General features: G+C 50.8%; 44 protein-coding genes and 1 pseudogene (2 of these 45 cut by a window edge). 27 read left to right on the forward strand and 18 right to left on the reverse strand.

Annotation, left to right across the window (positions count from 1 at the left end):
• The 7 genes and pseudogenes from H9I36_RS00400 to H9I36_RS00430 all read left to right on the forward strand — a co-directional run.
• Positions 1–89, forward strand: a pseudogene (locus H9I36_RS00400) (alpha-amylase family glycosyl hydrolase) (it extends 493 nt beyond the left edge of the window).
• Entirely contained in the window at positions 17–1,057 is a 1,041-nt protein-coding gene (gene gtfA / locus H9I36_RS00405; RefSeq protein WP_486389534.1) for a sucrose phosphorylase, read from the forward strand. The pseudogene H9I36_RS00400 and the gene gtfA overlap by 73 nt, the downstream one beginning before the upstream one ends.
• 209 nt (positions 1,058–1,266) lie before the next feature.
• Entirely contained in the window at positions 1,267–2,697 is a 1,431-nt protein-coding gene (locus tag H9I36_RS00410) for an MGH1-like glycoside hydrolase domain-containing protein (RefSeq protein ID WP_187383418.1), read from the forward strand.
• 33 nt (positions 2,698–2,730) lie between these two features.
• On the forward strand, positions 2,731–3,171 hold the full coding sequence (gene dtd / locus H9I36_RS00415; protein ID WP_187383419.1) for a D-aminoacyl-tRNA deacylase: 441 nt from the start codon (positions 2,731–2,733) through the stop codon (positions 3,169–3,171).
• Positions 3,172–3,309: 138 nt separating this feature from the next.
• Positions 3,310–6,036, forward strand: coding sequence for an AAA and adenylate/guanylate cyclase domain-containing protein (locus H9I36_RS00420; RefSeq protein ID WP_187383420.1), 2,727 nt, complete (start codon positions 3,310–3,312; stop codon positions 6,034–6,036).
• Positions 6,037–6,040: 4 nt separating this feature from the next.
• Positions 6,041–6,973, forward strand: coding sequence for a type I phosphomannose isomerase catalytic subunit (locus tag H9I36_RS00425; RefSeq protein WP_187383421.1), 933 nt, complete (start codon positions 6,041–6,043; stop codon positions 6,971–6,973).
• 55 nt (positions 6,974–7,028) lie between these two features.
• Positions 7,029–7,835, forward strand: coding sequence for a tRNA threonylcarbamoyladenosine dehydratase (locus H9I36_RS00430; RefSeq protein WP_370586933.1), 807 nt, complete (start codon positions 7,029–7,031; stop codon positions 7,833–7,835).
• A 408-nt stretch (positions 7,836–8,243) separates the two neighbouring features.
• On the opposite strand, the gene H9I36_RS00435 is transcribed toward H9I36_RS00430, so the two are convergent.
• Complete coding sequence (locus H9I36_RS00435; RefSeq protein ID WP_187383422.1) at positions 8,244–9,326, reverse strand: BMP family lipoprotein; 1,083 nt, start codon at positions 9,324–9,326, stop codon at positions 8,244–8,246.
• Between the two features lie 273 nt (positions 9,327–9,599).
• On the opposite strand from H9I36_RS00435, the gene H9I36_RS00440 reads away from it, so the two are divergent.
• A complete protein-coding gene (locus H9I36_RS00440) occupies positions 9,600–10,187 on the forward strand; it encodes a flavin reductase family protein (protein ID WP_187383423.1) in 588 nt (195 codons plus the stop codon).
• Between the two features lie 89 nt (positions 10,188–10,276).
• Here the strand turns inward: H9I36_RS00440 and H9I36_RS00445 are convergent, their stop codons facing one another.
• The 4 genes from H9I36_RS00445 to H9I36_RS00460 are packed head-to-tail and all read right to left on the reverse strand — an operon-like array spanning position 10,277 to position 13,362.
• A complete protein-coding gene (locus H9I36_RS00445; RefSeq protein ID WP_187383424.1) occupies positions 10,277–10,963 on the reverse strand; it encodes an MBL fold metallo-hydrolase in 687 nt (228 codons plus the stop codon).
• A gap of 30 nt (positions 10,964–10,993) precedes the next feature.
• Positions 10,994–11,797, reverse strand: coding sequence for a DbpA RNA binding domain-containing protein (locus tag H9I36_RS00450; RefSeq protein ID WP_187383425.1), 804 nt, complete (start codon positions 11,795–11,797; stop codon positions 10,994–10,996).
• A gap of 29 nt (positions 11,798–11,826) precedes the next feature.
• Positions 11,827–12,732, reverse strand: coding sequence for a GNAT family N-acetyltransferase (locus H9I36_RS00455; protein WP_187383426.1), 906 nt, complete (start codon positions 12,730–12,732; stop codon positions 11,827–11,829).
• 6 nt (positions 12,733–12,738) lie between these two features.
• Positions 12,739–13,362, reverse strand: a complete 624-nt coding sequence (locus tag H9I36_RS00460) for an ATP-dependent Clp protease proteolytic subunit (protein ID WP_187383685.1) — start codon at positions 13,360–13,362, stop codon at positions 12,739–12,741.
• A 247-nt stretch (positions 13,363–13,609) separates the two neighbouring features.
• Here H9I36_RS00460 and mntR point away from each other — a divergent pair, with 247 nt between their 5' ends.
• From mntR to H9I36_RS00505, 9 genes are all read left to right on the forward strand, one after another.
• Positions 13,610–14,026: a manganese-binding transcriptional regulator MntR gene (gene mntR / locus H9I36_RS00465; RefSeq protein ID WP_187383427.1), complete on the forward strand. Its 417-nt coding sequence runs from the start codon at positions 13,610–13,612 to the stop codon at positions 14,024–14,026.
• Positions 14,027–14,263: 237 nt separating this feature from the next.
• Positions 14,264–15,214, forward strand: a complete 951-nt coding sequence (locus tag H9I36_RS00470) for a metal ABC transporter substrate-binding protein (protein WP_187383428.1) — start codon at positions 14,264–14,266, stop codon at positions 15,212–15,214.
• Between the two features lie 13 nt (positions 15,215–15,227).
• Positions 15,228–16,118, forward strand: a complete 891-nt coding sequence (locus tag H9I36_RS00475; protein WP_187383429.1) for a manganese/iron ABC transporter ATP-binding protein — start codon at positions 15,228–15,230, stop codon at positions 16,116–16,118.
• A 30-nt stretch (positions 16,119–16,148) separates the two neighbouring features.
• Positions 16,149–17,030 (forward strand): metal ABC transporter permease, encoded by an 882-nt coding sequence (locus H9I36_RS00480; RefSeq protein WP_187383430.1) that lies wholly within the window; start codon positions 16,149–16,151, stop codon positions 17,028–17,030.
• A gap of 185 nt (positions 17,031–17,215) precedes the next feature.
• Positions 17,216–18,070, forward strand: coding sequence for a metal ABC transporter permease (locus H9I36_RS00485; protein ID WP_187383431.1), 855 nt, complete (start codon positions 17,216–17,218; stop codon positions 18,068–18,070).
• A gap of 123 nt (positions 18,071–18,193) precedes the next feature.
• A complete protein-coding gene (gene glpK, locus H9I36_RS00490; RefSeq protein WP_187383432.1) occupies positions 18,194–19,720 on the forward strand; it encodes a glycerol kinase GlpK in 1,527 nt (508 codons plus the stop codon).
• A gap of 99 nt (positions 19,721–19,819) precedes the next feature.
• Entirely contained in the window at positions 19,820–21,343 is a 1,524-nt protein-coding gene (locus H9I36_RS00495) for an NAD(P)/FAD-dependent oxidoreductase (RefSeq protein WP_187383433.1), read from the forward strand.
• Positions 21,340–22,737, forward strand: coding sequence for an NAD(P)/FAD-dependent oxidoreductase (locus H9I36_RS00500; RefSeq protein WP_187383434.1), 1,398 nt, complete (start codon positions 21,340–21,342; stop codon positions 22,735–22,737). The genes H9I36_RS00495 and H9I36_RS00500 overlap by 4 nt, the downstream gene beginning before the upstream one ends.
• Before the next feature lie 66 nt (positions 22,738–22,803).
• Positions 22,804–23,190: a DUF1667 domain-containing protein gene (locus H9I36_RS00505; RefSeq protein ID WP_187383435.1), complete on the forward strand. Its 387-nt coding sequence runs from the start codon at positions 22,804–22,806 to the stop codon at positions 23,188–23,190.
• Positions 23,191–23,432: 242 nt separating this feature from the next.
• Here the strand turns inward: H9I36_RS00505 and pheS are convergent, their stop codons facing one another.
• The 4 genes from pheS to H9I36_RS00525 are packed head-to-tail and all read right to left on the reverse strand — an operon-like array spanning position 23,433 to position 27,825.
• Positions 23,433–24,992, reverse strand: a complete 1,560-nt coding sequence (pheS, locus tag H9I36_RS00510) for a phenylalanine--tRNA ligase subunit alpha (protein ID WP_187383436.1) — start codon at positions 24,990–24,992, stop codon at positions 23,433–23,435.
• Positions 24,993–25,004: 12 nt separating this feature from the next.
• Positions 25,005–25,412 carry a hypothetical protein gene (locus H9I36_RS00515; RefSeq protein WP_187383437.1) on the reverse strand — a complete coding sequence of 136 codons (408 nt, stop codon included), beginning with the start codon at positions 25,410–25,412 and terminating at the stop codon, positions 25,005–25,007.
• Between the two features lie 38 nt (positions 25,413–25,450).
• Entirely contained in the window at positions 25,451–26,218 is a 768-nt protein-coding gene (locus H9I36_RS00520) for a hypothetical protein (RefSeq protein ID WP_255422610.1), read from the reverse strand.
• Positions 26,215–27,825 (reverse strand): DUF5312 family protein, encoded by a 1,611-nt coding sequence (locus tag H9I36_RS00525; RefSeq protein ID WP_187383438.1) that lies wholly within the window; start codon positions 27,823–27,825, stop codon positions 26,215–26,217. The genes H9I36_RS00520 and H9I36_RS00525 overlap by 4 nt, the downstream gene beginning before the upstream one ends.
• A 698-nt stretch (positions 27,826–28,523) precedes the next feature.
• Between H9I36_RS00525 and H9I36_RS00530 the strand changes: the two genes are divergently transcribed.
• Entirely contained in the window at positions 28,524–29,354 is an 831-nt protein-coding gene (locus tag H9I36_RS00530) for an Rpn family recombination-promoting nuclease/putative transposase (protein ID WP_187383439.1), read from the forward strand.
• Between the two features lie 140 nt (positions 29,355–29,494).
• Here H9I36_RS00530 and dusB read toward each other — a convergent pair whose 3' ends face one another.
• From dusB to H9I36_RS00555, 5 genes are all read right to left on the reverse strand, one after another.
• On the reverse strand, positions 29,495–30,487 hold the full coding sequence (gene dusB, locus H9I36_RS00535; RefSeq protein WP_187383440.1) for a tRNA dihydrouridine synthase DusB: 993 nt from the start codon (positions 30,485–30,487) through the stop codon (positions 29,495–29,497).
• A complete protein-coding gene (locus H9I36_RS00540; protein ID WP_187383441.1) occupies positions 30,487–31,269 on the reverse strand; it encodes a TatD family hydrolase in 783 nt (260 codons plus the stop codon). Before H9I36_RS00540 ends, dusB begins: the two co-directional genes overlap by 1 nt.
• Positions 31,270–31,827: 558 nt before the next feature.
• Positions 31,828–32,145, reverse strand: a complete 318-nt coding sequence (locus H9I36_RS00545) for a winged helix-turn-helix domain-containing protein (protein ID WP_187383442.1) — start codon at positions 32,143–32,145, stop codon at positions 31,828–31,830.
• Entirely contained in the window at positions 32,132–32,740 is a 609-nt protein-coding gene (locus H9I36_RS00550) for a hypothetical protein (RefSeq protein WP_021330401.1), read from the reverse strand. Before H9I36_RS00550 ends, H9I36_RS00545 begins: the two co-directional genes overlap by 14 nt.
• 91 nt (positions 32,741–32,831) lie before the next feature.
• Positions 32,832–33,329 (reverse strand): hypothetical protein, encoded by a 498-nt coding sequence (locus tag H9I36_RS00555; protein WP_187383443.1) that lies wholly within the window; start codon positions 33,327–33,329, stop codon positions 32,832–32,834.
• Positions 33,330–33,669: 340 nt separating this feature from the next.
• On the opposite strand from H9I36_RS00555, the gene H9I36_RS00560 reads away from it, so the two are divergent.
• The 4 genes from H9I36_RS00560 to H9I36_RS00575 all read left to right on the forward strand — a co-directional run bounded on the left by H9I36_RS00560 (position 33,670) and on the right by H9I36_RS00575 (position 40,972).
• On the forward strand, positions 33,670–36,045 hold the full coding sequence (locus H9I36_RS00560; RefSeq protein WP_187383444.1) for an adenylate/guanylate cyclase domain-containing protein: 2,376 nt from the start codon (positions 33,670–33,672) through the stop codon (positions 36,043–36,045).
• Between the two features lie 135 nt (positions 36,046–36,180).
• Entirely contained in the window at positions 36,181–38,028 is a 1,848-nt protein-coding gene (locus H9I36_RS00565; protein ID WP_187383445.1) for a proline--tRNA ligase, read from the forward strand.
• A gap of 127 nt (positions 38,029–38,155) precedes the next feature.
• Positions 38,156–39,244 carry a DUF7954 domain-containing protein gene (locus tag H9I36_RS00570; protein WP_187383446.1) on the forward strand — a complete coding sequence of 363 codons (1,089 nt, stop codon included), beginning with the start codon at positions 38,156–38,158 and terminating at the stop codon, positions 39,242–39,244.
• Positions 39,245–39,475: 231 nt separating this feature from the next.
• Positions 39,476–40,972 carry an HDOD domain-containing protein gene (locus H9I36_RS00575; protein ID WP_187383447.1) on the forward strand — a complete coding sequence of 499 codons (1,497 nt, stop codon included), beginning with the start codon at positions 39,476–39,478 and terminating at the stop codon, positions 40,970–40,972.
• A 71-nt stretch (positions 40,973–41,043) separates the two neighbouring features.
• Here the strand turns inward: H9I36_RS00575 and H9I36_RS00580 are convergent, their stop codons facing one another.
• The 4 genes from H9I36_RS00580 to rsmI form a co-directional block, all read right to left on the reverse strand.
• Entirely contained in the window at positions 41,044–41,868 is an 825-nt protein-coding gene (locus tag H9I36_RS00580) for a TrmH family RNA methyltransferase (RefSeq protein WP_187383448.1), read from the reverse strand.
• A 26-nt stretch (positions 41,869–41,894) separates the two neighbouring features.
• Positions 41,895–43,043: an iron-containing alcohol dehydrogenase gene (locus H9I36_RS00585; RefSeq protein ID WP_187383449.1), complete on the reverse strand. Its 1,149-nt coding sequence runs from the start codon at positions 43,041–43,043 to the stop codon at positions 41,895–41,897.
• A 184-nt stretch (positions 43,044–43,227) separates the two neighbouring features.
• Positions 43,228–43,515: a flagellar biosynthesis anti-sigma factor FlgM gene (locus tag H9I36_RS00590; protein ID WP_187383450.1), complete on the reverse strand. Its 288-nt coding sequence runs from the start codon at positions 43,513–43,515 to the stop codon at positions 43,228–43,230.
• Between the two features lie 21 nt (positions 43,516–43,536).
• The gene (gene rsmI / locus H9I36_RS00595; protein ID WP_187383451.1) at positions 43,537–44,244 is read right to left on the reverse strand and encodes a 16S rRNA (cytidine(1402)-2'-O)-methyltransferase; all 708 of its coding nucleotides are present in this window, start codon (positions 44,242–44,244) and stop codon (positions 43,537–43,539) included.
• A 208-nt stretch (positions 44,245–44,452) separates the two neighbouring features.
• Between rsmI and H9I36_RS00600 the strand changes: the two genes are divergently transcribed.
• The 5 genes from H9I36_RS00600 to H9I36_RS00620 all read left to right on the forward strand — a co-directional run.
• The gene (locus H9I36_RS00600) at positions 44,453–46,327 is read left to right on the forward strand and encodes a methyl-accepting chemotaxis protein (protein ID WP_187383452.1); all 1,875 of its coding nucleotides are present in this window, start codon (positions 44,453–44,455) and stop codon (positions 46,325–46,327) included.
• A 232-nt stretch (positions 46,328–46,559) separates the two neighbouring features.
• Positions 46,560–48,464, forward strand: a complete 1,905-nt coding sequence (locus tag H9I36_RS00605) for an adenylate/guanylate cyclase domain-containing protein (protein WP_187383453.1) — start codon at positions 46,560–46,562, stop codon at positions 48,462–48,464.
• Complete coding sequence (locus H9I36_RS00610) at positions 48,430–51,372, forward strand: FecR family protein (protein WP_187383454.1); 2,943 nt, start codon at positions 48,430–48,432, stop codon at positions 51,370–51,372. Before H9I36_RS00605 ends, H9I36_RS00610 begins: the two co-directional genes overlap by 35 nt.
• Positions 51,362–52,537 (forward strand): hypothetical protein, encoded by a 1,176-nt coding sequence (locus H9I36_RS00615; RefSeq protein WP_187383455.1) that lies wholly within the window; start codon positions 51,362–51,364, stop codon positions 52,535–52,537. The genes H9I36_RS00610 and H9I36_RS00615 overlap by 11 nt, the downstream gene beginning before the upstream one ends.
• Before the next feature lie 25 nt (positions 52,538–52,562).
• Positions 52,563–57,671 carry the 5' portion of a right-handed parallel beta-helix repeat-containing protein gene (locus H9I36_RS00620; RefSeq protein ID WP_187383456.1) on the forward strand. 1,104 nt of this gene lie beyond the right edge of the window, so only the first 5,109 of its 6,213 coding nucleotides appear in the window; its start codon is at positions 52,563–52,565; its stop codon lies off the right edge, out of view.

The raw sequence follows: 57,671 nt of genomic DNA on the forward strand, positions 1-57,671 counted from the left end.
GAAAAAGATTCCGTATATCGAAGCCGAATTTGCCGACGGTTCGAAAGAAAAACTGTGGACGACGTTCAGCGATCATCAAATCGATATAAATCAATATTCGGAAGAAGCGAAAAATTTTTTAAAAGACAATCTCACCTTTCTCTCCGAACACGGCGCTTCGATCGTGAGGCTCGATGCCGTAGCCTATGCGTCAAAGCGCGAAGGTACGAATTGCTTTTTCGTCGAACCCGAGATTTGGCAGCTGCTCGACGGATGTAATGAGATCCTTTTTCCGCGAGGCGTCGCCGTTCTTCCGGAAATTCACGAACAGTATTTTATGCAAAAAAAAGTTGAAGCGCACGGCTATTATACTTACGACTTTCAGCTTCCCATGCTCACGCTCAATGCGTTGTATTTCGGAAGCTCGCTGTATTTGAAAAATTGGCTCCTCGTCTGCCCGCGAAAACAGTTTACGACGCTCGATACGCACGACGGTATCGGAGTCGTCGATGCGCGTTATTTGATGAGCGACGAAGATCTCCTTGCGACGCGGCGGAAATGTTTCGAAACGAATCCGGGAACGTATGAGCTCTATGAAAAATTCGGCGTGCACATGGATCTCGATCGTTTCGATACGTATCAAATCAACTGCACGTATTATTCGGCGTGCGGCAATGACGATAAAAAATATTTTATCGCGCGCGCGTTGCAGTTTTTCGCACCCGGCATTCCGCAAGTGTATTACGTCGGTCTGTGGGGCGGCAAAAACGATTTCGAGCTTTGCAATAAAACCGGCGTGCATCGCGATATAAACCGTCATTATTATCCGCTCAGTGAAATCGATTCCGTTTCAGCTTCTCCGCTTGTGAAAAAAATTCTTGCGCTCATGAGATTCCGCAATACGCATCCCGCGTTCGACGGCGAATTTCATCTTTTGCCGTCGGATGAACACAGTTTGCGCATCTTGAGAAAAAACGGCGCCGAGTATGCATACCTTTTTGTCGATTTCACATCCTTTTCGTGCGATATCGCATATTCGGAGGACGGCGGCGAACGGCATTTTCCGTGTTCATTCTGAAAGATCTCATACAGGCTCGACATACTGCGCATTTGGTCGACAAGAATCGCGTGCAGTTTTGATTTCCTCTTGCGGTTCCGCCTTGTAAAATCGCGGAACGATGCCGTGCGGTAAAAAAATCTCTATTTTTCTAAAAAATATTTTGCGTTTTTATAAAAATGTGGTATACTGATAAGGACTACTTTCGTACAGCAATTGCAGGAGCACAAGTGAATAAGCACGATTTTCCGAAAATTCATTTTTACGATCAGGATTTTGTAGACATCTATAATAAAACGTGGTCGATGCTTGCAGCTTTTTGGATCGATCCTGAGACGTCAAAGGAATCGCCTTCCGGCTGTTTTTTATATCCCGAAAGCGGAAAATGCGTCATCGATCAATTCGAATCGATTTTTTCTTCTTTCTTTCTTGTGTATTCGAACCGCAATTTCAATGCGAGTCAGAACATCGATTACTTTTACAACAAGCAGGAAAAAAACGGTGCGATCCGCTGGCGCTACGACGCGAAGACCGGAAAGCCCCTTCTGCCGAAAACGAATCCCGAAGGCGCGGGTATGCCGCTCTTTGCGTGGGCGGAATTCAATCTCTATCACAAATCCGCGAACAAGCGGCGTATAAAAGAGATCATGCCCAAGCTGCAAAAGTACATGACGTGGCTCGATGAAACATTTAAACAGGAAAACGGTTTGTATGCCGTTCCGTTTACCGCGACGACTATGTTCAATGCTCCTCGCGAAAAAAGCGTCTATCCCGTCGATTTCAATGCGGCTATGGCGATCAACGCGTCTCACATGTCGGCTCTCGGCGACATCCTCAACGATAAAGATTTGAGTTTTCAATACCGCCGCATGTACTTTTCGATCAAAACACGCATCAATTCGCTCATGTGGGACGACGCGACGCATTTTTACCACGACCTCGACAAAGACGGAAACCGATTGAACGAAAAAACGATCGCGGGATTTTGGCCGCTGCTCGCCGAAATTCCGAACGCCGATAAAGCGGAGCTGCTCATCTCACATTTGAACGATCCCGAAACCTTCGGTACCGATCATCCGTTTCCGACGCTTTCGGCGGACAGTAAATCCTTTAAAAAAACGGGTGAAGGTTTTTGCGGCAGCGTGTTTCCCGCATTCAATTTTATGGTCGTCAAAGGACTCGAAAAATACCGTCACTACGAACTCGCGCGCGAGTGCTCCATACGTCATCTCTACTACATACTCGAAGGACTCATGCCGAACGATCCCAAAGAAAAGGGCGATGTGTACGAAGCGTATCTGCCGACAAAAGAAGGCAAAGCGTCCATGTCGAAAGACGTAAGTTTTCCGCGTCCGCATTATCTCATCACCGTCGGTCTTTCGACGATCGCGCTGATGATAGAAAACGTCATCGGTCTTTCGATCAGCCTGCCGCGCAAAACGGTCGACTGGATCATCCCGAACCTCGAAATCATGGGTATCGAAAACCTGTCGCTCAAGCGCAACCTCATAACGATATTGAGCAATAAAAGCAGCCGCGGCTGGGAAATCCAAATGGAAAGCGAAAAGCTCTACTACTTTACGATCAATATCCTCGATCAAAAGAAAAAGACGCTGCCGATCCCGTCCGGCAAGTGCTCCATGCTTATAGATAAATTGTAAATCGGCAGAATCGGCAAAGGGAATGATCTCACAATGAAAGCACTGATTCAACGCGTAAGTTCCGCATCGGTATCGGTTGACGGTGAATGCTGCGCTTCGATTTCACGCGGTTTTCTCGTCTTTTTAGGTGTGACGCACGGAGACACGGAAGCGGTTGCCGAAAAGTTGGCGGAAAAAATCCGTAAGCTGCGTATCTTTGAAGACGAAAACGGAAAGACGAATTTATCGATCGAAGACGTTGCGGGCGAACTTTTGGTCGTATCGCAGTTTACGCTGTATGCGGACTGCAGGGGCGGCAATCGTCCCGGTTTTGAAAACGCCGCGAAGGGCGATCATGCGGAGCGCATGTACGAGTATTTTTTGTCGTGCTGCAAAAGCCGCTTCCGCTCTGTCGGTCACGGCATTTTCGGTGCCGATATGAAAGTTTCGCTCGTAAACGACGGCCCCTTTACGATCATGCTTGAAACCGACTAGGCGAAGGCGCACCGGATGAATACACGGAGTGCAATGGACGCGTGCGAACCCTTGAAGTTACGCGCTAAATTCTATTATACTTATATATACTCGCAAAAAATACCGAAAGTTCACTTTTATTTTTGAGGTTTTTTGTTAATGAAAGAAAATTGCATCGACTGCATTTTACGCACGGATACCGACATAACGCCCGAACAGCTCTTTTTTATGACGCGTTATGTTCCCTATCGCGTCGTAAAAATGATGGGTGAATCCGCCTGTTGCTTTTTTGAAAGGACGATAGAAAAGTTTCAAGGCGTCATGGTGTACCTCGATATCATCGGTTTTACGAAAATCGTCGACGGCTATATGAAAACCGGACGTGACGTCGCAGACCTTACGAATACGTTGTCCGATTACTATTCGGTCGTCATAGAAACCGTCCGCGGGTTCGGCGGTTCCGTGTTTCAATTTGCGGGTGATTCTATCCTTATCTGTTTCGAAAGATTGAAAGACGAAAGCGATGAAAACAATTTGCGTCGTGCGCTTGCGGCGATGATCCTCATCATCGATCTGAGCAACAACTACAATACGGTTTCCGAAGAATTTGTTAATTTTACACTGAAGCCTAAAATCGGCATGGGGCAGGGGGAAATCTTTCAGATATTTCTCGGCGATACGGAATATTCGATGACGCCGGTGCTTACCGGAGCGGCAGTCATCCAAGCGATCAAAATGGAAGAAGCGTGCACGACGCAGGAGATCGTCGTGAGTATTCCTGTGTGGAATCTCGCATGTAAAATAGGACTCGAACGCTACTTTGCAGAACAGGAAGGTTTTTATCACCTGACCGATATCCCCGAAGATTTTGCCGCTTCGGTCGAACGCCCCGAATACATCGACGTGGAAACGTGGTTCACAAATCCGCGTTTTTACAACCGTCTGTATTCGTTTATAAATCCGATCATCTTCAACCGGATAAAAAACAACGTACAGGGCTTCGACGGCGAATACCGTAATGTAACGTGCTGCATGGTTCGTTTCGACGGCGTTTTTCAACAGGCTGTCAGCGAAGCGTCGATCGCGGAAGGTTATGCGAGTCTTAATAAAATTTATAAAGATCTGCAGGACATCGCAAGCCGTTTCAGCGGCTATTGCGGTAAGCCCGATTTAAGCGACAAGGGCATCGTGTTTCCCGTCTTTTTCGGTATGCCCGTTGCGATCGAATACAAAGAACGCATGGCGATGCTGTTCGCCAATAAACTGATCGAAGAAGAACAAAAAGAGGGCGGTAAGATCATCGTCAACGTCGGCATTGCGACCGGCGTCGTCTACGCCGGAGAATTCGGCGCGAACATGCGTAAAGATTTTACGATCGTCGGCAACGCGATCAACTTTGCCGCGCGCCTCATGATGAACGCGACGAACCACGGCGCTTTTACCGTCTTTATCGATGAAGCGACGAAGGTGAAAACCGAAACGATAAGCGAAACGGAAACGATGCCCGGCATCATGCTCAAAGGTTTTTCCGAAATGCAAACCGTGTATCATCTTTTGATGATCAAAAAGGATACGGGAAAAGTAAACCATAAGACAGAGCTTCTCGGACGGAGCGGAGAACTTGCGGCGCTCGCATCGCTGTATGAAAAGAGCAGAAGGGGAGAGTTGTGTTTCGCTCCGATCATCGGCGATATCGGTATCGGAAAATCCTATCTCGTCGAACAATGTACATCGGACATTATGGCGAAATATGCCGACACCGTCGTCATGTACGGCAGGGCGTATTCGTATGAATCGGGCACTCCGTTTTTTTTGTGGCGCGATATCATAAAGCGCGTCGTCGGCATAACCGATTCGATGCAGGGCGAAATGCTTTTGCTGCACGTTCTGAACAAATTTGCGCGTGATCTTCCGTCCGATAAAAATTGGGTATCGTATTTTTTGACGACGCTCGGTTACAGCTTTGCGGAAAATCCCGTGACGGCGCATCTCGATGCGGCGTCAAAGCAGCAGCACTTTTTTGCCCTCGTGTATACGCTGCTTGTAAACTACGCGGAAAATCATCCGCTCGTCATCGTGCTTGAAAATCTGCAGTGGAGCGATAATCTTTCGCTGCACTTGCTTTCGTATTTGTTCCGCAAGCCGAAGACCGCGCCGATCCTCATCATACCCGTTTCTCGCGAATCGAAAACGGTCAAACGTCTCTATTCTTTAAATAATATGAAAGTGCTGCGCCTTGCGCATTTGCGCGATGCGACTGCTGCTCAGCTTGCGGCAAAATTGCTCGATTTCGAAACACCCGATAAATTGCTTATTGCGAAGATAGTCGCGGCGGCCGGCGGCAACCCGATGTACATCGAAGTTATCGTCGAAAGCCTCATATCCGGCAAAAAAATCGATAAAACCGAAGACGGGCATTATCACCTTGTCGGTCCCGTGAACGATATAAAGATCCCCTATACGATCGAAAATGTGATCCTCGTGCAGCTGAACGCGCTGCCCTACGAAGCGCAGGTCATCTGCAAAAACGCTTCCGTTATCGGCAGGACGTTTTCACTCGATGTGCTGGAAGCCCTTGTCGGCGAAACGATTTCTCACAGCGTCGTCGAACATTCGCTTGCCGAACTCGAAGCGCACGGCTTTATACTCTGCAACAACGCGAAGCGCACGCTCTTTACATTTAAGGACGCGACGATGCGCGACGTCATCTATAAGACGATTATCGAATCGACGCGGAAGAGTTTGAACACCGCGATCATGAATTATCTCGAAGAAAAATACAAAGACAATATTCGGCCGGCTGTCGGTAAGCTGCTCTACTATGCGAAGGAAGCGAAAGACGACGATGCGATCGCAAAATATACGAAACTTGCTGCGGAGAACTGACGCGATGCGTGAAATTATTTTATTAAATCCCGTTCTAAAAGAGACGGTGTGGGGCGGAAAGCGCCTTTCAGAATACGGTTATGAGCTTCCGAGCGATCGTGTCGGAGAAGCGTGGGCGATCAGCGCGCACCCGAACGGTGACTGTACGATTTCAGGCGGCGCTTTCGGCGGTATGCATCTTTCCGAGCTTTGGAAAAATCATCGCGAGCTTTTCGGCGGAGATGCGGGGGAGCGTTTTCCGCTTTTGACGAAGATCATCGATGCGGAGCGCGACTTGTCCATCCAAGTGCATCCCGACGATGCGTACGCAAAGCTGCACGAAAACGGCTCTTTCGGCAAAACCGAATGCTGGTACATCCTCGATGCCGTACCCGGTGCGAAGATCGTCATCGGGCACAATGCGAAAAACCGCGATGAAGTGCGGGAGATGATCGAACAAAAGCGCTGGAACGAATTTATCCGCGAAGTGCCGGTGCGTAAAGGCGATTTTTTCTTTATTGCGCCGGGAACGGTTCACGCGATAAAGGGCGGCACCCTTTTGCTCGAAACTCAGCAAAGCAGCGACGTTACCTACCGAGTCTACGATTACGATAGGCCGGGAAGCGACGGAAAGCCCCGCGCCCTTCACATCGCCGAGAGCATCGATGTCATAACGGCGCCCTTTGAAGAGCGCGAAGTGCAAAAAGATCCGAATAAAACGATCAATAAAAATCTCGACGAACTCGTAAGCTGTCCGTATTTTTCCGTGTGGACGCTCGACGTGCACGGGAGGGCGGAGATCGCACAGGATCAAAAGTTTATGCTCGTCTCCGTCGTCGAAGGCGCAGGGACTGTTGACGGAAAAGCGATCCGGAAGGGGAGCCACTTTATCCTTCCGTACGAGTACGGGCGGGCGATCTTCGAAGGTGATATGCAGCTCGTCATATCCGCAGTGTAAACGCGGGGCGCATGGATTGACGGCGCACGATACGAAAAGTGCTGTAGGGGAGGCGGTGTCCGCGGCGGATGCCGCCGTCGGAACAGGGAGCACAAAAGGCGCTACGGGAGAAGCGGCGGTCGGCACGGATGCTGCGCTTAACGTCGGGAAAATCGGAAATGCCGAATGCGCTCGATGCGAAGAGGATCGCTTTTCGCGCACGAGGATGCTCGTCGGGGAAGACGGCATCGAAACGCTGAAAAAAAGCCGCGTCGCCGTGTTCGGTATCGGAGGAGTCGGAGGCTTTGTCGTCGAAGCGCTCGCCCGTGCGGGTATCGGTTCTCTCGATATCGTCGATAACGATACCGTTTCCCTTTCAAACATAAACCGGCAGATATTCGCGCTTTGCAGTACGGTCGGCGCGTATAAAGTCGATGTCGCCGCTTCGCGTATCCGCGACATCAATCCCGAATGCGAAGTAACGGCGCATTGCTGTTTTTTTCTTCCCGACACGACCGGCGTCTTTGACTTTTCCCGCTGGGATTACGTCGTCGATGCCGTCGATACCGTTGCGGCAAAGATCGAAATAATTAAAAGAGCCGAAGATGCGGGTACGCGCGTCATAAGCGCCATGGGTACCGGAAATAAATTCGACGCGTCGCGTTTTCGCATTGGGGACATAGCGGAGACGAGCGTGTGTCCGCTTGCGCGCGTCGTGCGGCGGGAATTGAAAAAGAGAGGCATAGAAAAAGTCGCGGTACTGTATTCGACGGAGGTGCCTGCCGTCCGGGAAAAACCGCCTGCAAGCATTTCGTTCGTGCCCGCCGCCGCGGGGCTTTTGATCGCGCAAAAGGTCGTGTGCGATTTGCTTGAAAAAGCGTAAGTTCGCTGATGATATTAATAATCGGTTTGGGTGCGGAGCTTGGCGGGACTCGAAATTGAATTTAATAATTAATAAATTGTGAAAGAAATCCCAAGCCGACGAAAAAGGGCTGTCCAAAAACTTCAGTTTTTGAACAGCTTCCTTGATTTTATATGCGATGTTTAAAATTAAGTCCTTGCAATATAAAGACTTAATTTTAAACTCGACGGGCTGTCGAAAAAGTAACCAACTTTTGAGACAGCCCCCTGTTTTTGAACGGTCTGCTTTCGACGATGCTTTTACACCGTCAACCTACGCCCGCGCGGAGCGGTGCCGAAGGCAGACGCCGGAGCGAACGCAAGCGAGGGAAGCGGCCGAGCGTGAGCGAGCCGCGGAGGGCGGGTTCTTCCGGCCGTTTCGTCCCGATTTTTATTTTATTAATCCTGCAGGATTATCCGCAACGATAACTTTTCCCGATTTGATAGCTTCGAATGCTTCGGTTGCGCGTTTTTGGGCTTCCGCCGAGAGGTTCGGGTTTTTCAAGGGGATGCCGACGCCGTTGTTGCTCGCCGTGAACTCGAGTTCTTTGCCGCCGGGGAATTGGCCCGCGAGTTCGGCTTTGATCATGTCGTACGAAGCGCGGTCGAGGAATTTCATAGCTGATGTGAGTACGGCGCTCTTTTTGTTCGGCATCATGCCTTCGTTGTATTGATCGACGTCGACACCGACGACCCATACGTCTTTGCCGGTAGAGCGCCTCGTTTTCGCTTCGTTGATAACGCCGACGCCGACTCCGCCTGCGGCAGCGTGGATGACTTTGACTCCTTTGTCGAACATGGAAGCTGCGAGCTGCTGACCTGCTGCGACGTCGCTGAAAGTTCCCTGATAGATGACGTTTTCGGATTTGATCGTTATCTTCGTGCCGAAGTTCGCGTTTGCGTATTTGATGCCCTGCTGCCATCCCCAGTTGAATTTTTGAACGGCGGGGATTTCCATGCCGCCGATAAAGCCGAAGCTGCCTTCTTTGACCTGTACCGCCGCCGCGACGCCTGCGATAAAGGCCGACTGCTGTTCAAGCCACGAAATGGCCGCGACGTTCGACGCCGTTTTGAATACCGAATAATCGGCGTTGTGCGGTTTTCCGTCGAGGATGACGAATTTGACTTTCGGGTATTTGTCTTGCGCTGCGAAAACGGCGGTTTCGAATTTGAAGCCCGGGCAGACGATCATCTGATAGCCCGCATCCGCGAGGTTTCCGATTTCTTTGAGATAGTCGGCTTCCGTCGTTCCTGCAGGTTTCAGGTATTTGCATTCGATGCCCATATCTTTTTTCGCGCGGAGGATGCCTTCCCACGTGCCTTGGTTGAATGATTTGTCGTCGATGGTTCCGGCATCGGTTACCATGCCGACGCGGAGCGATTTTTTTCCGGATGCCGAAGAATCGGCGCCTCCTGTTGCGAAGATCGCACCCGCTGCGAGCAGCGCGCACAGAATGGCGATCGTTTTTTTCATAGTGTTCTCCTTGATCATGTGATTTTATTGAGGATAAGCAAGCATCGTGAAAATAGTATACCGACGATCGGTATTAGTCAAGCATTCGTTTGTTGTTCGGTTGCTGTATGCTTTCACTTTGCTTCCTTATTTACGCTTTTTCCCCTTCGTTGACAAAGCCTCGCTTCGGTGCTAGGGTTTTTATGCGGTGAGATAGGGGAATCGGCGGAGTCGGAGAGGTTGCCGTCGTTTTATCAAAGCTTGCGATTTTTCGCAAAAATTACAGAGGTTGTTATGAAAAAAGATTTAGGCGTTCATCCCTATGTGTTTCCCATGCCGGTGCTGATGATTGCGACGTACAACGAAGACGACAGTGTCGACGTTATGAATATGGCATGGGGCGGAATCTGTGCGGAAAATATGATCGCGCTCAATCTCGACGAAACGCACAAGACGTCCGAAAATATTAAAAAGCGCAGCGCCTTTACGCTGAGCGTGGCGGATATAGACAATATCGAAGCGGCGGATTTTTTCGGCATTGCATCGAGCAATACGATGCCCGATAAATTCGAACGCACGGGGCTTCACGCGTATAAAAGCAGAAAAGTCGACGCTCCCGTTGTCGAAGAATTTCCGCTCACGCTCGAATGCAAAGTCGCGGCGATCGAACACGGCGCGTGCGGGTTCCGTGTCGTCGGAGAAATCGTCAATGTCATCGCGGATGAAAAAATCCTCGACGCAAAAGGCAAAATCGATCCCGAAAAAATTAACGCCTTCGTGTTCGACCAATTTCAAAACGGCTATTACCGCATCGGAGAAAAAGTCGGACAGGCGTGGAAGAGCGGCGCCGCGCTGATGGGTACCTCGAAAAACTTGCTTTGAACGATTTTTTTTCGAGATTTCGACGAGTTGTAATTCGCTGTATTATTGCGAATTACAACATCGCATTTTCAAATTCGATATTCGACCTATTAATAATTTTCCCGAAGAGGAAAACCGCAGTAGTCGTGACCGGGATATACGAGGGTTTCAGGGGGAATTGCTTTTTTAATCGACGCGAGACTTGCAAGCATTGCGCCCTCATCTCCTCCGGGTAAATCGGTGCGCCCCGAGCTTCGGTAAAATATCGTGTCGCCCGAAATGAGTTCGTTGCGCGCGGCGCTGTAAAGGCAAACCGAACCCTGCGTATGACCCGGCGTGTGTATTATCTTCCACTGTGAAAGAGCAGTGCGTATGTCGTCTCCGCACGGAATGACATCTCCGAGCGTCTCTCCGCCTGAAAACGTTATGTCGGGAGGCGGCATATCGCGAAGGGCGGAGGCGACGGCTTCAAGTCCCATGAGACGGAGCGATTCGATCTGCGACGAAGGCGAGGAGCCGCCGAGACAGGATGCGTCGGCTTTGTGAATAGCGATAGGGCAGGCGGGATACGCGCGTTTTAGAACCCGAAGCCCCAAAATGTGATCGAAGTGTCCGTGCGTTAAGATAATTGCGCGCGGCTCTTTTTTGTGCTCTTTAAGCCATGCGGTGATTTCCGTTTCGTCACCGGTAAGGGCGCAGGCGGCGGGGTCGACAACGTATACCGCGTCGCCTGCGAGCGGTACGATATACGTGTTTACACCGAGCGGTCCCGTCCGTAAAATCGTTAATTTTTCCATACGGAAACGGTTTTTACGAAAGCGGCGAACTCAGACGAGGTAGCCGCCGCTTCCTTCCGAACCTTCGTTTTCGCTCTTGTACGAAGGAGACGTAAAAGGCTCTTTGTCGTAAGCCGCCTTTTCAGCCGCGGCATAGGCTTTTTCATCTTCAGCCGTTTGCGCCGTATCGTGCGTATCGGAAGCATAGGCGCTTGTGCCTTCGTCCATATCGTCTTTTTGGCGGGAAAAGCTCACTGCAAGTTTTCGTCCGCGGTAATCGTAGCCGTTGAGCGCGGCGATCGCTTTTTCCGTGTCGTCTTTGAACAGCTGCACGAAAGAATAATTTGCGAGTACGCGGATATCGCCGATTCTGTCTCTGTCGAGACCGGCAACGCTTACGAGCAGACCTACGAGGTCACGCGGATACACGCGCCTGTTCCGCCCGATGCTGATGAATATCGTTGCGGCAAGCGCTTCGTCGATCTGCACGCGCGGATGCGGCGTATGCGTTTCGTCGCGGAGTTCATCGAAGGATTCGGCGCTTCCTCTGCGTTCGTCATACGAGGATCTGCCGTAGGGGGCGTCTTTGAAATTTCTTCCGGAACGTCCCCCCGCACCGTGGAGGGACGTACCGTTCCGACGGGGGTTCGGGTTTCCGTGAAATCTCCCCTGCATTTCTTTTGTCAGATATGCGGCGACGTACATGCGTTTCGAAAACGGAATCGTCCTTTTGAATATTTTTTTCAAGTCGTTGAGCAGATCCGGATTTTCTTCGGTCATCACTTTGTTCAGAGCGTTTTTCAAAAAAGACGCTACGCGCTCTTTGTCGATTTCAATCTCTCGTTGGAATGCCATATCATTACCTCTTCAAATCAAAATAAAAATTACTGAATCTTCGCTGCAAAACCCGAGCCTGTTTTTTGAAAACCGTTGCGCTCGAACAGAGCGACGAGGCTGTCGGGTATAATCGTGTTTGCAGTCACTACATAACGCTTGCCCCGCTTTTGAAGGTCGGCGAGGCAAAGTGAAAAAAGTTCGCTTCCGATGCCCAAGCCGCGATAGCTTTCGGGCACGAAAAAACTTGTTAAGACGGCAGTCGTTTCCGTTCGGGACGAAAGGTCCGCCGCCGTAATGCATCCGGCAAAATCGCCGTCCGGCGTGCGGCATATAAAACCCGTCTGCCGCACGGACTCCCCGAATGCAAAAAGATGCCGCCATAATTCGTCTGCGGCGTTTTCGATTTCATCGAAATCCGTATCGTCCGGCAAGGCGGAACAAAAACCGCGCACGCATACCGAATGAAGGATGCAATCCGCGTCCCTTGCGGAATCGTATGCCTGAAATGTGAAGTCGTTTCGAAGCAAATCGTCGTATTCTTCAACGATATGATCGAGCTTTTCCAAACCCCATATTTCACGCAAATCGTTGTACCATCCGCCGATATATTCACGGAGCTTTTTATTTTTGAATCGATGCCACCGTTTTTCGACTTCAGGAAATTGTTTTAAAACAGTCTTGAAATTTCTGAATACCCCCCTTCCCGAATGCAAAACTTCGATCAGTTCGCTTCTGACAAGCGGTGCATACACGGAAGCGACAAACGCTTCGCGCAATGTAAAACCCGCCGCGGAATCCCATTCGGGCAATGCATAGTAGCGGACTTCATCCGCTTCGACCGAAGCCGCATCCGAAAGCGCTTCTTTTTCAGCGTCAACGACAAAACGCCGTTCCTGATTTTCGAGCGCGGATGCGATCGCGTCCGTAAGCTCTTCGGTCAAACGGAACGTCATATCGATTTATTTTGCGTCCGAATCGCCTTTAACAATTTCCGCCCGCGTTTTAACGACGCGGCTGATAAGGCCGTATTGCTTCGCTTCGTCGGCGTCCAGCCAGTGATCGCGGTCGGTATCCTTTGCGACCTGTTCTTCGCTCGTACCCGTTTCTTCGGCGATGATGCGGTTGAGTTTCGCATGCGTTTTTGCAAGCTCTTTCGCGTGGATTTCGATATCCGTCGCGACGCCTTTCATGCCGCTCATCGGCTGGTGGATGAGATAGTGGCTGTTCGGAAGTCCCACGCGTCTGTCTTTCGGAACGGCAAGCAGCACGAGAGCGGCCGCGCTTGCGACCAGCCCCATACCGATGAGAACGACCGGTGCTTTGATAAAGCGGATCATATCGAAGATCGCAAAACCCGCATCGACATCACCTCCGGGCGAATCGATATACATATAAATCGTTTTTTCATCGTCTGCCGCTTCAAGTACGAGCAGCTGCCGCACGACTTTATCAGCCAAATCTTTATTGATTTCGCCCGACAGGATAATCTGCCGCGTCTTTAAAAATTTTTCCGTAAGCGGATCGGGCATTTCCGGCATTTTTTTCTTTTCATCGTCTTCATCATCGTCGCATCGAGGCGACATCGTCACATACTTATACACAATTGCTCCTGATAAAATACCACCAAACGGTTGGAAAATAGCTTATAATAATATACTGAAATAATGCGTTGTGAGCAAGGCGGGATTTTAGCGGCAGAGCAAGGGCTGCATCTGGAGCGTCTGCAACCGGCCTTTTGAAAAAAAACGGTTTATAGTGTATAATGGAAAATCCTTTTTACGATGCAGTATGCCGTAAAATATTCGAACGATACCGGAGACGGAGCGTACAATGCCGGAAGAAAAAACGGAAGCATCACTTGCTTTTTTACGTACCCGCGCCGATCACGCGGCGGAAACACTCGAAGACTATACCGAAGTTATCGCAAAAATAATAAAAGAGGCCGGCGAGTGCCGCGTTATGGATCTCGCACGGTATTTCGGCGTTAGCCACGTATCCGTCATCCAAGTGTTGCAGCGTTTAAAAGCCAACGGTTTTATAGAAAACGAAGCCCGTAAACCGATACTTCTCACAGCTGACGGCTATGCGCTCGCACGAAAATGTACCAAGCGACACGGTATTGTCCGAAATTTTTTACTGAAAATCGGTGTGAGCGAAAAAACCGCCGTCATCGATTCCGAGGGTTTGGAACATCACATCAGCGCCGAGACGCTCGAGTGTATGAAAAACTTTATAGCCGAGCGGTAAATTCCATATCAATTTTTTTCTATAATTTTTAAGGTTTACCTCTTGACAAAGTGAAGTAGTATGTACTACATTTATGGCGGGCAGTATGTAGTAAATACTACATTATCGGAATACCCCGGCTGCTACGAGTGTCGACAGAGGGGAAGTCCGGCGTCATTATGTAGTATGTACTATGTATATTGCCGGGAGTTATGATAAAAAACGGCGTTTGAAATAGCGCTTGTTATAGGAGTTGATATGAAAAAAAACATAGGGTTTACCGCCGCTTCGATTGCCGCGGCGGCAGTGTTGTGCGCCGTCTGTATTACCGGATGCACGAAAAAAAGCGCGGATGCGGCGAGCGCTCAGGATTCGGCGCGGCCGAAGCGCGTCGTAACGACCTTTACGATCTTGCAGGACATGGCGCAAAATATTGCGGGCGATAAGATTCTCGTCGAATCGATTACAAAGCCCGGTGCGGAAATTCACGAATACGAACCGACGCCGCTCGACGTCGTAAAGGCGCAGTCTGCGGATTTGGTTTTGCGTAACGGTTTCGGCCTTGAGCGCTGGTTCGAAAAATTTATGGGAAGCGTTAAAAACGTGCCGAGCGCAACGCTGAGCGAGGGCATAGAGCCGCTGGGTATCGGCGAAGGCCCGTACAACGGCATGCCCAATCCTCACTCGTGGATGTCACCGAAAAACGCCCTCGTCTATGTCGAAAATATCCGAAAAGCCTTTGTCGCTTTGGATCCTGCCAATGCCGAAACGTTTAACGCAAATGCGGCAGCCTACAGCGAAAGCATTAAAAAAATCGACGGTTTTTTGACCGACAAGCTTTCGGAAATCCCCGAAGAGCAGCGCTGGCTCGTAACCTGCGAAGGCGCCTTTTCATACCTTATCCGCGACTGCAATATGAAGGAATTGTACTTGTGGCCGGTAAACGCCGATGAAGAAGGCACACCGCAGCAAATTCAAAAGGTTGTGGACACGATACGGAAAAATCACATTCCCGTCGCGTTTTCCGAAAGTACGATCAGCAATAAGCCGCAGCTGCAAGTGTGCAAAGAAACCGGCGCGCGCTACGGCGGCGTTTTGTACGTCGATTCTTTAACCTACGAAGACGGGGACGCGCCGACGTATTTGAAAATGCTCGAATACAATGCGGATACGATTGTAAAGGGATTTCAAGACAGTTTGTCAAAATAATGCGAGGCACACTATGAATACCGATGCGGAGGTTCCCGTTGAACTTGCGGTACAAAACGTAAGCGTCGCGTACAATAACGGCCACGTTGCGCTCTACGATGCGTCGTTCCGTTTGCAAAAAGGAACGATTACGGCGCTCGTCGGCGTAAACGGCAGCGGCAAGTCCACGCTTTTTAAAACGATAATGGGTTTTATTAAACCGATGAGCGGTTCCGTTACAATCTGCGGCGAACCGGTGAGGCAGGCGCAAAAGCACCGGCTGCTTGCCTACGTACCGCAGTCTGAAGAAGTTGACTGGTCGTTTCCGGTAAGCGTATGGGACGTCGTTATGATGGGGCGCTACGGCTACATGAATTTTTTGCGCATACCGAATAGGGAAGATAAAGAGATTGCCGAACGCAGTCTTGAGCGCGTGCAAATGCTCGAGTTTAAAGACCGCCAAATCGGTGAGCTTTCCGGCGGGCAAAAAAAAAGGGTCTTTCTTGCGCGCGCTTTGGCGCAGCGGGGAAAAATCATCCTGCTCGACGAGCCTTTTACGGGAGTCGACGTTAAAACGGAAACGGCGATAATCGATCTTTTGCGCGAGCTTAAAAACGACGGACACTTGATTTTCGTGTCGACGCACGATTTGGGTTCTGTTCCCGAATTCTGCGATCACGTCGTGATTATCAACAAAACGGTGCTTGCCTCAGGTCCGACGGAAACGACTTTTACGGCCGACAATCTTATAAAAGCGTTCGGCGGCGCACTGCGCAGCATTAAACTCGATCACACCGACAATCCCGAAGAAAGCGCACACGAGTTCAAGATTTTTACCGACGACGAAGGCGCTTTGGTTACGAAGCGGGAAGGCAAGCCCTATCGGCGCGGCATTAGAAATACCGAAGTCGTTTTGCCGAAATAATCGGCATAAAGGAATTGCGGAGGAATACGAATGCTTTCGAATTTATTGATTCCGTTTCACTATGAATACATGGTAAAGGCGATCCTCGTCAGCGGCTTTATCGGAGGCGTGTGCGCGCTGCTTTCGTGCTTTGTCGTACTCAAAGGCTGGTCGCTGCTCGGCGATGCCTTATCGCATGCGGTGGTTCCGGGAGTTGCCGTTGCGTACATAATCGGCATACCGTTTTCGGTCGGCGCGTTTATAAGCGGTATGCTCGCCGCCGGAGCGATGGGCTTTATACAAAAGCACACTCGGATCCGCGAAGACGCCGTTATCGGCATCGTGTATACGACTTTTTTTGCGCTGGGCGTTTTGCTTATTTCGCTGTTTCCGAGCAATATAACGCTTTCGACGATCGTTATGGGAAACATTCTCGGCATTGCCGACCGCGACATCGTTCAAACACTGATTATTGCCGGAAGCAGCCTTGCGATTATTTTGCTCAAGTGGAAGGACTTGCGCCTTTTTTCGTTCGATCCGGCGCAGGCGCGCGCGATAGGCCTCAACACGAATGTCTTGTACCTCTTGCTGCTTACGCTGCTCGCCGTTACGGCGATCGCTGCGCTGCAAACGGTCGGCAGTATTTTGGTCGTCGCAATGCTTGTAACGCCGGGAGCAGCCGCCTATTTGCTTACGGATAATTTTTCTTCGATGATGCGCCTTGCGTCGATTATCGGCTTGGTTACCTCCGCAGCAGGCGCGTATATCAGTTATTTTTTGAACGGATCGGCAGGAGGCTGCATCGTTGCGCTGCAGTTTTTGCTTTTTTTAGCCGTCCTCTTTTTTGCGCCGCGTCACGGCATAGTCGCCTCTAAGCTGAACGCGGCAAAGGCTGTAAAGGATTTTTTTGCGAAAAAGGCGACCGAAGGCTGAAGGTACTTTTTGCGGCAGGGATTGGAGCACCGCCGGAGGCGTTCGCCGGATTGCAAAGCTGTGAACCGGCGAATGAAGCGAAAGCGGAAGTGCGGAAAGCCCGGCGGTTTTCGCAGGCGCGAAAACCGAGCCGCCCGAAAAAAATTAATAAAAAATATTAAGATGAGGGCAGTTGGGAGAAAGGTATGTTGTGGACAAAACTTATCGAACCGTTTATGTACGGCTTTATGGTAAAGGCGCTCGTGATTGCGGCTTTGGTCGGCTGCGTGTGCGCAGTCGTTTCGTGCTACCTTATTTTAAAGGGATGGTCGCTCATGGGGGACGCGATCTCGCACGCCGTACTGCCGGGCATCGTCGTCGCTTACCTCGTTCATATTCCGCTGGGAGTCGGCGCCTTTGCGGCGGGCTTGCTCAACGCGGCCGCTACCGGTTGGATAAAAGAGCGGAGCCGTATCCGCGAAGATTCGGTTATGGGCGCGGTTTTTACCGGCATGATGGCGCTGGGGTTGATCCTCGTTACGAAGGTGAGTTCGAACATCCATTTTATGCACATTCTGTTCGGGAGCCTTTTGGGAATCGAAAAGCGCGATATGATACAGGCCCTCGTCTGTTCGCTCATAACGCTTGTGCTGGTCGTCGCCAAGCGCAAGGATATTCTTTTGTATTTGTTTGATCAAAATCATGCGAGAGCGATCGGGCTCAACATAAGGTTTATACATTATCTTTTTCTTGCGCTTACGGCGCTGACGATCGTCGCTTCGCTGCAAGCGGTGGGGATTTTGCTTACGGTTGCAATGCTGATTATACCGGGCTGCATCGCCTATCTTTTAACGGACATACTTGACCGTATGCTTTGTATTTCCGCGCTGTCGGCCGCATCGAGCGCGCTCGTCGGAACATATGTAAGCTATTTTTTGAACGGAGCGACCGGCGCATGCATTATTTTAACCGAAGCGCTGTTTTTCGTTTTGACGATGATGTTTGCGCCGAAGTACGGCATGATCGTGCGCTTTGTGCGGCAAGGGCAGAAGGTGCGGTGAAACCTTACAGGAAAAACGGAGGAGAATTGCGGAACGCGAAGCAGCGGAACTGAAGCCGGTCTTTTAATGTACATTCTCTTTTTTTGTATTATTTTCTGGCTATGCGGCGGATTTCGTGGTATAATGACTGTTATATCGCGGAGGTGCGCTGTGTCCGAAAAAAAGTATATCGTTGCGCTCGATCAGGGAACGACGTCGTCGCGGGCTGTCGTATTCGATCACGAAGCGAATAAGGTTGCAAGCGCGCAGCAGGAATTCAATCAATACTATCCGAAGCCCGGCTGGGTCGAGCACGACGCCGAAGAGCTGTTTTTGTGTCAGCTTTCGGTGCTCCAAGAAGTCGTGCGAAGTGTCCGCATCGAAGCGGCGGAAATCGCGGCGATCGGTATAACGAATCAGCGGGAAACGGTCGTGCTGTGGGATAAGGCGACGGGAAAGCCCGTGTACCGCGCGATCGTGTGGCAGTGCAGGCGGACGGCGGAACTCGCCGACGAATTGGTGCTGTCGGGTCAGGGGGATGTGATCCGCGAAAAGACGGGGCTGATTCCCGATGCGTATTTTTCCGGTACGAAAATCAAATGGATTTTGGATAACGTCGAAGGCGTGCGTGAACGTGCGCAAAACGGTGAGCTTCTCGCCGGTACGATCGACACGTGGCTCGTGTGGAAGCTGAGCGGCGGAAAATGCCATGTGACGGATTATACGAATGCTTCCCGCACGATGCTTTTCAATATTCACACACTGCAGTGGGACGACGATCTCTTAGAGCTGCTCGGCATACCGCGCTGTATCCTTCCCGACGTAAAAGATTCATCGTATGTGTATACGACGACCGACAAAAACGTATGCGGTTTTGAAGTTCCGATCGCGTCCGTCATTGGCGATCAGCAGGCGGCACTTTTCGGACAGGGCTGTTTCAATGCGGGCGAAACGAAATCGACCTACGGTACCGGCTGTTTTTTGCTCATGCACACGGGGACAAAACCGGTCGCATCTTCTCACAAACTGCTGACCACGATCGCGCTCGGTATAAACGGCTCCGTGACATACGCGCTCGAAGGCAGCGTGTTTATCGGCGGGGCGCTCATCAAATGGCTGCGCGACGAACTCGGTCTTATTAAAACCGCACACGAATGCGATACGCTTGCCGAAACCGTTCCCGATTCGAACGATGTCATCATTGTGCCGGCTTTTACGGGACTCGGTGCGCCGTATTGGGATCCCTATGCGCGCGGTACGATCGCGGGGCTTACGCGCGGTGCGAATAAAGCGCATATCTGCCGCGCGGCGCTCGAAGCGATCGCGTTTCAGGTAAAGGACGAACTTGAGTGCATGAAGGAAGACGCCGGCTGCGCGATTCCGACGCTGAAAGCGGACGGAGGAGCCTGCGTGAGCAATCCGATGATGCAGTTCCAATCCGATATCCTCGACACGCCGGTGTACCGGCCGAAAAACGTCGAAACGACGGTGACCGGTGCCGCCTTTCTTGCGGGGCTTGCCGTCGGCTTTTGGCATGACAAAGACGAGTTGCTCGGATTTTGGAAAATGGATAAAATCTTTACGCCTGAGATGGAGAGTAAAAAACGTGATGTGCTGTACGCGTTGTGGAAGCGTGCGGTCGAACGTGCAAAAGGCTGGGCCATACATTAACAATTTTTAACCTCATTGATAATTTTCCCGGCTGCCTGAAAACTTCGGTTTTTAGAGGCGACCGATAATCGATATGTAACTATGTTTGTTGGAGGCATCATGAATAGCAGGATTACGTATGACGTTGCGATAATCGGCGCGGGGATTACCGGCGCCTGCATCGCGCGGGAGCTCGCAAAAACTTCCGCAAAGATCGCGCTCATCGAAAAAGAAAACGATGTCGCGTGCGGCAGTTCGAAGGCGAACTCCGCGATCGTTCACGGAGGATTCGATCCCGTGCCGGGTACGCTTATGGCGCGCCTCAACGTGCGCGGAAGCGAACTGTATCCGGAACTTGCAAAAAAATTGAATTTCGATTACGAAAACAACGGATCGCTCGTCATCGCCTTCGACGAACAGGGTAGGGCGCTTCTAAATACGCTGCTCGAGCGCGGCAGGAAAAACGGCGTTAAAGATCTGCGCATCGTCGAAAGCGAAGAACTGCACGATATGGAACCGAATCTCGGCGACAATTCGCTTGCGGCGCTGTACTCTCCGACTGCGGGGATCATGTGTCCGTACAAAGCGACGTGGGCGTTTGCCGAAAGCGCGGTCATAAACGGCGCGGAATTTTTCAGAAATACAGCGGTTCACGCGATCGAAAAAACGGACGGCGTCTTCGTGCTACGTACGGGGCACGGAGAGATCCGCGCGAAGTACGTCGTAAACGCCGCGGGCATCTTTGCAGATAAAGTGAGCGCGATGGCGGGCGCTCGAAAATTCGTCATCAAGCAGCGGCGCGGCGAATACTGTCTTCTCGACAACAACTGTAAATCCCTCGTCAATCATACGCTCTTTCAAACGCCGACCGCGCTCGGAAAAGGCGTGCTCGTAACGCAGACAGTCGACGGCAATATTTTGATCGGGCCGAGCGCCGACGACCAAAGCGGCGACATGGACGGCTATACGGGGACGACCGCCGCATCGCAGGCGGACGTGCTTGCAAAAGCGTCGCTTACGATCCCCGATATCCCCCGCGGCAATATTATCAATTCCTTTGCCGGTATCCGCGCGATTGCCTGTGAAACGGATGAAAACGGAAATGCGGGCGAAAGCATCGAAGATTTTATCATCGAAGAAGATGCGAACGTAAAAGGTTTTATCAACGCAAGCGGTATCTGTTCGCCCGGTCTTTCCGCCGCTCCGGCAACCGCCGAATACGTCGCGGAACTGCTTAAAAGCGCGGGTCTCGATGTAAAAAAGCGGGACGATTTTATCGAAGAGCGCAAGGGGATCACCGCCTTTCACACGGCGAATATTGCGACGCGTTTAAAACTTATTAAAGAAGATCCTCTGTACGGGCAGATCATCTGCCGCTGCGAAACGGTAACGGAAGCGGAAATCGTACAGGCGATCCGTTCTCCGCTCGGCGCACTCGATGTGGACGGCATCAAGCGGAGGACGCGGGCGGGCATGGGCAGGTGCCAAAGCGGTTTTTGCTCGCCGCGCGTTACGGAAATCCTTTCGCGCGAAGCGCATATTCCGATGACGTCGGTGACGAAAAAAGGCGGCTCGTCGTTCATGCTTGCAGGCAAAACGCGCGACTTTTCCGACGATGAATCGATGCAGGGGGCGAAACGATGAGCAATACGATATACGATGCGATCATTGTCGGCGGCGGGCCGGCAGGTCTTGCCGCAGCCGTTTCGGCACACGATAACGGTGCTGAAAAATTATTGATTTTGGAACGCGATTCGAAGCTCGGCGGAATTCTTTTGCAGTGCATTCACAACGGATTCGGTCTTCACTATTTCGGAGAGGAGCTGACGGGTCCCGAATACGCAGGCCGCTTTGTCGCGCAGGTTCGCGAACGGGGCATCGAATACAAAACGGATACGATGGTCATTTCGATAGACAGGGCTGAAGATTTTGAAGGTGCGGGATTGACCGGAAAATCGTTCGATAAAACGAGCGGAGAGCACGTCGTCACAGCGATGAACGCAAAAGACGGACTCATGTTTTTGCACACGAAGACGGTTATACTCGCGATGGGCTGCAGAGAGCGGACGCGGGGCGCTCTCGTCATTCCGGGGACGCGTCCGGCAGGCATCTTTACGGCCGGAAGCGCGCAGCGTTTCGTCAATATCGACGGATACTTGCCCGGTAAAAAAATCGTTATTTTGGGAAGCGGCGACATCGGGCTTATCATGGCGAGGCGGCTCACGCTCGAAGGGTGCGACGTAAAAGTCGTATGCGAAGTGATGCCGTATTCGGCGGGCTTGAGCCGCAATATGACTCAGTGTCTCGAAAACTTCAACATACCGCTGAAATTGAGTACGACGGTTATCGAAATCCACGGGAGAGAGCGCGTGACGGGCGTTACGATCGCTGCAGTCGACGCGAACCGCCGTCCGGTAAAAGGTTCGGAAGAATACGTCGCGTGCGATACGCTTCTCCTTTCGGTCGGACTCATTCCCGAAAACGAAGTGAGTACGGGCGCGGGCGTTCACATGGATCCGGTGACGAAGGGGCCGTCGGTCAATCAGCTTATGGAAACGAGCGTACCCGGCATCTTTGCGTGCGGCAATACCGTACACGTTCACGACTTGGTCGATTTCGTGACGACCGAAAGCGTGCTCGCCGGAAAATGCGCGGCCGAATACGCGCTTCATGCGGAAAGCGCGAGACAAAATGCAGCGAACGCCGCTTTACATGCGCTTCCGATACGGCCGGGAAACCGCGTGCGTTACACCGTGCCGCAGCATATCGATCGGGACGACGCTTTTAAAGAAAGTGCGTCGAAGAAGTATGCGGATAAAAAAGACGAGCCAAAAGTGCAGATCATGTTCCGCAGCACCGACGTGTACCGCGGAGTTACCGTCGCCGTCTACAGCGGCAACGAGCGGCTCTATTCGAAAAAAGCGCGGATCGTGCGGCCGGGCGAAATGCAGATCGCGGACGTGCCGGCTTCTTCGCTTGCAAAGGTTGAAGCGCCGCTCACCGTTTCGATCGAAACGCCGGAAGATACGATAGACTGATCGGCGCCCGCGGCATTGTGCAGACGCGATTTTAAAATTTTGCAAATTCGGAATACGAGGTTTCTTATGGAGATAAACGAAAAAAAGACGATGACATGTATCATCTGTCCGATGGGCTGTCAGCTTGAAGTGACGAAACTGTCGGGAGCAGGGGAGGCGCCTTCATATTCGGTTACGGGCAACGCGTGCAAGAGAGGCGAAGCGTATGCGTATAAAGAACTTACGAATCCCGAGCGGACGCTCACCTGTACGGTGCAGGTTGCAGGCGGCGCTTCGCGGCTCGTGCCTGCAAAGTCGAAAGCGGAAGTGCCGCGCGATATGCAGCTCGAATGTATGGAAGTGATAAAGCGCCTGTGCGTTCCGGCTCCCGTCCGTGCGGGAGACGTACTCTGTGAAGACATCCTCAATACGGGTGCCGATATCGTCGCGTGCGACGATGTCGCAGCTGTGTGATTTTATAACCGCTGCGATTTGCCGTGCGGTCGATCGCAGTTTTCAGCGGCTCGTTTGAATCTGCGGTTTACAGATGCGACGTTAGAGTATTCGATACGGTTCGTAGCCTTGAGGGGGTGTAAGCGCAGAGGGGGTAGTGGAAAAGACCGGAGCGCCTGAGCGCGAGGACTTTGGAACGAGGGGGAGACTTCCCCCTTTTTTATATTAATAATTATAGAACTCGAACGATGATTTATTAATTGTTAAAACTTCGCTTTTCGGAGGCGCACCTGTTCGATGTCGTCGCTGAAAAGTTCGCGCAAATCGTTGAGTCCGAGCGCCATAAGCGCCATACGGTCTATACCGATGCCCCATGCCAAAACGGGTACGTCGACACCCATCGCTTTCGTCACTTCGGGGCGGAATATGCCCGAGCCGCCGAGTTCGAACCAGCCGAGCACCGGATGTTTTATGTGCACTTCGATCGACGGTTCGGTAAACGGAAAATAACCGGGCACGTATTTGACGTCGGTTGCACCTGCGATTTCCGTCGCGAACATTTTTAAAAAGCCCAGCAGCGTTTTTAAGTTGACGTCGTTTCCGAGTACGATGCCTTCGGTTTGATAAAAATCGCTCAAGTGTGTCGCGTCGACTTTATCGTAGCGGAAGCAGCGCACGATGCCGAAATATTTTCCGGGCACTTCGGCTTTGTGGAGCCGGTGCGCGGAGAGGACGGTACCCTGACTTCGCAAAATGAGGCGCCGCGTAAACTCCGTGTCGAAGCGGTAGTTCCATCCGCGGCTTCCCGAATCTCCTCCGTTTTCGTGGATACGCTTGACGTTCGACAGGTAGGGCTCTTCGATCGATTTTGCGTGCGTCGGATTTTTGATGCGGTACACGTCGTGGATGTCGCGCGCCGCGTGAAACTGCGGCATAAAGAGCGCGTCTCCGTTCCAGAATTCGGTTTCGACGAGCGGGCCGTCGAACTCCTGAAAACCGAGCGACGAAAGTTTGTCTTTTACCGATTCGAGAAACTGCACGTAGGGATTCGTTCTGCCGGGGATGATGCGCGCGGGCGGAATCGCGATGTTGTACGCGCGGAAAGTTCCGCGTTTCCAGTCGCCCGAAGAGAGCAGCTGCGGCGTCACTTCTCCGATTTCGTTTCCGGTGATGCCGGCTTTTTTGAGCGCTTCGACGACTTTTTCGTATGCGTCGGTGAGTTTATACGTAACCGTTTCGCGTTCGATGATTTTGAACGGGCTGTCCGCAGCGCCTCGCTTTTTTGCGAGGCTCGCGATGACATCCTTTTCTTCGGCGGAAAGAGATTCTCTGTCGAGCTGTCCGTTTTCGGCAGCTGCGGCTTTTTTTAATAATTCTTTGACGATCGAAATGCGTTTCGGAAGGGGCTTATCGGTTATGACGACCTGCTTTTCGTCGTTCATTTTCAAAACGCCGTCTTTTGCAAGCTGACCGAATGCGCTTCCGATATCTTTGCTTTCGATGTTCAGCGCCGCGGCGATCTTCGGAAGTACTTGGGCGCCGTGTTCTTTTATAAAATTTATAAAGCGCTCTTCGATCGTGCTGCCGACTTTTACGATGGAACGGCCGAGCTCGGTGATTTCGTAATACGTGTGCGGCGTTCTGCCGGCTTCTTTGACAAGCTCTTTGCCGGAAAGCCACGAAAACGCCTGGTTCGCGTGACCTTCTTTATAGTCCAAATCTTTTTGCAGTTTTTCGGACGTTAAATCGTCTTTTTGCGAATAGCGCAAAAGCACTTTCGTTTCGAGGGGATGCAGATTTTTAATAATATTTGAAACGTCCATTTCGTGCCTGATTTACCGAGTGAATTTTACGTACGACATATACTGTGCGCAGCTGTAGCCGCGTTCGTTTTTAAAATATTTTTCTTTGTCGCGCGTGAGATATTTATAGTGATAATATTGATTAGCTTTCATAAAATCTTCGAGGCACGCGAGTACGGTGTTCATCGCCTGCGCTTTGTCGTAGGTGACGTACATGCACGTGTAGTAGATGCGCACTTCGTCATAGCGCGGCGTATATTCGATGCGAACTTCGGCCGTGTCGTCGGTCGTGTGCTGATTTTCCGGTATGATGATGCGCGTCGTCTTTTCGTCGTAGCCTCTGTTGTCGGCGGATGTTTCGGGCGTAAACGACCCCGATTTCTGCGCAAACATCATCGCTCCTGCAAAGAGCATGCAGCATGCGAGCAAAATTTTTTTCATAACGCGGTACCTCCATAGTGCCCTTCGTGTTTCGATTGTCAAAATTGAGTATACGGTAGTATTTTATCAGTTTCAAGAAAAAAATCAAGCTGGACTTTATAGCGCCCGGCATCGATGCCGATGAGCGGTTCCCGTCTGAGAAGAACTCTGCCGCGTATCTCTTTCGGTTTATTTTTGATTTTTGTCCGAAAGTAGGCGCGCACTGCGTCTTTGATCGCGTCGCGCACGGCGTCCCTTATGCCGTCGAAGCCGTCGGAAATTTTTCCGTAGCCTATACCGTGTACCGTATCGTTTGTGATCGACGCCCAAAGATAATAATTTCCGATCATCGAGGCAGTCCGCGTAAATTCCGCCCAGCAGTATACTTTGCCGTTTTCAATCCACGGCTTTGCGTACGTGATGTTTTGCTCCGCTTCACCCAATTCCCGTATCGGAGAAAAATCGATGTACTCTTCGACGCTGCGCAATTTGTCGGACGGCGTATAGCTGAAATTCCAGCCGTGTACCATCCCTCCGATGATAAACGGTGCGAGCGTTTTCAGCCGCGCACTTGAATAATCGAATATGCCTGCGGAAGTATCCTGCGCTTCGGCGAGTCCCGGATATGCGTCGAGCTCCGCCCACAGCGGTATGCGGATATGTTCGATAACGTCGGGCGTTTGCGAAAACACGGCTCCCGCTTTTGCATGCGGACATATGCACGCGGCGAAGAGAAAAAAAACCGTCAATACGAAACGCTCCGCGAATACAAGCGCATGCTTATAGGAGGGGATCATGTCGTGCATTATTATTAATATTTTTTTCATCTGTCGATCTTAATTTGCCTTCCGGTCTCGTTTGCCTTTACATTTATTATCGTATAATTTTTCATAATCTCAAAGAAAATCGCCCAGTTCGGAAGCTGACGTTCGAGCAGGTCGACGTTGTCTCTGTTGCGCGACGACATTATCAATACTTTAAGATTCGAAATGATTTCGCTGTTCGCTTTTTTCGCATCGGCGAGCAATTCGTTTATTTGGATGTATACATTTTGCAGATGATATATTTCTTCCTGCAGCAGTTTTTGCGCATTTGTATTGGCGGTGGAGACCATCGTTTCAAGCTTCGTATAAAAATCGCTGTCTTTGTGGCTGTCCACGATATAACCTTCGAGAACGGCAGTGTCGAACATTTTGCCGCGCGAAAAAAGATTTTCGAACGCTTTGATCCTGCCTTCGCATTCGCAGGATGCATACACATTGCTTGAAAATTCGGATTTGTATGTTTGATTATTAAAAAAACCTTCGATGATGATATTGTTCAAAAGCGCTTGTATCGGTTCGGTAAGATATTGCTGCAAAAAGGTTTTGAGTATCTGCATCGGTGTAATCCATGCAAAGGCGAACGACGTATTCGCTTGGAGCTTTGCATTCGTGCTCGTATCGTAGCCGATAAGCGTCGCAAGGGGAGAATCGCCGAAGAGTTTTGAAAGTTCGCTCGAAAGCAGTTCGTCTTTGAGTTCCGTTTTGATCCGCTGTTCATCTGCGAGATACTGCTGTTGAAATCGCTCTGCAAAATTCTTTCGCGCCGATTCTCGGTATTCGACTGCGGCGGGTTTGTATTCCGCATTTTCTTTGTGTATGCGGATCAGCGCTTGTAAGTGCTGAGGCGTGAGTACGTGTGTTACGATGTATGCAATTTTTTTTACGTTTTCCTTATACGCTTCCGTTCGAGATGCGGAAAGCGCGCCGTTATTTTTCAACTGTGCGAGCGCAATGACGGCCTGAACGACGGCATTCGTAATCTGCAATCCTTCGATTTGAAAATAAAGATCTTCGACCGCGTTTCCGAGCCGTTCGAGCGGCACATCCTGATAGACCGGCTTGTACGACAGATCAACCGTTGTAAAATTCGCATCGAAGGGATGGATGATTGCGGCGAAATTGAAGCGGCACAAATCGACAAGCTGATGCAGCGAGATCAATTCTCTGTCGATGTTTTTAAATGAATCGCCGTTGAGCGCTTTTATTATTTTCTCAAGCGTGTGCCGCTGGCGTTCGAATTCCCGATCCTGCTCGTTGCCCGCTGCAGCCGCCGCTTTTTTTCGGTTGGCGTACGAAAGTGATTTTATCGCTTCCTGATCTTCCGGCGTAAATCCCGTCAGCACGAGCTGAGCTTCAAAGCGCCGCTGCTTCGGGATGTCGGAACCGCCGATCGTTCCGGCAAACAATTCGTTGAGCGGGTGCGTGTTCACGTACAGGATGCGTACGGCTTCCGCAAAGTTCGGCAAAATGCGCCCGTTCCGGTACAGAGCGGGTTGTGCGGAAAGGATTTCGCTTTCGAGCTTTTTTTTCTGCAGCCGCTGCTGCACTTCGGGAGAAGCTTTGTTGAATATCGATTCGAAAAAAACGACGATCGCGCGGAACAAACTCATGTATACTATTGTAATTCATTTTACCGTTTTTGCAAGAGCTCGGCAATTGCGAGCAGTGCGGAGCAATCGCCGAGCGTCTCCGATAAAAGAAAAACGGCTTGGCCGTTTTTCGACTCACGACTTCCTATAAGATTGCGAGCAGTGGTCGTTCGCGGTGCATCCGTGAACCGCTCACTACCGTATTTTTACTTCGTAAAAATACGCAGCCGTTTTGCCAAGATACGACACGGCCTCCGTGCCGCGTATTGCATGAAATGAAAATTCCCGCGCAGGATTTATGTGCGTCTATCACAAAGCGCACCGTAAACGCCGCGCTTTGTGTCCTCATAAGGAATCGCAGTCGGCTTTTGCGGTACATCCATTTATTTTTACAAAAAAGCGCGTAATTTATCACTTTGTAAACGATATATAGGTCGAAAGTCGAGTTTCGAAAGTATTTCTAAATAAAGCTATGCTTTCGGCGAGAACCCGTCCGCTTAGCCGCGGTCGAGCTTTTAGGGTAGGCTTCCGCAAGCCTAACGCTCGAAACGGCACGCAGCCGGAACCTCGCCTCCGCATCATTTTATTCACTTTCGAAACTCGCCGTTCAGTTGGTGAACGAAACAGTTGGAAAATTTCGAGTTTTAGAAAACTCGAAATTGAACCATATAGGTCAGCGGCTTCCTTGCCGCACTATCTCAATAACCGAAGGTGCAGCTATGGAATATACCCATAAACCCGTCGAAGAACTTTCCTTTACCGATGACTTTATGTTCGGCACGGTCATGAAAAATAGAATGATCTGCAAAGGCGTCATCGAGCGTCTTTTGCAGATCAAAGTCGGTAAAATCGAATATCCCTCGCTGCAAAAAAAGATAGCACCCTTTTACGAAAGCAAGGGTATACGTCTCGACGTCTATGTCTCAGATCCCGAACGCATCTTCGACATAGAAATACAAACGTCGATTCCGCCCTCTCTTCCCAAACGCACACGTTATTACCAAAGCCTTATGGATGTCGATAACCTCTTACGCGGACAAAGCTACGCCGAACTGAAAGAGAGCTACGTCATTTTTATCTGTACGCAGGATCCCTTCGGAGTGGACTTACCTGTTTATACATTCCGCAGCGTGTGCAGTGAGGACGGCAGTATTTTTCTTGATGACAAATCGTATAAAGTATTTTATAATGTGGGTGCCTACGGTAAAGAAGATGAACCTGAATTGAGCGCTTTGTTGGAGTATCTTTGCGAGAGGCGGGCGACGAGCGGTTTTACACAGCACATCGATGAGCTTGTCGAAAAAGCGAAACGGAACGAAAAGTTCAGGAGCTGGTATATGTCGTTAAATATACGGGAAGATGACTTACGCATGGCAGGTGAAAAGATCGGTTTTGAGCGGGGAATACGCAAAGGCCGCCGCGACGGTATTGCCGCGGGAGCTTATCAGGCAAAGCGGGAAACGGCAAAGCTGATGGCCGAACGCAAGTATCCGCTTACTGAGATCCACCATATGACCGGTCTCTCGGAAGCGGAAATCAAAAAACTGTAATAATTATTTGCTTTTCAAAAAGCTCGACATTCAGATTTTTTAGGCAAAAATTGATTTCCGTGGGGTTTGCCGACGGTTTTGTTTCGTTTTGCTTACGGCTTTAATCCGTCCGTAAAAAATCGGCTGTACTCCCGGTCGCCTTATCCTCGCAGTCCCGAAACTATCGCGCGGTAGTCGGCTTCGCTCGACGCGTGAACGAGTTTCGCTCTGAGTTCCGCGCCGCCGGGGATACCTTTCGTATACGCGCAAAAACGCTTTCGCATTTCTTTGCATGCACACGCTTCTCCTGCATCTTCGATGAGGAGTTTAAGTTCGCGGAAGCCCGCATCGATGCGCGCTTCGATGCCGACGTCTTCATAGCTTCCGGTCGTGAGGAACGCCTTTGTCTTTGTAAAGATAAACGGATTTCCCATCGCACCGCGCGCAAACATGACCGCATCGCAGCCGGTCGTTTCGAGCATCGCCCGTGCGTCTTCCGGCGAAAAGAGGTCTCCCGAACCGAAGACGGGAACGCGGCCGGACACGAATGAAACGAGTTCGTTGAGCGCATTCCAATCGGCTTTGCCTTCGTAGCCCTGCGCCCTCGTCCGCGGGTGCATCGTAATCGCGGCGACGCCTGCCGAAAGAGCCGCGTCCGCCGCTTCTTTCCACGTGATCGTTTTATCGTCCCAGCCTGAGCGGATCTTTACGGTGACGGGGATGCGCCTTTTTGCATGTTCGAGTGCACGGACGGCCGCTTGTACGACGGCGTATAATTTTTCGGGATTTTTCGTGAGTACGGCTCCGGCTCCGGTCTTTACGATTTTCGGAACGGGGCAGCCGCAGTTTATGTCGATGCATGCGCAATCGGTTTTTTCGGCGACGAGTGCGGCCGCCTTTGCGATGACGTCCGGATTGCCGCCGAAGATTTGTACAGCATACGCCGTTTCGTTTTCCGCCTTTCGCAAAAGGCGTTCGGTTTTATCGTTATCGCGGACGAGCGCTTCGGCGGATACCATTTCGGTATACGTGAACGAAGCGCCGCAGTCGACGCAGATCGAACGGAACGAACGGTCGCTGTATCCCGCGACAGGTGCGAGGAATATGTTTCCGCCGAGCGTCAGAGAACCGATCGCAACGGGATGATACGGCATTATTCGGGAAGGTTAAACGCTTTGCAGCTGTTTTTCCAAAGTTGATCGGCAAGCTGTTCGATATCCGTTTCAAGCAGGTCGGAAAGGAAATGCGCCGTCGACGTGATATATGCCGGCATCGTGCGCTTTTTTTCGCGGAATTCCGCCGGGATCATAAAAGGACTTTCCGTTTCGATGAGAATTCTGTCGACGGGTACGTTGAGCGCCGTTTCGTGCAGATTTCGCGCATTGCGGTATGTTAAATTTCCCGCGAACGAAAACCACACGTTCATGCCCGCATCGAGGCAACGCTTTGCGTAATCGGCGTCTTCCGAATAGCAGTGAAAGATCGCCCCTGCCTGCGGAATGCGTTCGGCAAGCACGTCGAATATGTCTTTGCCCGCGTCGCGGTTATGGATGATGACCGGCAGGTTGTGCTTTTGTGCGATTTCGAGCTGCGTGATAAACAATTCGATTTGCGACCTCTTGTCGCCGAACTGCTTGTAGTAATCGAGCCCCGTTTCGCCGACGGCGACGACATTCGGCAATTTGAGATTTTCTTCGATCGTATTTGCGTAGTCTTTGCCCGGATTCGTCACTTCGGACGGAGCAACTCCGACCGCATGGTAGATGCCGTTTACCGCTTTCAGCGTATTGTACACGCGCTTAAAATCGAGAAGACTGTTATTGATGGATATAATTCGGGCAACGCCGGCCTGTTTTGCCTGCTGAATGACGCGGAGCTGCTCAATAGGGTCATCATAGATCAGCCCGATGTGGGCGTGAGTATCAAAAAATTGCATGGCATTTCTCCTATAAAAACTTTTGCAGGTACTTGCAGCGAAGCTTCAAGCAAGGTGCAACTTCCGAAAAAGTTTTTAGTCATGCGCGCGCCTCGCAACGAGGAGCTTTGCTCCGACGTTTCCAGCGGCGCATACGTTCAATAATCGAGTTTGCGAAAACACACTGTATCGTATTCATTTGATTTTCATGAAAATGATATGTGTATATATCTTCCGCAAACATCCGCGCAAACTCGAGATAAGAACGCTGCGATTTCGAGCAATGCACAGAAATCGCGAGTGTCTCCCATAAAAGAAAAACGCTTTGGCGTTTTTCGGCTTTAGACTCCAGCGACGGCGATATTTCAGACGGCGCTTTTTATCATTTCTCCCATAAATAAAAACTTTCGAAGAACGTATGTTTTCGAAAGTATATGCAGCGAATCGGAAATATACCGATGTTATTGTTTCTATAAAGATACCACAGCTTTTGTGTGAAGTCAAACTATTTTTACGAACGTGTTGAGCGTGCATTTGACCCGGATACGGCGCATTTTCCTTTCTGTGTATATCTGCACTTCACTTTTCCAAGAGCGATGCGAGCTGCTGGGCATATTTTTTTACCGCTCTTCGTCCGAGCGGGGTTGCGCTGTACAGTGTCACGGGCTTTCGATTTACGAACCGTTTTTCGACCGTCAGATAACCGGCGTTTTCCAATTTTTTGCAGTGAACGGTCAGATTGCCGTCGGTCGCATGTACCGTATCGCGCAGCACGGTAAATTCGATTTTTTGGCAGCCGAGGAGAACGGACATAACCGCAAGGCGCAGGCGGGAAGACAGCTGCTCGTCGAGCAGGCGGTGATCGAAAAAATCGACTTGCCGATCAGCAGCGGTCATCGGACGACTTCTTTTTTCGCATGATGATGAGAGCGGCGAGGGCGGGGATTGCAAGCAAAACGAAAGTTGCCGCGCTTATGATGAGCGGAGCTGTGTGTGGCCCTACAAAGAGGCAGGGCAGTGCGGACAAGAGCCAGAGGACGCCTTCCGCGTACATGATAATCCTTGCGCGCCTTTGTATCAGCGTTCCGCTCGTAACACATCCGACCGCTATCAATATGCCGATGATGAAAAAAACGGCGGAAAAATCGAGCTTACCGAAAAACGACAGTACAAAATTCAATACGATGACAAAACCGATACTGCCCCATAGAGCGGCAAAGATGCGGTCACTTGCCCTTTGTATTTTTTCCTGCCGTTGCCGGCGGAAATACAGCGGTAAAAAAAGCTGGCAAAATCCGATGACGAAGAGCCAAATGAGCCACACGTATTTTGCCGAACCGAAAAACAGACAACCGTACGTTGCACCCGTTCCGACGGGAATGGCAATGCCGTATACCGAAAACGGCACGAGCATCGATTCGAAACCCGCTTCGGCGTCTTCCGCCAATGCACCGATTAAAGACAGCTGTTCTTCTATCTCTTCGTCGTTCATACTGCAGTACCTTTTTGCAACATCCTCAGAATATAGAAAACGCCGATTAAAGTCGAGTGCACATCGGCGCTTTTATATTCGATTGTGTGTTTTATCGGCACATCGGGAGCGTGTAGCGCATACCGGCTTTTGCGTGAAAGCCGAATCCGCCGCCTCCGATTTCGGTAAAAAAGCTGAAGTTGACCGGCTTTTGGGTCATAAAGAATTCAAAGCCGAAAAATCCTTGCCCCGTTATGGCAACCGTATACTCTTCGTCGAGGGGAAAACGTGCCATGGGCCCGCCGCCGCCGTACAAGCGGATATTTGCCGTTTGCATCAGATGTCCGCCCATTATCGAAAAATCGACGACAGGGTATCCGTATGTGTACTCGCTGTCGGGGAAATAGTATTCCGCATTTAGTCGGAACGCGAACGAGTTGTCGAAAAACCACGGAGACGTGACGGCGGTCGATAGAGCGAAATCGCTTTTGAGACCGGCCAGTGCGAAATCGAATCCCATGCCGGTTTCCGATTTTTCCCTTCCTTCTTTTGCAAACGTGCACGCGCATGCCGCACATAGAAGGCATATACCGCATAAAATCTTTTTCATAAAATACTTCCTTGTGTGTCTGAAAATCTTGCCGTCGAAGCCGGATAAAAAGCTGCAGTCTTTTATACTCGGTTTCGATTTCCGGAACAGTATAACTTATTTACTTTATTTTGTAAAGTGCTTTATAATTTTTTATGTCGAATTTCGAAGACGTCGATTGTCGGTCGGTGCATACAATTCCTTGCAGGTATTCTCGCGTGTCGGTCATTTCGGAAAAAGATATTGATTGACGTATTTGTAATGACGTACTACAATTACTTTGGGTCGGAAAAAGCAGCTGACTTTATTCTTTATGTTGATATTTTATACAATGAAGCATATTATATAACCATAAATAACTATGATGAAAAACGTATTTGAAAAAATCAAAATGAACGGGAGAAAAATTGCAGCTTCTCCCGTAACGTTGAGGGCGTTGTACCTCGTCGTGTTGCTCGAACTTATGCTGTTCCCTTTCAGTATGACCGGCATGGATTTGTTCAATCCGGAACAAACTTCCCGCCTGCTGTTTCCGTTTACCGTATTGTTTTCGGGTGCGGTAACGAAAGGTTTTAATTTTTTTTATATTTGCTGCCTTTCGTTTTTTCTTTTGCCGATAACGTTTATAGTCATCGCGCTGTCATTTTTCCGAAAAGAAATAACCGAGCTCATCATATATCTGTGTTTGCTTGTTTCGCTGACGTTTTACTTGGCGGCGTCCGTTTGCGGAATCATTTTATTTGCGAATACCGCCCGCTGGTTTTCTTCGCTGAGTCCCCTCGCGTATGCGGCGTTTTTTTCGGCTTTGATCTTCCATGCGTGTCTCATCGCCGTCGGGATCGTTTCCATAAAAGCGCAAAACGAATCTTATGTCGAATATAAAAAATTATTAAAAGAAGAAGAAAAAAAAGAAGCCGTCATTCGGAAAAAGGCGGCGGAAAAATTGAAAAAACGGAAAAAGACCGAAGCCGATGCAGATGAAAATTTTACCGCCGTAAAAACCGCTTTGAGCGAATGGGTACATAGCGTGCGGACTGTTAAAATCAAAACGCACATAAAAATCAAGATAACCGTCGTTATTCTTTTGACGATCCTTATCATTCTTTCGACGTTTATCTACACCGATTTGAAAAATTATAAAGCGCTTGTTTCGCAGACCGCCGACAATACGGGTAAAAATCTTGCGGAGCAGGTTGCCGCGATTTACGATTTTTCCGACGGACTCCATACGAAGATAAGCGCTTTTCTCGAAGGCATCAACAAAACCAATGCGTCTTCGCCTTTTCCCTGTCAAAGAGCGGATATCATTACGACGAGCGCCAAATCGAATGTTTTTCTCGAAGCGATCGATTATGCTACCGAGTTGCCGGAATTCGACGTTTTTTCGTATACGACGGCTGCAGGGGAGATCCATAAAATCCATCAGGAAGAAAAAAGGATTTTACCGTCGGAAGCCATTCAGTACATAGTCCACTTCCAAGACATAAACACGAGAAGCAAGCCCATTTACAAAGAGGGAAAAGACACGTGCATCTATGTATATCCCGTAACATTTTCGAGAAAAGACGGCCAAAAGCTCGTGGGATTTTCGGTCGTTACGTATTTGAAAGAAATTTTAAACCGACCGTATTTTCAGGCAAAAGTTTTTATCCTTTCGATCTCGGTGATTTTTTTCTATGCTTCCATAATCATCACGCTGTTCCTCGCTGACTTTATAGTAAATCCCGTTCTCTTCCTTTGCGGCAATATCAGACGAACGGCGAACAGTCTCAGCGATATGCTTGCCGGAAATGCAAAGATCGAATCGGGTAAATTGATTTTTGAAGAAACCGTCAATACCAACGACGAAATAAAAAATCTCTCCGTCGAAATAAACAATATCGTATCGCTTGTGCGCGGTATGCTTCCCTATGTGTCGTTTCACACGGTGCAGAACGCGGAAAAAAAAGCGGGCCGTTTGAGCACGACGCGCGAGTTGTGTTTTTTGTTTACGGATATCCGCGGTTTTACGAGCCTTTGTGAAAAGGTACAGCCGAAAGAAGTTATACGGCTTTTAAATCATTACCTCGATATCGAAACGAAAATTATTTTCGATAACGGAGGCGATGTCGATAAATATGTCGGCGATGAAATAATGGCGTTTTTTTCCGGAGCGAAAAAGGAAATCAACGCGTGCAAAGCCGCAATGGAAATTCGCAAAGCGATGTACCGCGAAAAACAGCTCGCGCTCGAAAAGGGGGCGGATGCTATCGCCGTCGGTATCGGGATCAATTCGGGTTCCGTCGTATTCGGTTCCGTCGGTTCGGAAACGCGCAAAGATTTTACGTCGATCGGCGATACCGTAAACCTTGCGGCGCGCCTTGAAAGCGCGAATAAGGAATACGGCTCGAAATCGATTATTTCAAGGGCGGTGTATGAAAAGCTCGGAAAAGATTTCGTGTGCCGCGAACTCGACTACATAACGGTAAAAGGAAAAACGAAACCCGTGCGTATCTATGAAGTGCTGCAGGCGAAAGAAGCTGTGACCGATAAAATTCTCGATTTAAAACGGAAATTTGAAACCGGTTTGTCGTATTACCGAAAAATGGAATGGGATTCTGCAGAAAAATACTTTTCCGAAAACGCGGAAAAATACAACGATGCGCCGTCAAAAGTATTTTTGAAAAGGATTGCCCGCTATCGGTTATCGCCGCCGAGCAAGGAATGGAAGGGCGTTTTTGTAATGACGGGAAAATAGCAGTCGCGCGACGGCGATCGGATTTTCGGGACGATCGCGTTTTAACGGCTGCAGACATTGTCTTTTACAAGAGCTTGCGTTTTTGCTTGTGTTTTGCTTGCAATCGCATCGCTCTTTACGTTACAATAGAACGCTATGAAAGCTTCTCAAACGATTATTTCAACGCTGCGCGATTCTCCCGCCGATGCCGTCATCGAAAGCCACAAGCTTATGATGCGCGCGGGTCTTATCAGAAAATTGGCAAACGGATTATACGCGTATATGCCCCTCGGTTTGCGTGCGCTTCGAAAAGCGGAAGCGATCATCCGCGAAGAACTCGATGCCGCCGGCATGCTTGAAATAAAACCGCCGGTCATTCAACCTGGCGATTTGTGGAAAGAAAGCGGGCGCTGGCAGACGATGGGGCCGGAAATGCTGCGCGCAAAAACGCGGGGCGGACAGGATATGATCGTGAGTCCTACTGCGGAAGAAGCGTTTACGGCTCTCGTGCGCGACGGTCTTACGTCGTACAAACAGCTGCCGATTTTTATCTATCAAATCAATACGAAGTACCGCGACGAAATCAGACCGCGCTACGGCGTCATGCGCGGCCGCGAATTCATCATGATGGATGCGTATTCGTTCGATGCGGACGAACGTTCGCTCGATGAAAGCTACGAAACATGTTCGCGCGCATACCGCCGTATTTTTAAGCGTATGGGTATCAACGTGATTCGCGTACGAGCCGACGCCGGCGCTATAGGCGGAGACGTCTCGGAAGAGTTCATGGTCGAAAGCTCCGTCGGCGACAATACGCTCGTGCTCTGTCCTTCATGCGGTTATGCGGCAAACGTCGAAAAAGCTTCGTGCAAAGCCGATACCGCCCTCGACACCGCAGGTAAGGTGCAGGTTGCGGCCGAAAAACCGATCGAAAAAGTTTCGTGCCCCGGCGTCGAAACCATTGCCAAGATGGAAACGTTCTTTAAAATGAGCGCTTCGCAGTTTATCAAAGTGCTCATCTACAAAGCGTATAATTCCTCCCTCGATTTGACGGATGCGCGCGGAGGTGCCGCATTTAAGCGTGAAAAGGATGAGGGCGGAAACGAATATTATCCGGAAAGTTTTTTTGCAGTTGCAATCCGCGGCGACCTCGATGTGAACGAAACGAAACTCGCTGCTGCCCTTAAAGCGAGCGGTGCGGAACTCGCGGAAGAAGAAGACGTTATAAAGTATTCCGGTGCGCCGCACGGATTTGTCGGACCTGTCGGATTGACGAAAGTGCCGCTCGTTGCGGACGAAAGCGTTATGGTAAAAAAGGACGACGGCTCGTACGACGTTCGCGTCCACGATACGGTAACAGGCGGCGGCGAAAAAGACGTCGACAATATGCACGTCGAACCGCTGCGTGACTTTACACCTTTTATGACGGTCGACGTTCGCACCGTAAAAGAAGGCGATGCGTGCGCCGTCTGCGGCAAAGCGCTCTATACGAAAAAAGGCAACGAGCTCGGTCACATCTTCAAACTCGGTACAAAATACACGAAGTCGATGAACGTTTCGTATCTCGACGTAAACGGTAAAGCGTGTATGCCGCTCATGGGCTGCTACGGCATCGGCGTCGATCGTACGCTTGCGTCGATCATCGAAGAGCACCACGACGATAAGGGTATCGTTTGGACGATGAGTACCGCGCCTTACCAGGTCGCGATCGTGCCGATAAAATACGAAGGGCGCATGAAAGAAGTGTCCGACGACATTTACGATGCGCTTACGAAGGCGGGCATCGAAGTGCTGCTCGACGACAGAAACGAGCGGCCGGGCGTCAAATTCGCCGATATGGATTTGATCGGCATTCCGGTGCGAATCGTCGTCGGTGAAAAAAATCTTCCGAACGTGGAGATAAAAGAGCGCTCCGCAAGCGAAGCGTCCCTTGTTCCGGTCGGCGACGCGGCAAAGCATGCGGAAAAGATCGTGCGGGATGCGCTCGCGGCTCTCAATGCGTAAGCGTGATGTAAAATCCGCAATGTGTACAAGGGCGGAACGGCGCGACGTGCAATTCGAAGCGGTATAAAACGGGTAGAAAACGGCGCGATGTAAATTCGCGGTGCGCAAAAGGGAGGGAATGACCGTTATGCAACCGATAAAAAAAATCAATAATTATTATAAGGCGATCGCCTGTGCGGCGTTTTTTTTGTGCATGAGGGCGGCGAGTGCGCTTCCGGGATTTACGCCGTACGTCGAAGATGCATCGGGCGAATACGTGTATTACGAAGATAAGACCTTTACGCGGAAGTCTTACGTCGGCTTTCTGTGCTACGATGAAGCGACGTACGCCGCGCGCTATTATGCGCCGAAAACGGATAAAGACGCGCCGCTTTCCGTAACGATTTTTATAACGCTCGATCCCGCATCCGATCACATGGAAATCACCGGCGAAAAGCAGGTCGCGTCCGGCTCTCCGCGCGACGGAGAAATCGTCAATTATCTTGAAGACATGATGTACACGCTGAATGCGCACCGTACCAAAGCCGGCAGCATCGTCCGTGAAAACGAGCGGATCGTGCCCGACGACATCATGCAGTTCGGCGGCAAAGTCGTCGTCGAATACGATTACCTCATTCCGCTCTTCAACGTCGCGCGCATCGCAAAGGAAAGCGATATGTCGATGCTCTTCGACGTCGTAAGCGTCGGAAAGCTTGCGTCTTCGAGCGACGGAGCCTTTTCGAATTTTACGGGTTTTCCCGAATCCTACGCGGACAAAAAAAAGCCCACACAGCGAAAAAAAACCGCGGCAAAAAAAACGACGCTTTCGTTTGACGGACAAAAACTTGACGCCGACGAAGATTGGGTGCAAAAGATGGACAATATGTGGATGCTCGGAAACGATGCGGTCATTTCCATGGCCTCTCTTCCGAAGCCCGCGGAAACTTCGCATCGTGCGGAAGCTCTCATGATCCGGCGCCTGCTCGAAGGAAACGGTACGTCTTATGCGGATTGGCGTTACGCGTCGGTGAAGGGCGTTGCGGGAACTTATACGCTCGGTGCAGTCTTTTACGATACCGAAAAAAAACGGGCGACGCGAATCGTCAGAAGATTGACAAAGAGAAATGACGGTTCGTACGCGTTTTTTACGCTCAGCGTGTTCGAAAGCGCGTACGCTGCGGGCAGATCGTATTTCGACCGTATCGCCGATTCTTACCAGGTACAGTCAGATTTTTGAAAAGCATTTCCTAACCCTTTGAGCGCACGGATTGCAGCCGCGGAAACGCAATGTACGGCGGGGCTGTCGCTGTGGAGGCGATTTTGCGTTACTCCTTCCTTTTTAGGGAATAGCGTTTTCCGTGCGTTTGTCCATACATGTATGCGCGTATGTATTTTACTTTTTTAAAATATGTGCTATAATTTATTAATTCATTTTAAACCGATTTTCTGTCGGTAATTCGGAGATATCATGGCATCACAAAAAATGGCAGTCGATCTTGAAAAAATCAAGATGGCGATACATTCGGGTATACCGCTTTCCATTACGACATACACGCTGCCGCGCGAGATGGAAACCTATATGGGCGATATACTCAGTGCATTTTTGACCGAGTTGGATCAGCAGCAGATGATTCAGTATTTGAGTTATTGCCTAAGCGAGCTTATGACGAATGCGAAAAAGGCGAACACAAAGCGCGTGTATTTCGCGGAAAAAAAACTCAATATCATGGATGCAGGCGATTATAAAGCCGGTATGACGACGTTTAAAGCGGATACGCTCGGCAATATCGAACATTATCTGCAGCTGCAAAAAGAAGCACGCCTTTATGTAAAGCTTTTTCTGCAAGTTCGTGCGAATAAAATCAAAATCGAAGTACACAACAATTGTCCGCTCACCGTTTTCGAATACAAACGCATTCACGATAAACTTGCGCGCGCTCAGCAGTACGCTTCTATGGAGGAAGCGCTTTCACAGATACTCGACGACTCCGAAGGTGCGGGACTCGGGCTCATCATCATGATTTTGATGCTCGAAAAGATCGGGTTGACGGAAGAGAATTTTCAAACGGTTTCGGAAAACGGCGAAACGATCACGCGCATCATATTGCCGGTGAGCGAAAAGACGAAAAAGGAATTGTCGATCGTCGCGCTGGAATTTATTAAAACGATCAACGATTTGCCGCAATTCCCCGACAATATCGTGCGGCTCAACAGACTTTTAAACGATCCCGACTCGAAGATGTCGGACATAGCGATGCAGATAAGCAACGATGCGACGCTTACGGGAGAATTATTAAAGCTCGTCAATTCTGCAGCTTTCGCTCTTGCAAATCCCTGTTCGAATATCGCGGACGCGGTAAAGCTCGTCGGCATACGCGGTATCAGAAACCTTTTGTACAGTATCGGCTCAATTAAAACGTTTGAAAGGGTTCCGGGCAGCAAAAAAGAGTTGTGGGCGCACGCATACCAAGTCGCATTCTATTCGTACAATATGGCGCGCAATTTCTGTGCGAACGAACGCGCCGTCATCGATGATGCGTACATCTGCGGACTTCTCCACGATATGGGAAAGATTATCTTTGAAACGGCGCATCCCGATTTGCTCGAGCGCGTTATGACGGTCTGCAGCAACAAAGGTATTTCAAAAGAAACGTTCGAAAAATTGATATCGGGTGTCAATCACGGGGAGATCGGCGCGCGCGTTGCGGAAAAATGGAATTTCCCGGAAACGATTTCGAACGTCATCCGCTATCACCACGAACCGGAAGAAGCGCCCGAGAATATCAGAAAGCTCGTGTCTCTCGTATACCTTGCGGATGCGACCGTGCACTATCAAAAAGGCGATATCGATTTTTATCAAATGGATCCCGCAGTGCTCTCGCTTTTCAAAATCACGTCGGAAGCGCAGCTGAAATCCATCGCCGACAGATTGTACATCGCATTTAAGCGCGACCGGACAAATTAATTAATAGATCGAAAGTCGGGTTTCGAAAATATCGACTGATAGCGCCGTGTTTACGGCGATGCTCCGTCCGTTCAGCCTTTTTTGACGGATTGCGTCCATGAGGCGAGGAGGACGCCGAAGGCGACGCCGACATTGAGCGACGCTTTGAGTCCTTTCATCGGGATCGATACGCGCCCGTATTCGGCGTGATCAAGTGCTTGGGGACTGAGGCCGAGTTCTTCCGAGCCGATGAGGCAGATGCCTTGCGGCGGAAAGGAGAATTCGGAAATCGGCGTGCCGCCCGTTTCGAGGGCGAAGATCGGCAGTCCGTGCGGCAAGTCGTCGAGCGATCTTCGTTCCCAGCCGAGCGCTTCGATACAGCCCATGCCGCTTCGCAGCGCTCGCGTTTGACGGGGATCGGCGCAAAACGGCGACAGGTATACTTTATCGACACCGAAAGCTTCCGCGCTTCTGAAAATCGATCCGAGATTGAAGGGCGAGCGTATGTCTTCCGCATACACGCACATGCCGGGGTAAAAATCGCGCCGCCTCACGGTGCCGTTTTTATCGAACGGGAAAGCGTGCGGTGCTATGACCAAATCCCATTCGGCAGGAAAAGTTCCGATGATCGCAAGGAGATGATTGCGCGCGCAGTTGCATACGCGCCTCTCGTCGAAGACTTCGGCATCGATGAGAGAGCGGAGTTCCGCCGCCGCAGGAGAGGGGAGGGCGGGATCGTGCAGCACGATTTCCGCAAGACGCTTCGTGTATGCCGCTCTTGTCATGGACGGAAAATCGTAGGACGAACCTTTTTCCGCGATGCCTGCGATGTCGCGTTCGAGTGCTCCGAACGTAAGCGCGAGCTTCCGCCTGCGCTGTCCGCCTTCAAGCTGAAACAGTTTTCCCGGTTCGATCATAGCGATGCTGTAGATGCATGATGCGTTCAGTACGCGAGTTTGATAAAGTCGAACAAATCGTCCGATGTCATGCTGCGCGGCAGCGTGTTTACGAATTCAAGCTGACCCGCGTCTTCGGCGGCGAGCGCAAGCTGTTCGATCGAAATGGACAATTCTTTCAGGCGCGACGGAAGATTCGCTTTGGCGAGCAGTTCGCGGATGTACTCTGCAAAACGGACGGCCGCTTCTTCTCCGTGCATGTCGGAAGGAACGATGCGGGAAATGTGCGCGAGCTTTTCGACGCGCTCTATTTTGAATTTGCCGGCGTCCTCGATGATGCTCGGAAGCAAAATCGATGCGATGAGCGAACGCGAAACGGTAAAACGGGAATTGATGCACAGGGAAAGGAGCGTGCCGAGACCCGGTGCGCTTGAAGCGGCGGCGAGAGATGCCATGCAGCCCGCCTGAGATTTTAGTATTTCTTCCGGCGTCGTGATTTCGAGCGTCGGAGAGCCGCCCATCGCGTAGCCCATGAGTTCGACCGATTTTTCGACGAGCATATCGCTGAAAAACGTCGCTTTTTGTGAAAGGTAGGCTTCGAGGGCGAGGCACAGCGTTTCAAGCGCCATCGCCGTATTTTGATTGTCGGTAAGCGTCAGCGTTAAATTCGGATCGATGACCGCAAGCTTGCACAACCCGTTCTGCGTTTTGAGCAGTTTTATTTGACGTGAACGCGAATCGACGATCGGAGTGACGGATGCGTAGATAAAGGGTTCACGGATCGTCGTCGGCACGCACACGAGGGGCAGCGCGCCCGTCGTCGGCACGGCACCGTCGACATAATCGTAGAGGTCGTGGTTTTCGTTGTAGAGCGAAGCGACCGCGCAGCCGGCATTGAGCACTTTAGAACCGCCTGTGGCGATGATGCCGTGGATGTGTCCGTCGCGCGCGAGAGCGAGTACTCGTTCGACGGTTTTCGTGTCCGCATTTTCGCCGAATTCATTGAAAACGAAGTAATCGATTTTGCGTTCGGAAAGCGGCTCAAGCAGTTTGTCCGCGAGATTCACTTCTTTTAAAATCGGATCCATGACGATGAGAAAACGCGAACCGTATTCGCGCACAAACTGTCCTATGCGGCTCAGCGTATACGGCCCCAATACGATATTCGGTGAAATACGGAAAATAAAATCAGCCATAATACTCCCGTAAAAACTTTTGCGGAAAATAATAATTTCCGAAAAGTTTTCAGCTGCGCGCGAGAACGCACACGTATATGACCGCACGCTCCGTGAGAGCGGCCGGTACAAACAAAAAAAGACGGAACGATATTTCCGCCTTTTTTACATCGATTATTATTTTATCGCAATACGCGTCGGATGATCAGAGTCCGAAGCTCGTCATAATGCGATCCGCAGCGGAATCGATTACGGCATTATTCAGATAAGACGGATCTTTAATCTTTTCTTTTACCGCAGCGACGCGATCGGCGCGAACATCCGGCGTTTCGGCCGAAACTTTGTCCATATAATACAAAGCCGCCATGCGCTTGGCTTCGTCGGAAACGCTGATCGAATCGTTGCCGACTTTGGGTGCTCCCTGTTCGTTTATCCGGTGAGCGTTCTGCACATTGTTAAGAGGATTTACTCCCCCGATTTTGTCTATCATCATTCCGTCCTGCCCCTCTGCCGATTAATTATCGGCAGATTTATCAGAAAGTTTAATTTTTTTTACACCCGAAACGAAAACCGCACATTCGCCTTTTATCGACTCTCGGGACGCGAACTCGTCGCGCAGCTCTGCCGCCGTTCCATCGATGATCTCTTCGTGCAGTTTTGTCAGTTCCCGCCCGATCACGATACGGCGCTCACTATCAATATCGGCTAAATCGCCGAGCAACTTGAGGAGCCTGAACGGCGATTCGTATAAAATAACGGCGTCCCCCGAAGCGAGGAGCTCTTTCAGGCGCCGGCGGCGTTTTCCCGGAGAAGGCGATAAAAACCCTTCGAAAACGAGGGTTTTCCCGCCCGCTCCCGCAACGCTTACGAGAGCGGTGAGCGCCGAAGGGCCGGGAACGGGTACGACGGCAAAACCCGCATCGCGCACGATACCCGCCAAAAGGGCGCCCGGATCGCTGATGCCGGGCGTGCCCGCATCGCTCGCGTAGGCGACGTTTTTGCCGCTTTTCAGCAGATCGACGATTTTTTCGGCCGACTTTTCTTCGTTTTGCGCCCTGCACGATACGAGCGGCTTGCGTATACCGAAATGCGTGAGCAGCTCAAGCGTGTGCCGCGTATCTTCGCACGCGATGACATCCGCCGTTTTAAATGTTTCCAGTGCGCGGAACGTAATATCGCCGAGATTGCCGATCGGTGTTCCTACGATATATAACGAGGCCACGATGAAATCAGTATAAACCTTCAACCGCAATTTTGCAAGGCGACGGTTGGCGTTTGGCGTATAATTTCGCAAAAGGCAGACTGTGCAGCAAGCAACCGAATTGTTAAATATAGATTGAAAATAATACGATTACATATTATAATCTATTACATTACATTAATGGTATCAATGATATACCAATGAAACCGTATGATTTGAGAGGTCTTGCATGAGCAATACGAATTCCATCAGGCTGATCGAAAAATTCACGCCGATCATGAGAGCGCTTTTTTTAGCGGCGTTTTTTTTGCCGCTTTTGACTTTCGGTCCCTTTCTCATTTTTATCCGTGCATTTTCCGCGGCGGATATGATGAAAATGGCGCTCGCTCCGATGTGCTTTGTAGGCGTCGTCATCTTCAATGTTATCATTCCTTTTTGTCTTTATACCTATTATCAAAATGCGATCTGCAAATACGACGGCTCCCAAGCGTCGGTGGTGACGACGAACCGCAAATTGAAGAATTTTGAAACGATCAGTATCTTGGCGATAAACCTGAACGGACCGGCTATGTTTGTATTTTCGACGATCAGCTGCCGCATACACGGTATCGAATACGAACCGCTCGTGTGGTTTTTGGTTGCGGAAGGTACGACGTTTTTGTTCGGTCTGCTTATGTATATTCCGTTTTCCGAAATATTGGAAGAGCACATCCACAATCTCCCCATAAAGCGGGAATATATAACGCTTTCGGTTATGGCGAGGAATTCGTTTATCACGGGCTTCAGTTTTTTAGGTGTTATATTTTTGGTGCTGTCGCCGATGTTTTCGAAAGGAAACGCCGATTTGGATACGATGCCGCTTTTTCTGACTCGCGTTTTGCCCGTCCTCATCATAACGAGCGTCATCGCTATTTTGGATTCCTTCCTTTTTGTAAACAGCATGAATAAGCGTATCAGGATCATAACGAAATTTTCATCGTATCTTTCCAAAAACGATTATACGCAAAAGAGTCTTGTCGTAACGAGCCGCGACGATTTCGGCGTGCTGACGGCGGACTTAAATCAATTTTACAACGTCATGCGCCGCCTGCTCCGCGCCATTATGAGCACGGTCGCCGTTTCCACCGATTCGGCGGGAAATCTTGCCGACGGCGTGAGCGAAACGTCTTCGAGTATTATGCAGATCGTCGCAAATATCGAATCGGTCAAGAGCAGGATCGTCAATCAGGCGGCGGGGGTCGAAGAAGCGCAGGCAACCGTCAAAAGTATGGTCGAATACATCAACGATCTCGACAAAAATATTGACCGGGAAAAGGTGAGCATCGATTCGTCTTCGACTGCGGTCGAACAGATGGTTGCAAATATCCGCTCGGTGACGAATACGCTGAAAGCGAGCGGATCCGCCGCGCAAAAACTCAGTGATGCATCGAATAACGGGCGGGCTGCAATAGAGCAGGCGGTCGATCGTGCGCGCGATATCCTCGAGCGATCCGAAGGTTTGCTTGAAGCGAGCAATATCATCCAGAGCATCGCCGATCAGACGAACCTGCTCGCGATGAACGCCGCGATCGAAGCGGCACATGCGGGGGAAGCGGGCAAAGGCTTTTCCGTCGTTTCGGACGAAATCCGAAAGCTCGCCGAACAGTCGAACGAACAAGGTAAAACGATCAGCGAACAGTTGCAGGAACTGCAGGAATCGATTCAGCAAGTGTCGAACGGTACGACGCAGGTAAAAAATCAATTCGATACGATTTTCTCGCTTGCCGACGACGTTACGGAACAAAACCGCACTGTTATGTCCGCGATGCAGGAACAGTCGGCCGGCAGCTCTCAAGTGCTTGAAGCGATGACCGAAATCAAATCGACGATCGAGCTTGTCGCAAAGGGGTCGGCAGAGCTGACGAACGGCGGCAAGCAGATTGCAGCGGAGATGACCGCCCTTGCCAATTTGACGGAAGAGATCAACGGCGCAATGAGCGAAATGTCGAGCGGGGCGCAGTCGATCATCCACTCCGTGCAGAGTGTCGATTCCGCAACGACGGCGAATCGCGACAACGTACAAAAGCTTTCCGACGAAATAAATACCTTTACGGTCAACCGCTGATCGAACGCCGCGTGCGCGCGGCCGTGAGATTTTGTAAACTCGTCCGTGTGCATCGAGTCTGTCCTCTCGGCGTATCTGCAAGGGGCTGTTCAAAAACTTCAGTTTTCGGACAGTTTTTCTTGATGTACGCGCGCCCTGCATCTTCAAGCGTGCCGTCACGTAAAATTTAATAATTTAACAAATTCGTATTTAATAATTGCGCTTTCCGGAAATTTACTGTATCATTCTTATTATGAAAGAAGCGGAGAAAGACGATAGTCGACAATACGTCAAATTTTCAATCGGAGCGAAGCTCGTCGTCATCATTTCGGTGCTGACGATTTTATCGCTCGGTGTCATTACCCTCCTGGTTACATGGTTCGGCGGGCAGGATGTCAGGATCAGTGCGGAAGAAAATAACCGTACCGTAAACGCACAAGCTGCGAGTTTGGCGGAAAAGGATCTGTCGTCGCTGCGCGCGAATGCGTTTTTGCTGTTGGATATTTTAAACCGAACGGCGAGCACAAGTTCCTTTGCGAAGGAAGCGTCGGATTTTTATTTCGAGCGCAATCCGTCGGTTGCCGCCGTTTTGGTCACCGATTCGAGACGCGCAGGCGGTCTGGAGCGAAAGCTTTTAAGCACGCCGTTTTTTCTATCGAACGAATTGGATCCTTCGCTTGTCGATACGTTTTTGGAGCAGTCTCGCGATGCGATGGTGCAGGCTGAGCGCGGCATCACCTGCGTTATAAACGCATCTCCCGTATTCGATATCCCCATGCTCGTGCTGTGCTGGCCGTACACGGAAAAAGGTTTGCAGCAGGGTTTGGCTGTTTTCTTTTCCGCAGAAAAACTTTCCGACAGCTTCGGCGCGGGCACACTGCAGACGACGTATTTGGTAAACGGAGAGGGCGATATCCTGATCCATCCCGATTTCAATTTGGTAAAGAACGGCGCGAATGTCGGTAACTTTCCGCTTTTTATGCAGATGCTCGAAAACGGCGATACGAACCGCCAGCTTCTCGTTACAGACAACGAAGGCAAAAAATATTTCGGATCGTACCGCCGTCTTTCTTTCGGAGAGCTTGCCGTTTTGACGACCGCTGATGCCGCCGTGCTTTTGCAGCCGGTCGCGGAAACGACAAAGCGCAACATCTATTTGAGCATCATCGTTCTGTTTCTCTCGGTCATGTTCATTTGGTTTTTTTCCAAGTCGATCAGCCGTCCGGTAAAAACGCTCGCACGCGCCGCAGAGAGGATCGAGCAGGGAGAGTTCGAACTCGATTTGAAACCGAAGACGCGGGACGAACTCGGGCTTTTGACGTCGAGCTTCGTAAAGATGGGCAAGGGGCTTGCGGAACGCGAGCGGCTCAAAGATTCGTTCGGATGCTTTATCAATAAAGAAATCGCCGAACTTGCCATGCGCGGTGAGCTTGCACTCGGAGGGGAAACGAAAGAAACCACGATTTTCTTTTCCGACATCCGTTCGTTTACCGCCATCTCCGAAAAACTTACGCCGGCGGAAGTCGTCGAATTCTTGAACGAATATATGACATCGATGGTCGAATGCGTCAACATGACGCACGGCGTCGTCGATAAATTTATCGGAGACGCGATCATGTGCGTGTGGGGCGCTCCGACATCCACCGGAAGTCCGAAAGAAGACGCGCTCAACTGTATCCGTGCGGCGCTTCGCATGAGGGCTGCGCTCATAATCTTTAACCGTGGACGGGGCGGCGACAAAAAGCCGGTCATCCGTATCGGCTGCGGTATCAATTCCGGTCCCGTCGTTGCAGGTCAAATCGGTTCGACGCAGCGCATGGAATACACGGTCATCGGAGACGCAGTCAACCTCGCTTCCCGCACGGAAGCGCTCAATAAACCGATGGGAACGGACATCCTCATCACCGAATACACGTACGCGCTTGTACGCGACAGCGTGCTCGTCGAAGAGATGCCGTCGGTTACCGTCAAAGGCAAAGAAAAGCCGCTTCGCATGTTCGCCGTCGTCAATATGCCCGCCGAAGACGGCATCCCCGGCGCAGGCGCGAAAGGTCCGAAGTCTCTTGCGCAGATCAGGCAGGTGCTCGGAATTCCGACTCCCGATTTTGCAAAGGTAAATCTCAATGAAGACGAAAAGAAATACAAAATACAGTCGTGAGTCCGTATCGGCCGTATTGCAGGACATCTTCGTTGTGCTCTTTTCCTTGTCCGTTATCGGCTATACCGCGTTTTTATTTTTTAATAATTTAAATAAGACGATCGAGCGTACCGACAAAGTGCCGGTTGCGTCCATTTCGTACAAATACAAAAGCGTGCAGCGCAAATTCCTCGACCGCTCGGTGTGGGACAGGCCGGTGCAGTATTCTCCCGTGTATAACGGCGACATCATTCGAACCGCGCCCGCCTCCGAAGCGACGATTTATTTTCCAGATCAAAACGTCATAAACGTCGGCGCGAACACGATGATCCAGATTTTCAAACCGACGCAAAAAGACGAAACGGACGTGCAGATCGCTGAAGGCAACGTTTCCGTACAGACCGTCGGTTCGAAAGTTGCGGTCAAAGCGGACAATGTCTCCGTCGCTGTCGAAAAGGATTCCGTGCTGCACGTGCAGAAATTCGAAAGCGCGGAAAAAGAGGCGGGAAGCGTTTTATCTTCGCCGGATGCAAGCGCAGCTGCGGCAGGGATTGCAGGAGACACTGCGCGCAAAAGTACCGCTCAGGGAGAAAATGCCGCTCCGGGCGGAGCGCTTCGTTTGACCGTCGAAAAGGGAGCGGCCGCTATGACGACGCTGGAGGGCGGAAGTACCGATGTACGTGCGGGGCGGAACGTTGCCGCGATCGCCGCAGAACCGACCGTACTTTCCGAGGGAGCTGTCGTACAGACGGGAAACAATGCCGCAGTGTCCATGATACGCCCCGCGTCCGGAGCAAGGCTTATCAATCAATATAAACGCCTGCTTCCGGTATCGTTTGCGTGGAGCAGTTCTTTTTCCGACGATACCGAACTCGTTTTGGAAACGTCGCGGAGCCGCGATTTTGCAAAAGCGAGCAGGCTTTCGGTCAAGGGATTGCAGGAAGTGACGCTCGATGAAGAAGCGGGAACAGTGTATTGGCGGATCTATGCGGCCGAGCGGGGAGCGCGCGACGAATCTGCGGATTCGGGAAAGTTTACCGTTGTGGACGCTCCTCCTCCCGTTCCGCTAGAGCCTGTGCCCGATCGCCGCTTCGTGTACAAAGAGACGATGCCTACGGTGCGCTTTTTGTGGAAGGGCAACGACGTCTCTTCGTCGTACATGCTCGAAACCGCCGACAATCCCGATATGCGAAACCCCGCAGTGGTCAAACAAGTGAGCGGGGAGACGGTAACGCTGCCGAATCTGCGCGAAGGGGTGTGGTATTGGCGGGTGACGCCGAATTATATCATCGATGAAAGCATCCGTCCGAAGCCTTCTGTTGTGTCCGCATTTTCGATCGAAAAGCAAAAAGAGTTGCCTCCTATCAAACTGATCGCACCGGGTGCGATCGCCGATACGGCCGAAGGAAAAAGTGTCGCCTTTTCGTGGAAGCGCGTAAACGAAGCGTCAAAATATCGGCTCGTCGTCGCAAAAAGCGAATCGATGAGCGATACGGTCGTCGAGCGGACAAGCGATATCAATTATTATGAATTGAAAAACGCGGCGAAGGCGCTTCCGAACGGGATCTATTATTGGACGGTGGAAGGGCTCGATAAAAACGGCGAGCACTTGACGGCGAGCGCACCTTCGGCATTTCGAAGCCGCGACAGCGAAGTCGTTTTGCGCTCGCTCTTTCCTCCTGACAATTACGTGTTGGCCGATACGCTGTGCCTCGACACGCGCTTTACGTGGAAGACGAATTTGGAAGGGGAGCAGCGCTTTCAAGTGTCCGCGTCCCCCGATTTTTCAAATCCCGTACTCGACGTAAAAGCGCTGGGTTCCGGCATCGACGGCACGGTTTTGCCGCAGGGCGATTATTTTTGGCGCGTGTCGGTTAAAAGCGAATTCGAAGCGCTTGAAACGCCGCCGAAACGATTGACCGTAGCGCCTGCGCTTCCTTCGCCCAAACTCGTCGGCATCGGGGAGGTCGTCGTCATTCACCCGCAAAAAAAGAATACTTTTGCGTGGACTGCCGTTCCGGGCGCCGATTATTATCAAGTGAAGATCACCAAGCCCGGTTTGGATTCGGAGCCGCTGTATGAAAATCTGTACATCACCGATACGGGCGTAGAGATAGCGCTGCAGTCGATACAGGACGGCGATTACATAATGAGCGTACAGGGCTTTGCGTCTTCGACGCTGACGTCGAGCAGGCGCTACAGTTACGCGGCCGATAAAGCCTTTATGCTCAAGCATTTGCGTCCGGTAGAACTCGTGTCGCCCGCGAACAATGCGAGGATCGGCGGTGTGGATGCGGCGCTGAACCCCGTCCGACTGCAGTGGTCTTCCGTCGAAAAGCCTGTAAAGAGCCGACTCGTGCTCGAAAAGGCGGGACAGCGGGGGAGCGTGCTTTCCGTTTCCGATCCTTCTTTTTCCGTAAAGCTTCCATCCCTCACTGCGGGAAACTATCGGTGGAGGGTCATCGCATCTACCGCAGACGGATTTGACATATCGTCCATGAAAGACAGCAGCTTTACCGTTTTGCCCATACCGCCGCTTGAAAGAGTTGCATTGGTATTTCCTTCAGACGGCGAAACGTTCGGTGTAAGCTTTTTCAAAGCGAACCGGAGCATCGTGTTCCGCTGGAAAAAGAACGGAGAAGCGACGCATTACGTGATTCGGCTCTACAACGAAAAAAAGCAAAAGATTTTCGAGCGCGAGCTGAGCGCCGAGACATCCTCTCGTGCGGACGGCGACTGTGCGTTCGAATTCGGCGATCTTGAGAGATTGTCGCGCGGAATTTTTTATGCGGAAGTTGAGCCTGAACGGCGGCTGAAAGACGGCATGCTGTTCCAAAGCGGCATCGTTTCGAGCCGCCGCTTCGTCATCGATTTGCCGAAAGCGGCATCGGTGGAAACGGATGCACCGGGGGTACTCTATGGCAAATAAACGAAGTACTGCGGTGCTTTTGTGCCTGCTTTCGCTTTTGCCCCTTGCCGCGCAAAACAGAGGTGGTCGCCCCGATCCGGACAAGCACTATTTTATCCAAGAAGGCGAGGACGGCGCGGTGCTCTATCAGCGTCTTTCATGGGAAGCGATCAACGACATATTCGGCTTTGAATTCCTGCTCGAGGAAAGGGATGCGTCGGGCGCCTGGCACGAGATCGATAAAAAAATCGTGCAGGATAATTTTATCGATGTGTCGCTGCCTCCGGGAAACTACCGCTATAAAGTAACCGTCATCAACCTGCTTGAACAAAAGGAAGCGTCGAGCGCGTATCGGAACTTCGACATATTGATCGCCTATCAGCCGGATGTCGAATCCGTGACGCCGCGCCTCATCTATCTCGACGAATTTTTCGACGGAAAATTTACCGTTACGGGCGGCAATTTTTTCGACGATACCGTTTTCGTTTTTGAAAAGGCGGGCGGAGGAACGATAAAGCTTGAGCCTTCCGAAGTGTCGAAGGACGGCAAACGTGCGCGATTCGAATTGAATACGAACAGATTCCAGCCGGGTACTTACGTCTTTGTTGCACGCGATAAAAGCGGTCTTACCGCCAAAAGCGAAGACGTAACGTTCCGCTTCCAAAAGCCGGTGGATACTTACGTTTCGCTCGGCTACGCGTTTACGGGCTTTACGGGAGAGAGCGTATTCAAAACGTATTATGACCGCACCGTCGCTCCTTTGGGCGGCGTCTTTCGCCTTACCGTGTTGCCGTTTAAAAGAACCTACGGTCACTTCGGGTTTAACCTGAATTACAGTGCGGCAATGCTGCGGAAACAGCTGGACGATTATACGCTCGACGGCGCTCTCATGCTGACCCACCTTAACGCGGCATACGTATATCCGATCATCAAGCACCGCTTGAATCTCGACATACACGCCGGAGTGGGGGCAGCATTTTTAATGCAGAGCAAATTTTCGTTCAGCGGCGTAGAGAGCCCCGCGTATTGGTACTGGGGGTTGGATGCGGACGCGGGAACGGCGCTGCAGGTTTTCGTGTATAAAAAGATGTATCTTGAGTTTAACGTCGATCACTTTTTCGTGTTTCGTGACGGTTTGCCGAAGTATATGTTTCAACCGCAGTTTTCCGTCGGCTGGATGTTCTAAGGACTTTTTAATGAGGGAGTCCGGTATGAAGCGATTCGGAAAAAACCTTATACGCGCCGCCCTGTGTGCGACCGGCATCACGCTGCTTTTTTGCGTGACCTCTTGTAAAGAGCTTTTTGCGGACATAGAAGAGAATTTTTCATATTGGACGTCCGGAGTTGCTGCGACGGATTCCGTCGTCGATGTGTCATACCAAAAGAGTGAGGACGGGACTCTGTGCATACCGTCCTCGGTCGACGTGCCGGTTACGATCAAACTGCTTAATCCCAAAAAATTTAGGCTCGTTATGCCCGCATCGTCTTCGGATGAAAAGGTTATACGGTTCTCGCATCTTTCGCCGCAGCCTATGTACGGCACCGACTACACACTGCAGCAAACGGCAGACGATGTGCTGACGCTCACGTACAAAAGCGCTTTTTTGAAGCGGCACGAATGGGGCAACGGCAATATCGGAGCTGACATCAGCTTCATCTCAACCGACGGCAGAGTATTCGGCAAAGGTTTCAGCATAAACATAAGGGTGAATACCGCTCCGGTTTTGGAAGCTGCGGGAATCGCAAAAACGCGAACGGCGGATCCGGACGGCAACTATTACTATGTGCTTTTATTCCGCGTAAAAGACATGGACTCCCCGATAACCGACAGCAGCGTACACAAAGACATTACGGCGCTGAACGTTACGGCAGGCGGTGTTCCGTCTGAGATTCCGTTGAGCTTTAACTCAGCCAAAAGGGATTTTGAGAGGGGCGAAAACCTTTTAGAGGCAGGCGACGTACAAAAGCTTGACCCGTCCGATCCTGAGCTCCCAAGCGGCAGTTGGATTCTCCGTTTAAAAACCGATGTCAAAGTAGGGGGCGCGGCAAAAGAATACGCCGTCAGCGTAAAAGACGCGCAGGGTTTAAGTTCAGCGGTCATACAGACAAGCACTCAAAAAACCAAACTTGCCGTTGCGGAATTGCTTGACGGCTTAAGCCCGATAACGGGAACAGCGGAAACTAATCCGAAAAACTTTCCGGGCATAAGCGGAAAAACGATTAGCGCAAAAGCGCTCGGCGGTGCCCTCATAACGGGAACAGTCGAAAAGTACAACGGTGCCGACTGGAATCAGGCATTTACCGTAAGCGGCATAACGCCCGTTTCGATACACTTACCGGCGCTCGACACGGGCGAAACCGAAGCGTTCTACAAAATTATACTGAAGGCGCAATTAACCGGCTATGACGACAGCGATGAACAAACATTCTTTGTAAAACTGTTACGGCAGGAAGTTCCCGTTCTTAAAATAAAACAGGATTTTGCCGGTGCCAATGATTTGCACAGTATTTCCGCAGCGGCTAAAGGCTATGTTAGCGAAGACATCATAAGCGATGCAGGGTACTATCACAGTACCGCAACTGCGCTTGGTATTTACAACAAAGGCGGTACGGCAAAGCTTTCGATTACCGTGAACGCAGGTGCAACGGTAAAGTATAAACTGAACAGCGGAAGCGAAATGACAACTGGCGGAGAAATAGCTATAGCCGCAGGCCCAAACGAACTCGAAGTATGGGCAGTAAGGGGCGGGGTGGAAGGCCCTCACACTACCGTGCATATTAAGCTGATAAATGCCGTTACCGCTTACGGCGAACTTAAAAATACCGTACAAAATGCACCCGAACAGGGTACGGGACCCGGTCAGCATGATTATAGCACTTTCTTTATAGACATTAACATCGGTACCGACCTGACCGCCGATACCGAAACAGCCGTAATCGGCGGCAAAAAACTGATTCTGTCGAGTTCGTCAAGCGGTACCGTCCGCACCGTCAACGCAGGCGGCAACAGGCGCATCTTTAAAATAAGCGATACCGGCTCGCGGCTTGAGCTTCAGGACATAAAGCTTGAAGGAGGCTATGCTGCCGACGGTAAAGGCGGGGCGGTTTGTGTCGAAGCCGGAGGCGCTCTTGGGCTGACAGATAAAACCGTCATTACTCCGTCAACGGGAAGCGATGTAAACACGAGAGGCAAAAACGATGTGTATCTTGCAAACGGCACCCAAATCATTCTGGACGGTCCTTTGCTGGGCACCACTCCAACCAATCCTATTGTTGCCCGCATTACGCCCGAAACTTACTCCGAAACCGTACAAGTGCTTGGCGGCGGTAATTTAGGAGGGGGCACACCGCCTGCCTACACCAAGTTCACCGTAACGCAGCCGACAGATTCGGACTCTATATGGAAAATAAAGAGCGACGGAAAGCTGCAGAAAATCTCAAGCACCATAAACGGCTCGGATAGCCTTGCATGGAAAAAGCTGTTGGATGCCGTGAGGGAATTCCCCGAAGGCAGTACCATCGTCATAGACGGTCTCATACAGGCGACAAACGAAGCCGGTAACTTCGGCGAAATCGTCATCAACAAAAACCTGAAGATAAAGGGCAAAACCGGAGCAGGCACAGACATACTCGATGCAAACGCAAGTACGCTCGGCACGAATGCGCACCGCATCTTCAAAGTGGAAAACGGCAAAACGCTCACCCTTGAAAAACTGACGCTGAAAAACGGCAAAGACCAAAAAGGCGGCGGTATTTATGCAGGTACAGGAACAACGGTCAATCTGGATATTCTGACTACTATCCAAGAGTGCAAAGCGACAGACGGTGGGGCAATTTATAACGATGGTGGAACCCTTACAATAAAAGGCGCAAGTGTCATAAAAGGCAACGAAGTGACAAACAACGGCGGCGCATTTCTCATAAAAAGCGGTTCGCTTCATATGGAAAACAATTGTATTGTCGAGCAGAATAAGGCAAAGAAAGGCGGCGGTATTTATATAACGAACAGCGGTACCGCTACGATACTTTACTGCCGAGCAAGTGAAAACGAAGCGCAAGATGATGGCGGCGGAGTGTATATTGACGGCGGTTCTCTGACGCTTGAGGGGTCAACTATCGGCGGACAGCAATTCTATGACGGTACTGCCCCCGATAAAACAAAAGGCAACAAAGCGAAAAAAGGCGGCGGCATCTATCTTACCGGAAGCGGCGTAGTTTGTACGATGACCGGCGGGAAAGTTTCCTACAATAAGGCGAGCGAAGACGGCGGCGGTGTGTATGCAGATACTGCAACACTTAAGATGAGCGGAAGCGCAACCGTTAACCCGAATTCTCAAAATCAAACCGTCTATTTAAAGAACGGCGCGAAGATACACATTGAAGGCGCGCTGACGGGGGCGGCTCCCGTTGCGTGCATTACGCCTGAATCCTACGCAGTGTCCGTGAAAGTGCTCGACGGAGCTATAACAGCGGGCACGGCGCCGAATCAAAACTATACCAAGTTCACCGTAACGCCGAACGGCACCGAGGAGTGGGAAATAAAGAGTGACGGATATTTGATAAAAGTGCCGGTAATCATAGACGGCACAAAGCCGCTTGCATGGAAAAAGCTGCTCGATGCCGTTGCCGACGCACAAGACGGCGACGTTATCACCATAACAGGGGCCGTACAGGCGAAAAACGAAGGCACGGGTTCCAATGCCAACAGGGGCGAAATCGTCATCAACAAAAGCTTGACGATAAAGGGCAAAACCGGAGCGACATCAGACATACTCGACGCAAACGCAAACAATCTCGGCTCGGACGCGCACCGCATCTTTAAAGTCGCAAGCGGCAAAACGCTCACGCTTGAAAACCTGACGCTCAAAAACGGTCAGGGATCCGAAAGCGGAAATACGGACAACGGAGGTGCCGTGTACGTAAAAGGCGGAACCGTCGAAATGACGCTCTGCACCCTTACGGGCAACAAGGCAGACAAAGGCGGCGCCGTGTATGCGGAAAAGGACGGCAGTACGAGAGCTGCCGTAACGCTTAAAGGCTGCACTATCGGCGGCACAGGTACGAACGACGCAAACAAGGCGATCTTCGGCTCGGATCAAGAAGGCGGCGGCCTTTATATCGGAGAGCTCTGCACATTGAAGCTTGACGATGCCGGCTCTACCGGCTGCACGGTTCAGGGTAATACGGCAATGAAAGGTGGCGGTATCTATGCAGCAGGCATTGCCCAAATAAAAGGCACAAGCAAAATAGTGAACAATACGGCAGACCATTTGGGCGGCGGCATATATTCGGAAGGAAGCCTGACCTTATCGGGTGATGTACTGATAAAGGGCAATAGCGCATCCGACCAGTCGGCCTTAGGCGGCGGCGTGTATGTAGGCGGCGGCACCTTTGCGATGAGCGAACGTGCAACCGTTACTCCGTCTACCGGCGAAAATACGGATAAACCGCGCGAAAACGACGTGTATTTGGCTACGGGAAAAAAGATAACCCTTTCAGGCGCTCTTTACCCGCAAGGCGGCGGAAAAGCCGCACGCATTACGCCGCAAAATTACACTTCAGATACGCAAGTGCTTGACGGAGCGATAACAGAGGGCACAGTGTCGGATCAAAACTACACCAGGTTCACCATAACGCCGCAAGAAGACAGCGGTAATACATATCATTGGGAAACAGATAAGGACGGCAAGATAGTGCGTCTTGTAGAGGGGGGGGGCACAAAGCCGCTTGCATGGAAGGCGCTTAAAGATACTGTCGCCGCCGCTCAGCCGGGCGACACCATCGTCATAAAGTTCACAATCACAGCGACAAAGGATCCCGGTAACTTCGGTGAAATCGTCATCGACAAAAACCTAACGATAAAGAACACATTAGGAGGCATACTCGACGCAAACGCAAGCGCTCTCGGCTCGGACGCACATCGCATCTTTAAGGTGGAAAGCGGCGCAAAGCTCACCCTTGAAAGAGTGGGACTCAAAGGCGGCAAGGCAACAGGATCGGGCGATCAAGGCTTCGGCGGGGCACTATACATAGAGGGTACCGTCGAGATGACAGGCGCCGTCATTTATGGCGGCAACACGGCAATAAAAGGCGGCGGCGTGTATGTAACCGGTTCCGGCGCAGTGTTAACAATGGATAGTTGCCAAATACACGGTAATATAGCACGATCACCGTCAACGCATCTTGAAGTGATGGGCGGCGGCGTGTGCGTTGCAAACGGCGCAACGTTCAATATGAATAACGGAAGCATATATGAAAATCAGGCGATTGCCTCATCCGTTGCAGGTTCAAAAGCGATGGGCGGCGGCGTGTGCGTTGCG

The organism is Treponema sp. Marseille-Q4130 (assembly GCF_014334325.1).
Classification (GTDB): domain Bacteria; phylum Spirochaetota; class Spirochaetia; order Treponematales; family Treponemataceae; genus Treponema_D.

Excerpts from the sequence above, each read along its gene's own strand:
- dtd (WP_187383419.1), top strand. The coding sequence starts at position 2,731 with ATGAAAGCACTGATTCAACGCGTAAGTTCCGCATCGGTATCGGTTGAC.
- H9I36_RS00420 (WP_187383420.1), top strand. The coding sequence starts at position 3,310 with ATGAAAGAAAATTGCATCGACTGCATTTTACGCACGGATACCGACATA.
- H9I36_RS00425 (WP_187383421.1), top strand. The coding sequence starts at position 6,041 with ATGCGTGAAATTATTTTATTAAATCCCGTTCTAAAAGAGACGGTGTGG.
- H9I36_RS00435 (WP_187383422.1), bottom strand. The coding sequence starts at position 9,326 with ATGAAAAAAACGATCGCCATTCTGTGCGCGCTGCTCGCAGCGGGTGCG.
- H9I36_RS00440 (WP_187383423.1), top strand. The coding sequence starts at position 9,600 with ATGAAAAAAGATTTAGGCGTTCATCCCTATGTGTTTCCCATGCCGGTG.
- H9I36_RS00445 (WP_187383424.1), bottom strand. The coding sequence starts at position 10,963 with ATGGAAAAATTAACGATTTTACGGACGGGACCGCTCGGTGTAAACACG.
- H9I36_RS00450 (WP_187383425.1), bottom strand. The coding sequence starts at position 11,797 with ATGGCATTCCAACGAGAGATTGAAATCGACAAAGAGCGCGTAGCGTCT.
- H9I36_RS00455 (WP_187383426.1), bottom strand. The coding sequence starts at position 12,732 with ATGACGTTCCGTTTGACCGAAGAGCTTACGGACGCGATCGCATCCGCG.
- H9I36_RS00460 (WP_187383685.1), bottom strand. The coding sequence starts at position 13,362 with ATGTCGCCTCGATGCGACGATGATGAAGACGATGAAAAGAAAAAAATG.
- mntR (WP_187383427.1), top strand. The coding sequence starts at position 13,610 with ATGCCGGAAGAAAAAACGGAAGCATCACTTGCTTTTTTACGTACCCGC.
- H9I36_RS00470 (WP_187383428.1), top strand. The coding sequence starts at position 14,264 with ATGAAAAAAAACATAGGGTTTACCGCCGCTTCGATTGCCGCGGCGGCA.
- H9I36_RS00475 (WP_187383429.1), top strand. The coding sequence starts at position 15,228 with ATGAATACCGATGCGGAGGTTCCCGTTGAACTTGCGGTACAAAACGTA.
- H9I36_RS00480 (WP_187383430.1), top strand. The coding sequence starts at position 16,149 with ATGCTTTCGAATTTATTGATTCCGTTTCACTATGAATACATGGTAAAG.
- H9I36_RS00485 (WP_187383431.1), top strand. The coding sequence starts at position 17,216 with ATGTTGTGGACAAAACTTATCGAACCGTTTATGTACGGCTTTATGGTA.
- glpK (WP_187383432.1), top strand. The coding sequence starts at position 18,194 with ATGACTGTTATATCGCGGAGGTGCGCTGTGTCCGAAAAAAAGTATATC.
- H9I36_RS00495 (WP_187383433.1), top strand. The coding sequence starts at position 19,820 with ATGAATAGCAGGATTACGTATGACGTTGCGATAATCGGCGCGGGGATT.
- H9I36_RS00500 (WP_187383434.1), top strand. The coding sequence starts at position 21,340 with ATGAGCAATACGATATACGATGCGATCATTGTCGGCGGCGGGCCGGCA.
- H9I36_RS00505 (WP_187383435.1), top strand. The coding sequence starts at position 22,804 with ATGGAGATAAACGAAAAAAAGACGATGACATGTATCATCTGTCCGATG.
- pheS (WP_187383436.1), bottom strand. The coding sequence starts at position 24,992 with ATGGACGTTTCAAATATTATTAAAAATCTGCATCCCCTCGAAACGAAA.
- H9I36_RS00515 (WP_187383437.1), bottom strand. The coding sequence starts at position 25,412 with ATGAAAAAAATTTTGCTCGCATGCTGCATGCTCTTTGCAGGAGCGATG.
- H9I36_RS00520 (WP_255422610.1), bottom strand. The coding sequence starts at position 26,218 with ATGAAAAAAATATTAATAATAATGCACGACATGATCCCCTCCTATAAG.
- H9I36_RS00525 (WP_187383438.1), bottom strand. The coding sequence starts at position 27,825 with ATGAGTTTGTTCCGCGCGATCGTCGTTTTTTTCGAATCGATATTCAAC.
- H9I36_RS00530 (WP_187383439.1), top strand. The coding sequence starts at position 28,524 with ATGGAATATACCCATAAACCCGTCGAAGAACTTTCCTTTACCGATGAC.
- dusB (WP_187383440.1), bottom strand. The coding sequence starts at position 30,487 with ATGCCGTATCATCCCGTTGCGATCGGTTCTCTGACGCTCGGCGGAAAC.
- H9I36_RS00540 (WP_187383441.1), bottom strand. The coding sequence starts at position 31,269 with ATGCAATTTTTTGATACTCACGCCCACATCGGGCTGATCTATGATGAC.
- H9I36_RS00545 (WP_187383442.1), bottom strand. The coding sequence starts at position 32,145 with ATGACCGCTGCTGATCGGCAAGTCGATTTTTTCGATCACCGCCTGCTC.
- H9I36_RS00550 (WP_021330401.1), bottom strand. The coding sequence starts at position 32,740 with ATGAACGACGAAGAGATAGAAGAACAGCTGTCTTTAATCGGTGCATTG.
- H9I36_RS00555 (WP_187383443.1), bottom strand. The coding sequence starts at position 33,329 with ATGAAAAAGATTTTATGCGGTATATGCCTTCTATGTGCGGCATGCGCG.
- H9I36_RS00560 (WP_187383444.1), top strand. The coding sequence starts at position 33,670 with ATGATGAAAAACGTATTTGAAAAAATCAAAATGAACGGGAGAAAAATT.
- H9I36_RS00565 (WP_187383445.1), top strand. The coding sequence starts at position 36,181 with ATGAAAGCTTCTCAAACGATTATTTCAACGCTGCGCGATTCTCCCGCC.
- H9I36_RS00570 (WP_187383446.1), top strand. The coding sequence starts at position 38,156 with ATGCAACCGATAAAAAAAATCAATAATTATTATAAGGCGATCGCCTGT.
- H9I36_RS00575 (WP_187383447.1), top strand. The coding sequence starts at position 39,476 with ATGGCATCACAAAAAATGGCAGTCGATCTTGAAAAAATCAAGATGGCG.
- H9I36_RS00580 (WP_187383448.1), bottom strand. The coding sequence starts at position 41,868 with ATGATCGAACCGGGAAAACTGTTTCAGCTTGAAGGCGGACAGCGCAGG.
- H9I36_RS00585 (WP_187383449.1), bottom strand. The coding sequence starts at position 43,043 with ATGGCTGATTTTATTTTCCGTATTTCACCGAATATCGTATTGGGGCCG.
- H9I36_RS00590 (WP_187383450.1), bottom strand. The coding sequence starts at position 43,515 with ATGATGATAGACAAAATCGGGGGAGTAAATCCTCTTAACAATGTGCAG.
- H9I36_RS00600 (WP_187383452.1), top strand. The coding sequence starts at position 44,453 with ATGAGCAATACGAATTCCATCAGGCTGATCGAAAAATTCACGCCGATC.
- H9I36_RS00605 (WP_187383453.1), top strand. The coding sequence starts at position 46,560 with ATGAAAGAAGCGGAGAAAGACGATAGTCGACAATACGTCAAATTTTCA.
- H9I36_RS00610 (WP_187383454.1), top strand. The coding sequence starts at position 48,430 with ATGAAGACGAAAAGAAATACAAAATACAGTCGTGAGTCCGTATCGGCC.
- H9I36_RS00615 (WP_187383455.1), top strand. The coding sequence starts at position 51,362 with ATGGCAAATAAACGAAGTACTGCGGTGCTTTTGTGCCTGCTTTCGCTT.